This is a genomic window from Acinetobacter sp. YH12140, assembly GCF_013418475.1.
GTDB lineage: Bacteria > Pseudomonadota > Gammaproteobacteria > Pseudomonadales > Moraxellaceae > Acinetobacter > Acinetobacter amyesii.
Map to the genome: position 1 here is coordinate 57,672 of NZ_VPBZ01000006.1, position 57,671 is coordinate 115,342.

Sequence of the window (57,671 nt, forward strand, 5' to 3'; positions counted from 1 at the left end):
ATCTGAGTGATTTTCGCAGGTGATACTTTCAAATGCGAAGAATCATAAGCACGGTGGATCGATGGATAAAGATCACCAACACCTGTACCGTGAAGTGCAGAAATTAAGTGAATTTTTGCCCATGGAATAAAGTCAAAACGACGTTCAACATCTAATTTACACTGTTTACGGTCATAGTCAGACATGTTGTCCCATTTGTTGATGGCAATCACCATCGCACGGCCTGCTTCAAGCGCATAACCAATCAAATGCAAGTCTTGCTCAACGATCCCTTCACGTGCATCGACAACAATAACCACAACATGCGCATCTTTCATCGCTTGTAAAGTTTTCACAATCGAGAATTTCTCGATCATTTCGTCCACTTTACCTTTACGACGTACACCCGCAGTATCGATTAACGTATATTTACGGCCATCACGTTCAAATGGAATATAAATCGAGTCACGTGTTGTACCCGGTTGGTCAAATGCAACCACACGGTCTTCACCCAACAAACGATTCACTAAAGTCGATTTACCCACGTTTGGACGACCAATAATCGCTAAACGTAAGCCTGTGTCTTTATCGTGTTGTTCTTCACTTTCATCTTCAGGCACTTCAGCTAACACTTCTTCAAGCATTTGCTGAACACCACGACCATGGCTGGCAGCCACTTGAAGTGGTTCACCCATACCCAATTTGAAGAATTCAACTAAAGCTGCTTCGGCATGTACACCATCGACTTTATTGGCAACAAGATAAACTTTTTTACCTAGCGTACGTAGGTCACGAGCAATTTGCTCATCAGATGCTAATAAGCCTGCGCGAGCGTCAACAACGAACACAATAATATCTGCTTCATTGATGGCAGTTTTTGACTGTTCTGCCATGTACGAATCGATACCACCTTCAGTTTCGCCAATACCCCCAGTATCAACGACAATGAAAGATTTATTTTGATAAGTCGCGTCACCATATTTACGGTCACGAGTCAGACCGGCAAAGTCAGCAACGAGAGCATCACGGCTCTTGGTTATCTGGTTAAACAACGTTGATTTTCCGACGTTCGGACGACCAATGAGCGCAATTACGGGTTTCATAGATTAACCTTTATTCCAGATCAGCCAGTTTGGTCTGGTCTGAACATCAGAAAGCTTAGGAAGAATGGAAATAGGATAAATGCCTAAAATAAATAAAAACACGGGGCATTGATGATTCAATCCCCCGCGTTAAAAATACGGTTTGGCTTATTTTAACATAAGCCGCAGAAAAATTAACGGTTCTGCCAAATGCTTAATGCACCCTTACGTGTCGACACATATAATTGGTTGTCAATTACACGTAGTGAACGTACTTCACCACTGGTTTTAGAACGACCAACCAACTCGCCTGTCGCTGGGTTGATTAAGTGAAGTACACCATCCAGATCACCAACCACAAGGTCTTGACCTAACATCACTGGGTTACTCAAATTACGATTAAGCAATTGGTCATTTTCCCACAATGTTTGACCAGTGGTAATTTCATAAGCCACAATTTTACCATCAGTTTGTGTCACAAAGACACCATTGCCCGCAACTTCAGGACGCTGAATGCTGCTCGCATCATTGCTCCAGATCACTTGTTGTGAGGCAAGATCAAGCGCTGTCACTTGGCCTTGGTAACTGGTGGTAATTAAAAATTGACCTGCTACAGTCGGTTCACCGTCAATATCAATGAGACGTTGTACATCTGAACGACCGTCTGACACTGCAACACGACGCTGCATTTTCGGAATACCGCTCAATGCATCAATCACATAGATATAGGCATTTGAAGAAGCGATGAGAACATGACGCGCATCGAGTGATACCGGTGCTGCCATACCACGTAAACTAAACTGCACATTTGGCAAGTTATAGGTCCAAGTTTGTTGGCCCGTTGCCACATCGTTTGCATATACCGTACCATCATTGGTAACTGAAATAACGCGACCTGCTTGAATCAACGACGGTGAAAGTAACGCACCGGTTAATTGCGCCGTCCACTTTTGTTCACCTGTTGCCTGATCTAATGCAAATAATTGACCTTTTGCATTACCAACAACCACAATTCCGTCAGCTGCTTCTACACCTGCAGTCAAACCTTGTTTAGAGATTTTCTTCTGCCATAAACGCTCTTTGCCTTTGTAGGCTTGAACTTCACCATTAGGATTTACGTTAAAAACAACGCCATTATCTGCATCCATACGTAAACGTAGTGGATCTGCTTCTTCAGTTGAAGCCACACTGTTTGAAAATACAGGTGCTAAAGTTTTTGCCTGTTCCAATTTTGGTAAAGGATTTGGTTTTACTTTTTCTACTTTTCCTTTATTTGCACAACCAGCCAAAGCAAGTGTTAAAACTGTCAGCGCACAGGTAATTTTGTATTTTCTATTCATTCAGTTGCTTCCACTTGTGTATCTATAATCGGACGTTCAATTTCAGGATCATCAACTAAAACGCCTACACTTTCGAGTTTAATTTGTAAAATTTGACGTTCTTCTTGTCGCTCAACCAAAGCATCCCATGCACTTTGATAAACTTTCTTTGCATTTTCGATATCATTTTTTGCAACATAGACATCGCCACGGGCTTCATCTGCAGTCGCTTGAAAAGCAGGTTCTTTAACCGCTTCTAAAGTTTTTAATGCTTCATCAAATTTCTTTTGTGCCAATTGTGCATACGCCAAACGTAATTTCACCAATTGAACTAAGCCTGCATCGTCAACTTTTGAATTTTCAACTTTTTTCAAAGCTTTCTCAGCATTGGCATAATCGGCTTTATCATATGCCAATTTTGCCATAAGCAACTGAGTTTGGATGGCTTGTGGCGAATCTGGCGCTTCTTTTACAATTTTATCTGCAGTCGCAGAAAGTTGTGTAAAAGCGTCACCCGTCGCCGACTGAGCTTCATCCATTAACTGCTGTACTTTGGCTGTTTGCATTTGCGATTCAGCCAAAGTTTTCTTCTGCCAGTATTCCCATCCGAAAAAGGCAATCAACGCAATTAAAATGCCGCTAACAATGGCAGAGCCATATTTTTTAGCAAACGATTTTAAATTATCAAGTTGTTCTTCTTCACTCAATGCGCTCATGAAATTACCTTTTTCCTTATGTTATAGGGATTATTTTGAAGAAATTTTTTCGATAATGAAGGCAACAAAGTCTGCCACATTCACTTCGTGTTGTTCTGCAATAGCTAGCTCTTTCACCAGCACTTGCCCTGCTGCTTGCTCACGTTCACCGTAAATCACAGCAAATAAAGCACCCGATTGGTCTGCTTTTTTCATTTGCGATTTCATTGAACCTTGTGAACCAACTTTTAAGCGAATGTTGCTACCCGCTGCTTCAAGTTGATCACGAATTTGTTCAGCAAGGACCAATGCCTTACCTTGAGTTGCAGGATCTGAAACCAAGAATAGCTCACAGTCACGTACAGGAGTATTGTCTTCCACTTGTTCAAGTAGAAGAAGCAAACGCTCCATACCCATTGCAAAACCAACAGCAGGCACCGACTGGTCTACTTTACCTTTAAGCTGACCGACTAAACCGTCATAACGACCACCAGCACATACCGTTCCTTGAGAACCTAAGTGTGTAGTTGTCCATTCAAAGACCGTTTTGTTGTAATAGTCGAGACCACGAACCAATTTTTGATTGATCACAAAACCAACACCAGCATCAGTCAAATACTGCTGCAATTGAGCAAAGTGAGCCAACGTTTCTTCACCCATAAAGTCGTGAAGTTTTGGCGCATTTTCCAAAATGCTTTGTGTTTTTGCATCTTTAGAATCCAAAATACGCAGTGGATTCGTAGTTAGACGACGCTGTGAATCTTCATCTAAGTCATTTTTATGTGACTCTAAGAATTCAACCAATGCTGCACGATAAGCTGCACGTTCATCAGACTCACCTAAAGTATTGAGTTCTAATTGAACTTTATCTGCAACGCCCATACGTTTCCACAAACGTGCAGTCATTAAAATCAATTCTGCATCTTGATCTGGTGTTGCAACACCAAAAGTTTCTACGCCAAATTGATGGAACTGACGGTAGCGACCTTTTTGTGGTTTTTCATAGCGGAACATTGGGCCGACATACCATACACGCGGTGTAGCACCACGAAGTAAGTTATGTTCAAGCATTGCACGTACACACCCTGCTGTTCCTTCTGGACGCAAAGTCAAAGACTCAGGCGGATTACCTTTGTCTAAGAATGTGTACATTTCTTTTTCAACGATATCCGTTGCATCACCAATAGAACGTTTGAACAGATGAGTCTGCTCCACAATCGGCAAGCGAATTTGCTGATAACCATAAGCATCCATCAAGCTAGATAAATGCTGTTCTAGACGTCTCCATGCAGGACTTTGCGTAGGGAGAATGTCATTAAAACCTTTGATTGCGACGATTGAACTCATGATCTACTCAGAAAAACTTGTGCGAATAATCTCTTTAGCTTTAGCGTCTTCAAGATCGCTAACACGTTGACGAACCATCGCTTCGATTTCGTCAACCAACTGATTTGTGTCAATTAAATGGCTCTTTTCGCCATTACGATACACCAGTGAACGCGGACTTGCACCTACTACACCAATATCGGCTTCTTTGGCTTCACCCGGACCATTCACTTTACAACCAATCACCGATACATCCATTGGGGTACGAATATCTTCTAAACGCTCTTCCAATGTTTGCATGACTTTGATGACATTAAACTCTTGGCGTGAACAACTTGGGCATGCAATAAAGTTAATGCCGTTTGAACGTAAGCCCAATGATTTTAAAATATCAAAGCCAATTTTGATTTCTTCTTCAGGCTCTGCTGCCAATGAAATACGCATGGTGTCACCAATACCTTCCATCAACAAACCACCTAAAGCGATAGCAGATTTGACTGAACCCGTACGGTATACACCAGCTTCAGTCACACCCAAGTGTAATGGGTTATCAATTTGTTTAGATAACAAACGGTAAGCATCCATCGTCAGAAAGACATTCGATGCTTTGACTGACACTTTAAATTCATGGAAATTTAAACGGTCTAAAATATCAATATGGCGCATTGCAGATTCAAGCAAAGCCTGACCTGTAGGCTCACCATATTTCTTTTGAATATCTTTTTCCAGTGAACCTGCATTGACACCAATACGCATAGAGATGTCATTATGTTGTGCAGCAGCTACCACTTCACGGATTTTGGCTTCAGAACCAATATTACCCGGGTTAATACGCAAACAATCTGCACCAAGGTCTGCAACACGTAAAGCAATTTTATAATCAAAGTGAATATCGGCAACCAGTGGCACTTGCACACGTTTACGAATTTCACCAAAAGCTTCAGCAGCTTCCATACTCGGTACAGAAACACGCATGATGTCTGCGCCTACATCAACGCAGCGCTGAATCTGTGCCACGGTCGCTTCGACATCACAGGTTTCAGTATTGGTCATACTTTGGATGCTGATCGGCGCATCACCACCGACATACACCGAACCTACTTTAATTTTACGCGTTGGACGGCGCTTAATGGGATTTTCAATCATTGTTCAGTCTGCTCTGTTGTCCCTTAACGTGATAAACGGAAATCTGCTTTGCCGTTTACGGTATATGGTGACAATGAAATATTTTCATTATTTAAGCTTAATGACACTGCTGTTGCATCATCCAAACGAATTTGGAATGGTGTTTCACCGTTTAAGTTGAGCGTCGATGCTTGACGACCTGTCGCCAAAACTTTACCCGTCGAATCAACAATATGTACTGAAGTCGGGCTACTAAAGGTCAATGTCAATTGATCGCCACTAACCGCTGCATTTCCGCCATTCATGTCGAGGACTTGAACTTCTGAAGCGACATCATTGGTCACAGCGTCTTCATTATCGCTGCCCGAGGTCATGCCCTGAATCGCCGCCACGATCGCACCAATGACTACCAACACAGCCAATGCAATCAGACCACGTTTGATCCATTTACGATTACGGTCACGGTTAGAACCGGGTAATTTACCCATAATTTTAATCGGTGAATTGTTTAACGCGTGATTTGGCAACAAACCCGTATCGTTAGCATAAATATCATCAAAACGTTGAATGATATTGGTTGCATCAACTTTTAAATATTTGGCATAAGTGCGGTAGTAACCTTTAATAAAGGTCGCTTCAGGCAATGACTTATAATCATCTTGCTCAAGTGCAGTCAGTGTTTTTAATGGAATATTGAGTTCTGATGCGACAGCTTCAAGTTCCAGTTTTTGCGTAATACGTACTTGACGTAAATACTCACCTGGGCGTTGTACATTTCCTAATGCATTTGGAGCTACGCTCGAACCATTCGATTGCGGTGAATTAGGATTTACTTCCATACGGCCTCAGTACTGTACTGTAATTGCAAATAGCGTTGGTATTCAGGACTTTCTGGGAACAAAGCACGTAACTGGTTGACCAGTACTTGCATACCCAAATTGTCGCCATTGGCACGCGCTGTTCGAATGCCAATCCAGAGTGCACGCGCACCCTGATTTTTTTGTCCTACTGCACGTACAAATTGTTCATACATTTGTGTGGCAGCAGGGAACTGCTGATTCAAATAAAAGATTTCAGACAACTCTAACATTGAAACATAAGAATCACGATTAGCCTGCAAAGCTTGTTTGAATGATTTTTCAGCATTCGCCACATCACCCACTTTCAGGTAAATTCGACCTAAATTTTCCAATGCTTTGAAACGTTGATCATAACCTAAAGTTGAACCTGCGATGCTGAACTGTTCAATCGCATCATTATAGCGCTCAACTTGGTATAAATACGTACCGTAGTTGTTACGTGCTTGAGAATTTTTTGAGTCTGCTGAAATTGCACGCTTAAAATAACTATCTGCTTTTTCTAAGTTGGCTGGACTGCCTTCTCGTTGCAGTAAGACACCCATCATCATATTGGCCTGAGAATCGCGAGAATCCACCTCTAAAGCCTGATCTAATGCGCGTTTAGCAGAGTCCAAATCCCCTGCTTTCAGGTGTTCAACAGCCAATTGCGTTCTGATTTTTACGGCTTTCTCTGGGTCTTTTTTCCCAATCTCAGGCGTTTGACATGCTGTTAATGCCAAAACCGATGCACATAAAGCTGAAACGAAAGTGAACTTATACGTTAACTTTTTCAATTGGCTGCCTCTTTATTATCCTTGTGAGCGCAGTATCTCATTTTGCTGCGCAACTTTCTTTTTCCATTGCTCCGCACGACGAGTACGGTCAGCAACTTGCCCCACGAGTTGTCCACACGCAGCATCGATATCATCACCACGTGTCTGACGAATCGTACACACAAAACCGGCATCAGACAAAGTTTTTTGGAAAGAAATAATACGGTTACGGCTTGAACGACCGTATGGCGCATGCGGGAACGGGTTAAACGGAATTAAATTAATTTTGCTTGGTAAGTTTTTCAACAGCTTTAACATTTGCTGTGCATGTTCAGGATGGTCATTTACACCATCTAACATCACGTATTCGATGGTCACGTGTTTACGCGAACTTTCATTACCATCTTTTGCGATATAACGCTGACACGCTGCAATCAACTGTTCCAACGGATATTTTTTATTGATCGGAACTAGTTCGTTACGTAGTTCATCATTTGGCGCATGGAGTGAAATTGCCAAGGCTACATCAATGTCTTGTGCCAATTGGTCAATTTTAGGCACTACACCTGAGGTTGATAAAGTCACACGACGCTTCGACATACCATACGCAAAGTCATCCAACATGATACGCATTGAATTCAATACAGCATCATAGTTCAACAGCGGCTCACCCATGCCCATCATCACTACGTTGGTCACTGAACGTTCACGATCCGCAACTGGCACATCTTCCATATAAGAGAAGTTCGCCATCCACAGCTGACCAATAATTTCAGCTTGGCTCAAATCACGTTGGAAACCTTGTTTCCCAGTTGAACAGAATGAACAGTCCAGAGCACAGCCCACTTGTGATGAAATACACAAGGTCTTACGTGCGCCGGTTTTATCTTCTGCAGGAATGAGCACAGTTTCAACCAATGAACCTGCACCTTCACCTACACGGAACACCCATTTACGAGTACCGTCTTTTGAGTAATTTTTATGCACCACTTCAGGCGCTTTAATTTCACAAATCTTTTCTAGTTTTTCACGCAATTTTCCAGAAATATTGGTCATTTCAGCAAAATCAGTCACGAAGAACTGATGAATCCATTTCATCACCTGCCCTGCACGGAACTTTTTCTCCCCCATATCTTCGAAGAATTTTTCCATTTGCGGACGTGACATGCCCAGTAAATTCACTTTCTCCACAGTGTTTTGCTGCGTCGGAGCGGATGGAGATTGTTGCTGTGCATCAGAAACAGCTGATGTAGCGACTACTTCAGTACTCATGTGTATTTACCTAAACCATGTCTAAAGATCAAAGGAGAAGCTCAGTTATTGAGCAAAGAATTATTCAGAGAATAAAAAAACCAGACAAGCAGTATACCACTTATCTGGTTTGAATACTTCGAATTAACGAGTACGTGGAGCGATCTCAGTTTGAGCGAAGAAGTAGTTAACTTCACGATCAGCAGATGCTACAGAGTCAGAACCGTGAGCAGCGTTTTCGTCGATGCTTACAGCGAAGTCTGCACGGATAGTACCAGGAGCAGCTTCTTTAGGGTTAGTTGCGCCAAGGATTTCACGGTGAGCAAGAACTGCGTTTTCGCCTTCAAGAACTGAAACTACAACTGGACCAGAAGTCATGAATGCAACTAGGTCACCAAAGAAACCACGTTCTTTGTGCTCAGCGTAGAAGCCTTCAGCTTCAGCTTGAGTCAAGTGTTTCATTTTAGTTGCAACGATTTGAAGACCGGCTTTTTCGAAACGAGCAAAGATGTCGCCGATGTGGTTTTTAGCAACTGCGTCTGGTTTAACGATAGATAAAGTACGTTCAATAGCCATGAGAGGCTCCTTAAGTCAATTTGACGTGAAAAATTTGCCGCATTATACCGAATAATGCGCTATTTTCTGCTTTTGCTATACAAAAAAATTGCTTTTTTCGATGTAGGGATTAACTTGCCTCATCAATCCAGGCCATTTGAATTCCCTCAAGCAGACCTTCAGTCGACTTTTCAGGGTCATCAGTGAAATTTGGCAATGCACATACCCATGCATGTAGGTCAGTAAAGCGAATCCATTGCGGATCAACATCAGGGTGAGCTTCATACAGCTCAATTGCGATATCAATGGTATCTGTCCAGCGTAAACCCATGGGTCTTCCTAACATCGTCTATAGAATGATGGCTTACTTTAACAAATTTCAGCAATTGGACGTGATAAACCCTTTTAATTTTTTTATTACCAGATTTTGCAATTAAGATCTCCACATCAAACTATAAAACCAAACCAAAAAGAGGTGCACAGAGAATAATCGCCGCACCCACTGCAGCACCTATAGCAGCACCGACAGCAACATCACTCGGGTAATGCAAACCTAAGATCATGCGAGATAATGCCACCAATAAGCTAAAGGGCAACATTAAGACCAACAACATGGGTTGAATATAGCCCAGCACTGTTGTTGCCATAACCGCATGTAGAGTATGCCCCGATGGAAAACTAAAATGATCTAGAGGGCGTTCACCTAAGCGAATCACTTGATGCACTTGGTACGGTCTTGGGCGCACAGTTTTCTTTTTGAGGAGTTTATAGATCGAGGTGCCGACTGAACCACCTAGTAATACATAAACGATTTGCAAACTGTAAGACATGCCCTGCACGATCCAGACCGTCGCCAACATGACATACCAAAACACACCATCACCAAGTCGACTCACCATTTTAAATATATCAGCCACAACTTGTTGATGTGAAAAATGATTGAGATAAATACAGCCTTTTAAATCGAGGTGCAGCATTCTTGTTTTTGCATTTTTAAAATTCATCGCTAATCTCCTATCTACAGTCAAAGCCTGACTGTGTTGGGGTTGAGCTAGATTTGTGTTGTTATTTTTACAAGTTTAGTTCTGTGTTTGACTCAGCTTAGGTTCTCTTTTTGACAGTGCAATGATGCTTTGATGACAGTTCAATGAATATTGGTTATGAGGATGCTCAACCAGTATATAACCAATAGCGCTAGCTCCATTGGCTCATCATGGCTTGATCCACCACGCGATATAGCGCTTGCTCAAATTGCTGTACAGGATATTGCCATCCGATTTTAGCAGCGTCTTTTGCCGCCTCGATGCCCATTGTTTTTAATTTAGCGCGTTGCGGCAATTGTTGCATAAGACGAATAAATTCATCGGTTCGAGATAAATGACACAACCATCCCGTTTGCTGATTTCTCACGTACAGTTGGGCACATGCGGCATTATATGCAATCACCGGCAATCCGCTGGCCATTGCCTCCAAAACCACATTACCAAAGGTCTCAACCTGACTTGCGAAAACAAAAACATCCGCACTGGCGTAGGCTTCCGATAAAGCCTGACCACTTAAACTTCCCATAAAAATAACATCTAGGGATTTTGCCAATTGCATTAATCGTTCACAATCTGGCCCATCACCTACAATGACCAATTTCGTTCGTGCACCCATGGCCAACATCGAACGATAGGCTGAAATTAAAACATCCACCTCTTTTTCAGGAGATAACCGACCGACATAGAGCATCACGCGGGTATGTTCATCTGCTTGCCACTGTTGTCTCAGTTCTGCTCGATAATGTGAGGGAGAAAATCGACTATGGTCCACACCTCGTCCCACCACCACCAATGGACAACTAAAACCTAATCGATGCAAGGCATCTGCAGTATCTTGGCTCGGGACACAGGTGAGTTGAGTATTGTTATGAAACCATCGTAAATAATGCTGTACAGGCTTCATTAAAAACGCTAAATCAAAGAAACGACTAAAGTCATGAAAGGCCGAGTGAAAACCACTAGACACAGGGATGTGTAAAGAATGCGCCAATTGAAGCATGGCAAAACCCAAAGGCCCTTCAGTGACTATATGCACAATGTCGACTTGGGCTTTTTTTAAAGCTTTACTCAGCTTAATTAGTTGCGGCCAGCCAAATTGTAAACCTGAATATTTAGGAATCGACTGCGCTCGAACCAAACACTCTTGATCAGGTTTGAAATCCTGACAACTTTCGGACTGTTCAGGACGTATTAAAAATATTGAGTTGCCTTGTTGCTGCAAGCCTTTACACAACTGCAATAAAGAATGTGCAACACCATTAATTTCTGGCGCCCACGTATCTGTCACAATGGCGATTTTTAGACCTGGACGGATTAAGGTTGAGACCGTTTGCACATCCATTCGTGATTGCATATGCTTAAACTGGAACTGAAATCGCGCAGGTTCATCCTGCATACGCCCCAAATCGTTAGCCGATTCTGTCATGATCTTACATGCTTCTTATAAATGTTTATCCACAGTTTAAGCAGCAGTTTTTTGCATTTTGATGATTATTTGATGACAGTTTGTTGAAAAAAATTGACTAATTTCTTCTACAAAATCATGATTTATCCGTAATTTTTAATCACTTTTAAAATCGTCTGACCCGCACGAGAAGTGATTTGCATATCTGCGTTCATCCGCTCTAAACGCCCACTCATACTACGAAGCCCCACACTCAAACCGGCTTGATTGACCAGATCCACATCAAACCCCACACCATTGTCTTCTACTTCCATTATCAATGCCGAGTTTTCATAATAAATCCGAATCTGCACCACGGTCGCATGACTATGCTTCACAATATTGGTAGATGCTTCTTCAGCTACACGCTGTAAGCTTAGACATTCCAATGGGGTAACATCCACTTCCCATTTCGCAGGAACTGACCATTTAGCGTGTATATCGAGCTCATCAAATAACTGATTAAAACAGTGCCCAAAGGATGCCATCCATAACAAAGGGGTTTCAGGCAGTTTGGTGCCCAAACTAGAACCGCTATCAATGATCTGTCGTAAATCATCTCTTAAAATTTTCAACATCGATAAAAATTGTGGATTGGTCAGATCTTTGGCGCTCTGCTCAGTCTATGCCATTAATCGCAATGATCGAGCTGAGCCATCATGTAGGTCATGTGCTATTTGAATACGCTCTTGCAAGCAAGTATTTTCCATTTCCAACTGATAATGATTGTGTAAAATGTGTATTTACTCTCATTTGCTTGTGTGACCAGTGTGGCCAAAGTGCCATTAAATTTTTCAATTCGTCTTACACTTTTAGTCAAGCGTAGTGCAAAAATAATCGCCACACCCAAAGTAGTTTTCGGGGAAGCATATGCTGAAATCAAATTTCCTTCATTTCTGACTTTATACGCATAGCAGAAAATTAAGCTACTTAGATTAAAGCCCAAGATTCACCTAAATTTCTTTCCTCAAGCTTCAATCTAGCGGTATGAACGAAATCAGCACTCCGCATATAGCTACCTTGGGCTTGAAATAAATTTTGTCGCTAAGCAACTCAAAACACCATATTTACAAAGACTGTATCGCGGTAGATTCCTGCAGGTGTCGTTGCATTCACTCGCTCCACCAAACGCACAGCAATCACATAGTTATTTTTGCCAGCGCCTTGCTCTGTAGAAACATTCCACAGATTTTCCATCGCACCTGAAACAGTCATCCGTGTTTTGAGCTTAATCGGGCCATTCGTCACAAAACTACTGCCCGAAGTATCCTGCAAATTACGGCTATTAAAGCGTATGCGGTATTTACCGGAACAATCGACACTAAATGAACTTGCCGCTTGACTATTATAGTAATTCGCCAAGCGCATATTGGTTTCACTGATTCGTCCCATTTCACAACGACTCGGCGCTGCAAATGTCATTGAACTAAATAACGCTGCTGAGATGAGTAAAATACTTTTCATTGGAAATACTCCTTTATTTACACTTCAATGTAATTAATTCAGGAGTTTGGTTTTCTACCTTTTTCGGCACTGTTAACGCTGTTTGGCAAGATCGACCACCACTGGTCCTCACCGTCAACTTGTAGTAGCCTTCAACCAAACCATATAACATTACCGTGCCATCTGAACCCACTGGATAAACATCAGCTTCTGGGGTATCAATTGCAACTTCACTTCCTGCCACAAATTGATGACCTTGTTCATCCAATATTTTGACCAATATTTGTTGTGTATCAAATACTGAAAAATTAATGTTATAACCACGCTGTCTTAATGCGACTAAACGATGTGCAGCATTCGGAACTTTGCTTTCGATCGGCAATTGGTTTTCATCGAATGAAATATCGTAATTAATATAAGGAACGATATCGTGTACAAAGGCATAGCCTTTTTTATTGGTTTTCGCGACTGGAGACATTGATCGCATGACATCAATATCTTCACGACCACCAACATTCACTAAAGCAAAGGCATTATCGACAAAACTGGTCAATGCATATTGACCGCCCAACCACACCATAGCACCACGGTAGCCAACCTGGGTTGTTGAATCATTTTCACTATAGAGATGACTTAGGGTTAAATCCCCAACATCAGTGGACAAACCACCATAGGCATTTAATACCGTTTCATCATTACGATAATCCACACCGAGCGCATAATTTGCACCATATTCACCAAATGCATTTTGGATGAAACGTACACCGCCGGATTTATTGGTACCTGCATCAGCCTGAATACGTTTACCACCACCAAAATTATAAGAAAATGTAATAAAGGCACCTGAGTCATCGCTATCACCAAATTCTTTAAAGTAATTGGCGGTATACATTAAATTCTGTGTAATTTCGCGGCTCACACCTACAGTGAGCATTTTGCGATCCTCTAATTCAAATAAAGGATCATTAGATTCATACTGGGTTTGTTCGATATAGTTCAGGTTTAAATTTTGAAAGAATGGAAAATTAGCAAAACTTAAATACGCCATATTTTCAAATTTTGGAAAAATATGATTATCTTCATAGCCCAACGCCCGATAATCATTTGTAGCGTAGCGTGAACTCACACCAAAATTGAGTTTCCCAAAATTACGACTGATAGCCAAACCTGCAGAATAACCATCGTCATTATCGGTTTTACTGCCTAAAAAAATACTGTCTAAAACAAACCATCGATTGACCGCTTGCGTCCATAGCAGTCCTGCATTTTTTACTTTGTCACTATAGGTAGCACTTGCACCTAAAGTGGTACGACTGGTAACACCTCTACGCCAATAGGCTGAACTGAAAAAATCGCGATAATCGCTATTTTCTTCGTCATAACTGAAGCGTAGTTTCCCTAATGATATGTTGTAATCATTTAAATCTTCTTTAAGCAATTTACTACTAATTAATACCGGGAAGCTTCTAACAGTAGTATTCCCCAATACATCTTGTACAACCATTTGCGCTGTACCGGCACTTTCAATGTTGGCACCTGTTTGTAAGTTATAATCTCCAGGTGAAATCTTTTTCTGATAAATATTTACGCCATCAATATATAAGTCAACAGTCGAAGGTAAAACCGCACTGCCTTTTAGACTTGGAATATTCCAATACACGAAATCTGGGCGTGACGTATAGTCTGTACCAAAACTCAAACCACCAAATCGCACACCATGAATTAATGCACTATATGCAGAGGTCGTATCACCAATAATCAGTTTGGTCGCACTTTTAGAAAAATCAAACTCAAGACTACTATTTAACCTGACGAATTTTTCTTCACGATAATCATCTCCTTTATTATTTCGATAAAAGGCATTATTTCTTAAAATCCAATTGTCTTTAAACACGCCCAGCTCAGGTAGCACACCAAAATTATTATGTTGAGTATTATTTTCAAAATGCATTTCATAATTAAGAAATGCACCAAAATTTGCAGGCATCGGCTGGCTGATTAAGGTATCAGTTTCTAGCCCAAAGAAATATTTTGATGGAAGATTAATTTTGACGGCTTGCAATTGAGAATCAAATCCAGACTGAATATCTTGATCCGTTACCAAACAAAATGAATTTTTAGTTGCATGTCGTTTCAGAATTTCTACTTTGATTTGCAGCTTATCAAGATCTGCGCACTCTATATAAAACTTGTTATTTTCAGTCAGTAATAATACTTCGCTCTTGCGGTCTACTTCGTTTACCCAAATACTGGTTGGAAATAAATCATCAGGCATATCAACGGCTTCTGCATGAGCAGAATTAGCACATAAAATACAATATAGAAGCAATGTAATTCTGTTCATAGCCACTACTCAACTAAATTAAACTCCAAAGGAGTGTCACCTTTATCTGTTTCCACAACGACTTTATAATTACTAGCGCCTTGTAAAGAAACATTCCCGATGTCGTATTGGTTTTTACCTAATGCCAATAAATATTTCATATCGGAAGATTCAGCGACTGTTTTCTTGCTTTTATCGATGACATAAAGTTTTTGGATTTGAATGTGTGATTTTGCTAAATTTTCAACCTGAATAATGGTGCGACCATTCATTTTTTTGGCAATAAATTTTAAATAAGCGGGTTCTTGTTTGCCGACAAAAAATGGCACATTAATACTTAATAACAGTGCAATTTTCGATTCAGAGTTCGTCACTTGAGGTAGCTCAGTATAAATAATACGCCATGCTTCTTCTTGTTGTAGATTCATACTCTCTACAGATTGAGTAAAACCCACACGAACCATTTGTTTTGAGTTTGGTTTTAGAATGAAATTTTTCGGATTGATAATAATATTGGATTCAGGTGAAAGAATATCTTCACCTGCAGCATTTTGAGTCCATTTAAATGCTTTAGCTTCAAAAATACGTGGTGTCTCATCATCCCCTTTCGATTCCAAAGTAAATGTCGCACTGCGTTGTTTAGATTTATCGGTTAAATATAATTGCACAGGGCTAATTGAAATACCTGCAAATATTTGAGCACTCAATAAGCAAGTCATTAAACTTAATGAAACGACTTTGAATAAACTTTTCATATACTCACCCCAGTACATTTAAATATTATTATCAATTCAAAATAAAAAGAAGTTGACCCTAACTGTGTAGAATCAACTCCCTAAATTTGGATTAGTAAGCTACTTTAATATATAAAGTATCTTTGTATGTACCAGCACGTTGAGTCGCTGAAATTGCAGTTTTTGGAGCAACAGATACTGTGAAGTTATCAACACTCATACCAGCTACAGGTGTAGAGCCGATTGGATAATTCACACCACCTTTTGTAGTCGTGATTTTTGTAGCTACTTTATCAGTAGTCGTTTCATGTTTTACAAAAGTATCTGCACTTGTGCCTGCATTCATTGTAGATAAATTCAGTGTATATGGAGTGTTTGTTGTAACTTGAAAGCTACTAGCACCTGTATAACTGTCTTCAACGAGTTTGATGTCTTTACCTACCAAAAGCTCACATGCTTTCAGAATCTGTAACTCGATGTCGATTTCGCCTTCACACGGCGCACCGCCACATTGTTTAGATTCTTTTTTACCACCAGCGATTGCAGATGTTGCTGGAAGTGCTACGAACAATGTTGCAGATAGTACTGCGGTTAAAATTTTAGATGTAGACATTTCACTTCTCCATTCTCATATGAGATTTATTAGTATGTGCATCAAAGGATATTTATTAAGAAAAACTAATTAATCTTACTTTCCCTAGGTGCTGATTCATTCTTAATCATGTTGAGAAAAAAAGAACCTAATATGGAAATTTCACACGAATATTCATGTAATATTATTTTTTACAAATATTTAAATTATGTGTTTGTAATATATTAAATATTTTTAATTTTTATATTTTTATTTAATTTTTCTCTTTATCCCAAATTTTGGGGATTTTTTTCATATCCCTATTTTTTGGTATATTATATCTAATTGTTTTTATTAAATTTAGTAACATTAAAAATAATATAGGCTGTTACATATTTCATCAAATATTTGTGAAATAGTTCAAAATAATTTTCAAACAAAACAATATTACATGAATATTCAACTATATTAATAGTAAAGACCGATTAAATTTAAATTTTAAATAGAATATTAAATATATAATCACTACTTTCAGGTATGTCTTTTGAAACGCAATACAAGAATTACGTCACCAAATACTGAGCCTTTGTATTAAATTACAGGTTTTGAAACACGTCTTAGTTTCCAATGTTAAGCTTTTGTAAATCATATTTTCTTTCTTTAAATTTCATTTTTTGTTTTTCCTATTTTTTAGAGTCTAACTTATTACATGAATTATCATGTATATTGAAATTCCCTTCCTCTCTTTCAACACTCATTTTACTTTGTTTTTTTTATTCAAAATACGGACCACCTCTTTTAAAACTGCCTGGATTCTTCTTTAGAAAATTCTATAAATAAAAAAAGCCCCAAGTTATGGGGCTTTTTAAAAAATTTAACTTACTCACTGACTGGATAAAGCAATCCTTGATCGACTCGAAAGATTTGACCTGATCCAAAGTCGATCTGCTGCAGCTCTCCTTTTAATTTTGGGAAGCCAACAATTTTTTCCAATTGTGGTGAGCGTTGAAAATTTTTCGTTTTAGGATTGTACATCCAATAAATAAATCGCTTATCTTCTATTTTTCGACCATCAGAAGTGTCTGAGAGTACAACATCATAATATCCATCAAAGTTTACATCTAAGAATCCCATACTATTCCCAAAGGCATTAAAGCCTTGTAATGACTGTAGTACTTTGCCATTTGATTTATTAATCACATCTACGCGTTTTAGAGACTTCCCATAAGGTTGGTCTGCAGATTGCACCCCATAAAACTTAAACAGCAGGATAGGTTTATCTGCAGCTTTAAACGCAGGTTCAAACTGTAGATAACTTGTAGATGGTGGTGCCGTTTGTTCCATCAGTTCAGCTTTAAACGAGCCTGTATTTGCATTCAAGGTTCCTGCCAATCGATAAGCTGTTGCAGCACTTTTTTCAGTCCCAACATTGACTGAATTCAGATCTATAAAATCAGCTTTTTGAGTCCCTTTAAAGTTAATTTGTTTGGGCTCTTGCAGATCAGTCAAAGTCCCGTGCGGATTCCATATACCAGCATACAAATCTAAGAAATAGCGTCCTTCAGTCGAGCGAAGCATCCGCTGCATGGAAATCCGAACATCAGGTAAAGGCTTTAACTCAGGCAGTGTTATATCTGCCTCTTGTGCAAAACTCACCACTGGTAGACAAAGAGCGAGTAAAAGAGAGATTTTTGATATTTTCATTGCAATTACACACTCCATACAGCATGAATAATGCCTACTCTATCACAACCTAAATTCAACACAGATGACACAAATATAGGAGTTTTGAAACCACCTACAACTCAAATCATCAGATTAAATTGGAGTCGCTTTTAAAGCCCAAGTTTCCAAATCTAATGAAATACATTTCAAACCAATATTAAATTGAATACATAGATCTTTCAGCAATTCAAACTGATCTACCTTATGATCAATTACTAGCTTCACAAGCTCTTGCTTTCTTCTAAGATCAATATGCAATCAATATATGCATTTTTCCCAACATATACTTCAACAAAGGCTTCTTCAGGCAATTTTAACGTATAAATTGGACGCGTTTGCAATTGGACTCTTTGCCAAAGTTGGTCATTGATATATACATGTGTTTTTGTAGAAAAGTGATACCCGAATTGAGCATCGCTAATATTTTTTACAATACGTACTTCCTCTTTGTATGCCCATTCCTGCATTTTATAAAGCAAACCATGCTTTATTAAAACCTCTTCATTATCCCAATTTAAAATATTTGAATTTCCTACCGACATTAATTTTTCAACACTTGCCACATTGGCCTGCTTCGGCGCTGTTTTTAAATATCTCAACTCCCCTTTTGTTGAAGGAATAATAAATTGATCACCATCTTTAAGGCCTGCTTTGCATGTGTCTATTCCGATCACGACACCTTTTTTAACTATCCCCATAATGTGGCCAGATGAGTAGATTTAAAGCAGTTCTAGTCAAACTTAAAATCACATATTTTCTAGAAAACTGATTTCGGAATGCCCTACTGCTACCGATGTCGGTACATCCAAATCATAAAAACCAAAACCAGTGCATTCAAATGGGTCATTAAAATCTTCTAAATGTGAAAACCTAGAGATTTTGTTTTTAAAATCGTTAAAGCAGCTTCAAAACTCACATATTTATATAAAATCATTATTCTAACCCACGCTAATATTGGGTTCCTTGTAGCATAAAACTCAAAAGATAATTAAATAAATTCTTTTCTTTGCTTACGATTTTGTTCGCTTGGATCCAAAGTATGAACGAGTACAAAACATTGTTTTGTACGAAGTACAACGAGGCAGCACACTGTTTTGAGTGACGCGTAAGGAATGAGAGCACTACTTTTCTATTTTTAAGGCAAGTAACTTTAGATATTAAAAAACCCACTCAAAATGAGTGGGTCTTCGTATTCAAATCAATTGATTCAAGAAATTAGTTTTTCTCTTTATCAACGATTTTGTTCGCTTGGATCCAAGGCATCATCGCACGTAACTTGTTACCAGTTACTTCGATACCATGCGCCGCGTTTTGACGACGACGAGCAGTCATAGAAGGATAGTTCAACGCACCTTCTTGGATGAACATCTTCGCGTATTCGCCAGATTGAATACGTTTAAGTGCATTACGCATTGCTTCACGAGACTGTTCGTTGATTACTTCAACACCAGTTACGTATTCGCCATATTCAGCATTGTTTGATACCGAGTAGTTCATGTCCGCGATACCGCCTTCGAACATTAAGTCAACGATCAATTTAAGTTCGTGTAGACATTCGAAGTAAGCCATTTCTGGTGCATAACCAGCTTCAACCAAAGTTTCGAAGCCCATTTTAACCAATTCAACAGCACCACCACAAAGAACTGCTTGCTCACCGAAAAGGTCAGTTTCAGTTTCTTCACGGAATGAAGTTTCGATAATACCAGTACGGCCGCCACCAACACCTGAAGCGTAAGAAAGTGCAACGTTACGTGCATTACCAGAAGCATCTTGGTGAACAGCGATAAGATCAGGTACACCTGAACCACGTTGGAATTCTGAACGTACAGTATGACCTGGTGCTTTTGGAGCAACCATGATTACGTCAAGGTCAGCACGTGGAACAACTTGGTTATAAAGAACAGAGAAACCATGAGCAAATGCTAGCGTTGCACCTTGCTTGATGTTTGGCTCAATTACGTCACGGTATAGTTGTGATTGGAACTCATCTGGAGTCAAAATCATAACTAAGTCAGCTTGAGCTACAGCAGCAGGAACTTCTGAAACTTTAAGACCAGCATTTTCAGCTTTTTTCCAAGAAGTAGAACCAGCACGTAGACCAACAGTTACATCAACGCCTGAATCCTTAAGGTTAAGCGCATGAGCATGGCCTTGTGAACCATAACCAATGATTGCTACTTTTTTGCCTTGGATGATAGATAAGTCTGTGTCTTTATCGTAAAAAATTTGCATTGCTGTCTCCGCTAAAATGCTTTTGTTTCCTTTAACTTGATAACGTGATTCTGTTTGATTATTCACGTTTCAAGTACCTCACCCATAGGAGTGAGGTGAAAATATAAAATTAGATAGTTAAAACTTTTTCGCCACGTGCGATACCTGAAACACCTGAACGTACAACTTCTAGAATTGTATTTTCAGCTAAGGCATCAATAAAACCATCTATCTTTTCAGTTGTACCTGCGATTTGAATGGTATATGTCGTTGGTGTTACGTCTACAATTTGTCCACGGAAAATATCCGCAGTACGTTTAATTTCTGCGCGCGCTGAACCAAGTGCTTTGACTTTAATTAACATCAATTCACGTTCAATATGAGCACCTTCAGACAAATCAACAACTTTAACAACTTCGACAAGCTTGTTGAGTTGTTTGGTGATTTGTTCAATTTTATGCTCATCGCCATACGTGGTTAAAGTCAAACGCGAAAGCGTCGGATCTTCTGTTGGCGCTACGTTTAATGTCTCAATGTTATAACCACGCTGAGAGAATAAACCTACCAAACGTGAAAGCGCACCTGCTTCGTTTTCTACAAGTACAGAGATAATATGTCTCATTGTGTGCGCTCTCCTTTGCCTAACCACATATCTTTCATTGACTGGCCAGCAACCAACATTGGATATACATGCTCTGAACGGTCAACCATCACGTTAATAAACACGCACTTGTCATTGATCGCCATCGCTTCAGCAAGCTTCGACTCGAGTTCATCTGCATGGTCAATTTGAATACCTACATGACCATACGCTTCCATTAATTTAGGGAAGTCAGGAAGTGACTCAACATACGAGCTTGAGTGACGACCTTCGTAGTTCATGTCTTGCCATTGCTTAACCATACCTAATGCACGGTTATTCAAGCATAGAATTTTTACATTCAAGCCATATTGCTTACATGTAGATAGTTCTTGGATACACATCTGAATCGATGCTTCGCCAGTAATACACACTACTTGTTGATCTGGGAAGGCAAGTTTAGCTGCCATAGCATATGGCAAACCTACACCCATGGTTCCTAGACCACCTGAGTTGATCCATTGACGTGGACGTGTGTATTTGTAGTAAAGCGCACCAAACATTTGGTGTTGACCAACGTCTGAAGTAATGATGGCTTGACTATTGGTAATTTTATCCAACGCTTCAACAACTTGCTGTGGCTTCATCGAACCATCAGTTGGTTTGTCATAGTTCAAACCATGAACTTGGCGCCATTCATTGATTTGTTTCCACCAAGCCCCGATATCTTCAGGATTTGGTTTAGACACATTCAATTGTTTTAATTGCGCCAACATTTCAGTCAATACAGGCTCTACTGCACCCACAATTGGGATGTGCGCCATAATTGTTTTTGAAATCGTTGCTGGGTCAATATCAATATGAATGACTTTTGCATTTGGACAGAATTTCGCTGGATTATTGGTTACACGGTCATCGAAGCGCGCGCCTACACACAGAATCACATCTGCATTGTGCATGGTCATATTGGCTTCGTAAGTACCATGCATACCCAACATACCGATGAACTGTTCATCATTGCCTGGATACGCACCAAGACCCATTAAGGTACTGGTTACTGGATAACCCAATAAATGTGCAAGTTCTGTCAACTGTGCAGAAGCGTTGCCTTGAACCACACCACCGCCTGAATAAATAATTGGGCGTTTAGCATGAATCAATTCATCAATTGCTTTACGAATTTGACCTGAGTGACCACGATGCGGCGGTTGATACGAACGCATTTTCACTTTTTCAGGATATTCGTAAGCAAATTTCTCTGCAGGATTCGTCGCATCCTTTGGAATATCAACGACAACAGGACCCGGACGACCACTTGAAGCGATATAAAATGCCTTCTTAATAATCGAAGGGATTTCGCTTGCATGACGTACTTGGAAGCTGTGTTTTACGATTGGGCGCGAAATACCGACCATATCAGTTTCTTGGAACGCATCCTCACCGATAAGATGGCTTGCAACCTGACCTGACAAAATCACCATTGGGATTGAGTCCATATAGGCAGTTGCAATTGGAGTTACGGTATTTGTTGCACCCGGACCAGATGTCACCAGTACTACACCTGTTTTACCTGTGACACGTGAGTAAGCATCAGCCATATGACCAGCAGCTTGCTCGTGGCGCACTAGGTAATGATTGATTTTTTCTTGTTGAAATAGCGCATCATAAATATGCAGTACTGCGCCGCCTGGGTATCCAAAAACATGTTCAACGCCTTCGTCCGCTAAAGCGCGTACGAGCATTTCACCACCAGATAAAAGTTCCAACGTGATTCACCCTAATCTTTTTTCACGCACAAATGGAGGGCATTTGTCGTGGTTAATTCATTAACTGTGTGCTCTGTTATAGCACACAAATTTCATAGTTTTCATAGCAATAAGAAAAAAATCTGACCTGCTTGCTGTTTGAGCAATATGGGGTCTAAAACATGTTGGGATAAACATATTTTGTTGGCTTTGTTCAACGTCTCGGCTAGAGAAGAAGTCCATTGCTAAAATGCACTCATTCGAAGGGTGATCGATCTAAGGCATATAAAACTAAAGACAGCATTTTTGTAGTTTCAACCATTAAAGTCAAGTTTAAAAATCGGCTTTTTTCTGATTACTTACAGACCGTTTGTTTTTTAAGCACCCTCTCTTTCTTCGTATTCTTTGTAGTTTGTTTATTTATAACCAGTTAGCATGTATTTAATAAAATACTTTTATAAATCTAATAAATAAATTAAATGAATGGATGTATGTTTTTAATTCAATTGCCTTACATTGAAGTTGCTGCATAGGTTAAATGATAAGAATCCAATATTTTTATTGCTTATAAATCCCCCAATTCATCATTCACAAAGTTATTCATCCCACGCGATGTCCCTTTTATCCTTTGTGCTAAAAAATGCATAGATTCTACTGTCAAAAAAGCGCAAAATTTTCAGCATAATTTTGCATGATCACTCTAACTATGGGACTGAATTTATGATGAAGACGACGATTGCTCGCACTGCCTGTATTTTATCTAGCATGGCATTTTGCCTGACCAGTTTGGACCTTTCAGCGAAAGAATATTACAAGTGGGTGGATGCAAAAGGTTCAACGCATTACACCACCACGCCACCGCCAAAAAATGCGCAGCGTAAAGGTAAAGTGAATACCTATGGTGCAACAACGACTACGCAATCTGCTCCAGCCAAAAATCAACAAGAGGTTTCACGTGAAGCCGAACAGTCGAATGAACAAAATGAGCAACTGGCGGAACAACAACGCGAAGCCAATGCAGCGCTCCGCCAAGGTCAAGCCGTAGCCTCCGCACCACAATAATTTACGCCAAAGCCTTCAATTTTGACTTAAATTATTTACATCTACACAGCATCGCAAAATTCACTCTAGGCGTATTTTGCGCTATGCTGTAGCACAAACTTTTTAACCGTTATTTCTATTTACGTTTATGACTACTACTCACATTGACCCTGAATATCAAGCCAGTGCGATTGAACCTACAGTCCAACAAGACTGGGAAAATCGCAAAGCCTTTAAAGTTGCCGACCAAGTAGAAGGACCACGTCGTTATATCCTCTCTATGTTCCCTTATCCAAGTGGCAAACTGCATATGGGTCATGTGCGTAACTACACCATTGGTGATGTGATCAGCCGTTTCCACCGTTTACAAGGTGAAACTGTGCTACAACCCATGGGTTGGGATGCTTTCGGTTTGCCTGCTGAAAACGCGGCGATTGCCCATCAAGTCGCTCCTGCAAAATGGACTTTTGAAAACATTGATTACATGCGTAATCAGCTTAAAAAGTTAGGTCTTTCTGTAGATTGGGATCGTGAATTCGCGACTTGCACACCGGAATACTACCGATGGGAACAATGGTTATTCGTTCAGCTTTATAAAAAAGGCTTAATTTACCGTAAGCTTTCTACAGTGAATTGGGATCCTGTAGACCAAACTGTTTTGGCGAATGAACAAGTTGAAAATGGTCGTGGCTGGCGTTCTGGTGCATTGGTCGAAAAACGTGATATTCCAATGTACTACTTCCGCATCACTGACTATGCGCAAGAATTACTTGACGATTTAGAAACATTAAAAGACGGCTGGCCACAGCAAGTTTTAACCATGCAACGTAACTGGATTGGTCGCTCACAGGGTATGGAAATTACCTTCCCTTCAGCGAATCCAGATATTTACGCAGATGGTTTAACTGTATTTACCACTCGTGCTGACACACTCATGGGTGTGACTTATGTTGCGGTTGCAGCAGAACATCCGATGGCACTTAAAGCTGCGGAAAGCAATCCTGAGCTTGCTGCATTTATCGAAGAATGCCGTATGGGTTCTGTTGCAGAAGCTGATCTTGCGACTGCTGAAAAGAAAGGCATGGCAACTGGTCTTTCTGTGAAGCACCCAGTTACAGGTGAAGAAGTTCCTGTTTGGATCGCAAACTACGTCTTGATGTCTTACGGTTCAGGTGCGGTGATGGCGGTTCCATCACACGATGAACGTGACTTCGAATTTGCGAATAAATATGGCTTAACCATCAAGCAAGTGATTGATGCCAAAGGTGCAGACGATGCAGACTTTGACGCAACAATTTGGCAAGAATGGTATGGCTCTAAAGACGGCAAACTGGTGAATTCAGGCGAATTTGACGGCTTAGACTTACAAGGCGCGTACGATGCATTCCTTGCAAAATTAGAACCTACTGGACTTGCCAACTCGAAAGTTCAATTCCGTTTACGTGACTGGGGTGTTTCTCGTCAGCGTTATTGGGGTTGTCCAATTCCAATGATCAACTGTGAAAAATGTGGTCAGGTTCCAGTACCTGAAGAACAACTTCCAGTTGTATTGCCAACGGACGTGGTGCCGGATGGTTCAGGCAATCCACTCAACAAAATGCCTGAATTCTACGAAACAACTTGCCCATGCTGTGGTGGCGATGCTCGTCGTGAAACAGATACTTTGGATACCTTTGTAGAATCATCTTGGTACTATGCACGCTATGCATCTCCAGATTTCACTGACGGTATGGTGAAACCTGAAGCGGGTCAAACTTGGTTACCTGTGAACCAATACATCGGTGGTGTTGAACACGCAATTCTTCATTTACTTTATGCACGCTTCTTCCACAAATTGATGCGTGATGAAGGTGTGGTACAAGGGAACGAGCCATTCACCAACTTGCTTACTCAAGGTATGGTTCTTGCGGATACTTACTACCGTGAATCTGAGTCAGGTAAGAAAACTTGGTTTAACCCTGCTGACATCGATTTAGAACGTGATGAAAAAGGCCGTATCATTTCTGCGAAATATCAAGGTGATGGTCAAGACGTCGTGGTTGGCGGTCAAGAAAAAATGTCGAAATCGAAAAATAACGGTATCGACCCGCAAGCGATTATTGACCAATACGGTGCAGATACTGCACGTGTATTCATGATGTTCGCTGCACCACCAGATCAATCACTAGAATGGTCTGACGCTGGTGTTGAAGGTGCAAACCGTTTCTTAAAACGTGTATGGCGCCTAGCAACAGGTTTCCTTGAACAAGGCAACTCTGCTGTAAACATCGACAAAGCGACACTTTCTACCGCTGCACAAGACTTACGTCGTAAAACACACGAAACCATTCAAAAAGTGGGTGATGACATTGCGCGTCGTCATGCCTTCAACACCGCAATTGCTGCGATGATGGAACTTTTGAATGCAAACAATAAGTTTGAAGCGAAAGATGACAACGACGTTGCCGTTGCACGTGAATCAATCATTACCCTTCTAACTTTACTGGCTCCGTTTGCACCACATTTAAGCCAAACCTTATTGGCTGAGTTTGGTATCGAATTAACATCAGCACGCTTCCCTGCTGTAGATGAATCTGCGCTGACTCGCAATACACAAACGATTGTAGTGCAAGTGAACGGTAAACTTCGTGGCAAATTAGAAGTGTCTGTCGATGCCTCTAAAGATGACATTTTGGCCCAAGCAAAAGCATTACCTGAAGTTCAACAATTCTTGACTGGTCCAACCAAGAAAGAAATTGTGGTGCCGAATAAATTAGTGAACTTGGTGGTTTAAATTCCTTATATTTCCTTCTCCCTTTGGGAGAAGGTTGGGATGAGGGTAATTAACCTCTCCCTAACCCTCTCCTATGAGGAGAGGGAACAAAAGGATTTCACAATTCCCAAACAAAGCCCGTTGCGAGTCAACGGGCTTTGACTTTACAATCCACACAGGATTTCAACATTATCCCTTCGGGAAACAGAGGACACTTTATGCACTTGGTTCAACGTGTTGCTGCAATTGTATTAACTATGGGCCTGAGCGCAGGCATGGTCGGTTGTGGTTTTCATTTAAAAGGCACCAACCCTGCTGCTGTACCTGTAGCCTATTCCAATATGCGATTGGCACTTCCTGAAGATACAGATGACTTACATGAAAAGTTAGCGATTTATTTAGGTTCTGCAGGCGTGCAATTGAGTAATAATCAAAATGCATATGTCTTACATGTGTTGGATTACACTCCGCGACGTTTAGAACTCAATGGTAAATTGGTTGAAACTTTACTGCGCTTGAATGTGACGTTCCAAATTGAAGATGCCCAAGGCAACCCTGTGACTGAACCCCGCACATTGATGGCAACACGTAGCTACCAATACGACGTAGCAACCGTGAACACCGATGACCAAGAAGAAAAATATTTAAAACAAGTGATTATTGATGACATTGCACAACAGATCGTGCGCCAAATTTCATCAAACCGTTTACCAAAAGCGAACCCACTAACTGCACCAACCAAAGCTGAGTAATTTTGATTTATGAAACTTGACTATCTTCAGGCATTAAAACGTGTAGATGAAGCGCAAGGTGCCTGGGTGCTGCATGGTCAAGAGCCTTTACTTGAACAAAATCTCCTGGATGCATTTCGTAAGAGTTGGAACACTCGAGAAGTCGAGCGTCAACGGTATGACATTAGCTCTGCTGCTGATTGGAAACATGTCTTTAATGCTTTAAATAGCTTGTCATTATTTTCCAGTCAACTGGCAATTGAGGCACATGGCAGCATTAAACCCGATGCCAATGGACTAAAATTGTTAAAAAGCTATTTGCAGCAAAATGAAAGTAACTTGCTGCTCGTGGTCATGCCGAAGCAAGACAGTGCGAGTTTAAAGACCAGTTTCTTCCAAACCATTGATGCCAATGGAGTCAATGTTGCACTGACTGCAAACTACCCTAAAGATCGTCAGCAAATTTTGGCCGTTGAAGCACAAAAGCTCGGCATTAAACTCGCCAATGATGCTTGGCAATGGCTAGAACAGCATCATGAGCACAACTTACTGGCTGCAAAAAATAGTTTAATGCGTGTCGCAGATACTTTTCCTGAAGCTGAAATGATTCAGATTGATCATCTGTACTCTTGCTTACAAGATCAGTCACGCTATACCACTTACGATTTAAATGATGCCATGCTGCAAGGCAATTTGGCACAGTCGATAAAAATCTTTCAATACTTAATCGCTTCAGGCGAGCCGATGTCGCTGATTTTATGGAGTATCAGTAAGGAAATGCGTTTGCTGATGCAACTGTTTGAGCAGCCACAAAATGCCTTGCAAATCGGTATTTGGAAAACCAAAGTCGGGCTGTATCAACAAGCGTTACGCCGTTTAAATGCGAACGATTTTTTGACTTGGCCTGCCCTATTACTTCGTTTAGACGCGTCAATAAAAGGTTTAGGTCATGAAAATCCTGAGCACTTGGTACAACAAGCTATTGCCAGCTTGTGTGGGCGCAGACTCTTCTAGTCTAATAAAAGGCTGTAATAACTTGCATTCCAGTATGAAAGAATAATTATCATTACTGTTTGTTCAAAAAGTTCACAATTTATCCGTATTTAAATCTTATAATTCAATCATCTTTATAAACTTTTAACTGCCAATCATGCCAAAAATAAAACCAGCAAAATTGATCGTAGCCATCATCGTTGCTTTGGCAATCGCTGTCACTGCATGGCATTTCCTAAAACCTAAAGAAACTCAGCCGCAATATATTACTGCTGAAGTGAGTCGTGGTGACATTGAAAACTCTGTACTTGCAACAGGTGTACTTGAAGCAACCAAAATGGTGAGTGTTGGTGCACAGGTTTCTGGTCAGGTGAAAAAGATGTATGTGCAACTCGGTGATGAAGTGAAACAAGGTCAGCTGATTGCCCGTATTGACTCGGTACGTCAGGAAAATGATTTAAAAACTGCAGAAGCCAGCATCAAAAACCAACAAGCGCAATTGGCAGTTAAACAAGCAAATCTTGCAAAAGTCCAAGCTGAATATAATCGTCAACAAGCAATGTACGCTCAAGACGCGACTAGTCGTGCAGAACTTGAATCTGCGCTAGCAAGTTATAAAACTGCGCAAGCTGATATTGCAGCCATTAATGCACAAATCGAACAATCACGTTTAACTTTAGCGACTGCAAAAGAAGACTTAGGCTATACACAAATTGTTGCACCTATGGATGGAACCATCGTGGCGATTGTGACTGAAGAAGGCCAAACCGTAAATGCCAACCAAAGTGCGCCAACCATTGTGAAATTGGCAAAACTCGACACCATGACCATTAAAGCTGAAATTTCTGAAGCCGATGTGATGAAAGTCCAAGAAGGTCAAAACGTTTATTTTACAACCTTGGGCGACAGTGAAACAAAACACTATGCTACCCTGCGCCAAGTTGAGCCTGCGCCAAACTCAATTAACACCGAAAGTAACAACAACACCTCTTCGTCTTCAAGTACTGCGGTTTACTACAACGCGTTATTTGATGTCCCAAATGAAGACGGTAAATTGCGTATCGATATGACTGCTCAGGTGTATATCATTTTAGATGAAGCCAAGAATGTCTTGACTGTACCTGCCGCAGCCGTTCAAACCTCGAACCGTCCACAACGTAGCCGTAATAATGCATCTGCAAATGGTCAATCTGCTGATAAAAATGCCAACGCAGAAGCTAGATCGAACAAAGACAATCCAAACCGTCCTAAACTTTTAGAACTGACTGAAGCTGAAAAAGCATTGGTCAAACAAGGTAAAGCCAGCGTTGCGATGGTTCGTGTACTACAAGCCGATGGTTCAGCTCAACCACAACAGGTATTACTCGGTTTAAATAACCGTGTGACCGCACAAGTGATCCGTGGCTTAAAACAAGGTGACAAAGTCGTGATTGCCGACGGTTCTGATACTTCAAATGATTCAGCGAAACGCAGCAACCGCGGTGGTGCTGGCGGCCCAATGAGAATGTAATCATGAGTCAACATCAAACACCTCTACTCGAGGTCAAGAATCTGACGCGTGAATTCCCTGCCGGTGAAAGCACAGTCCAAATTCTAAAAGGGGTTAATCTTGAGATTTACCCAGGTGAACTGGTAGCAATTGTAGGTCAGTCCGGTTCTGGTAAATCTACCCTCATGAACATTTTGGGGTGCCTTGATAAGCCAACCAATGGCAGTTACAAGGTCAAGGGGCGTGAAACCCGTGAACTTGAACCAGATGAACTGGCACAGTTACGCCGTGAATATTTTGGCTTTATTTTCCAGCGCTATCACTTACTCGGTGATTTGAATGCTGCTGGTAACGTCGAAGTTCCTGCAATCTATGCCGGTGCAGATGCAACCGAACGCAATGCACGTGCCAAGCAACTACTAACCGATCTTGGACTGGGTGAAAAAACCCAAAACCGTCCGAGCCAACTCTCGGGTGGTCAGCAACAACGTGTATCGATTGCGCGTGCCCTCATGAATGGTGGCGATGTTATTCTTGCCGATGAACCGACCGGTGCATTGGATAAGAATAGTGGTATTGAAGTAATGCGGATTTTGCGCGAACTCAATGCCAAAGGTCATACCATTATTTTGGTCACGCACGACCATAATGTTGCAAAAAATGCGACTAGAATTATTGAAATTTCAGATGGTAACATCATTTCAGATCAGCCCAATGTACCTGAAACAGATGATGAACCTTTAGAAAAACAACAACTCGTTCCAAACACACAGAAAAAAACCTCAAGCTGGCGCTCTGCCGTTGACCGTTTAGGTGAAGCCTTCCGTATGGCGATTTTAGCCATGAATGCTCACCGTATGCGAACATTTTTAACCATGCTCGGGATCATTATTGGTATTGCCTCTGTGGTTTCTGTTGTGGCTCTTGGGAATGGTTCGCAAAAGCAGATTTTAGAAAATATCAGTAGTTTAGGTACCAATACCATCACGGTGTATCAAGGTCGTGGATTTGGTGATAACTCAAGATCATCGCAAGTAAAAACATTGGTTCCAGCCGATGCGACGGCCCTTGCGGAACAACCTTATGTTGACGGTGTCAGTCCATCAGTCAACTCATCTGTCACAGCACGTTTTAAAGACACAGAAGCGTCAACCACAGTAAATGGCGTGAGTGAAGATTTCTTCTATGTCAAAGGAATGAACTTCGCTTCGGGTCAGCCTTTTGATAAAGAAAGCGTGACTGAGCAAGCGCAAGATGTGGTGATTGATAGTAATACTAAAAATACCTTCTTTGCAGATGGCACCAACCCTGTGGGTCAAGTGATTTTATTAGGCAGTGTGCCGAGCCGTATCATTGGCGTGATCGAAGAACAAAAAAGCATGATGGGCAACTCAGATAGCCTGAATGTGTATTTGCCGTATTCAACGGTTATGAGTCGTATGCTGGGGCAGTCGAACGTACGTAGCATCATTGTCCGCGTAAAAGATGAATACCCAAGTGCCGCTGCTGAAAACGCCATATTAAACTTGTTAGTGCAACGTCATGGCGCGCAAGATGTCTTTACACAAAACTCCGATAGTATCCGTGAAACCATTCAACAAACCACTGCAACAATGACCTTATTGGTGTCTGCGATTGCGGTGATTTCATTGATCGTCGGTGGTATTGGGGTCATGAACATTATGTTGGTTTCTGTGACTGAGCGTACTCAAGAAATTGGTGTACGTATGGCCGTGGGTGCCCGTCAAAGTGATATTTTACAGCAGTTCCTGATTGAGGCGGTGTTGGTGTGTATCTTAGGCGGTGTGCTTGGGGTTTTATTATCTTTAGGTATTGGACAATTGATTAGTCATTTTGCCGGTGGAACATTCCAAATGGCCTATTCAACGACGTCTATCGTTGCTGCTTTTGTCTGCTCTAGTATGATTGGTATTGTGTTTGGCTTTATTCCTGCACGTAATGCCGCACAGCTGAACCCTGTCGATGCGCTTTCTCGCGAATAAGGAAATAATGATGCAAATGACCTTAACTAAACTTGCAAGTGCCTTCATTCTCGGAAGTAGCTTAGTCGGCTGTGCCGCTGTGGTTAAGACGCCGTATGAAGCCCCTGCAACACAAATCCCGACGCAATTTCAAAATGCGAAAGCCATGAGTCAGCAAGTTCATGCAGATACTTATGCTGACCAATGGTGGACATTGTTTAATGATGCTGAATTGAACCAGTTGGTGAATCAAGTTTTAGCTGCCAATACAGACCTTGCTGTTGCAGGTATTAATTTACAGCAAGCTCGACTAAAAGCTGGTTTGGCTGAGAATCAGCAAGGGCCACGCGTGAGTTCAAGTGTTTCAACTGGGCATAACTTTAACCTTAACTCAGGTGATGACTCATCAAAAGGTGTATCACTCAGTGGTGGCGTCAGTTATGAAGTAGATTTATTTGGTCGTTTGGCTAGCCAGACTGAGGCCGCAAAATGGGAAGCTTTAGCAACTGAACAAGACCTGCAAGCCACTGCCCAAAGTTTGATTGCAACAACAGCAAACCTATATTGGCAACTTGGCTATTTAAATGAGCGCTACAGTATTGCGCAGCAAAATTTGGCCAGTACGCAAAAAACCTATGACTTGGTCAAGGTGCAATATAAAGCCGGTGCTGTGTCAGGTTTAGATCTAACGCAAGCCGAGCAATCGGTGCAAAGTCAAAAAGCGACCTTAAGCCAAATTGCCCAACAAAAAGTAGAAACTCGGACTGCATTGGCTGTGTTATTGCATCAACCTGTGCAACAACTGAATATTTCAGAGCCGCAGCGTTTACCTCGAATTGCATTACCGACGATTGCAGCAGGTTTACCTGCCGAGTTGTTGTCTCGCCGTCCAGATTTACAAGCGAGCGAATTAAGATTGCGTAAAGCTTTGGCAAATAAAGATGCAACGAAAGCGAGTTACTACCCTTCGATTAGTTTGACTGGCAGTTTAGGCTCGAGTAGTACCTCTTTGAGTAATTTATTGCAAAATCCTGCTTTGGCATTGGGTGCAAGTTTAAGTTTACCTTTCTTGCAATATAACGATATGAAAAAGGATTTGGCGATTAGTGACTTAGACTATGAAAAAGCCATTATTCAATATCGTCAGACCTTGTATCAGGCTTTTGCCGATGTGGAAAATGCACTATCCAATCGTACTGAGTTAAGCCAACAAGTTGCATTACAAGAACGTAATTTACAGCTTGCAGAAAAGACCGAGCGTTTGACTGAAGTGCGTTATCGTCATGGTGCGATTGCCTTAAAAAACTTGCTTGATGCACAGGAGACCACGCGTAATGCACGACTGTCTTTGGTTCAAACTAAGCAGAGTCAATACAATGCTTATGTAACTTTGATGCAGGCGTTGGGTGGTAGTCCGATTAAGCAATTACCTTAAGTTATAGATAAAAAGCCCTGAAGGGCTTTTTATTTCAATATTTATTTAAACTAATTATACTTTTCAAAATATTATCTATGCAAACCCCAATAAGCCACAGCATAAAAAAATAATCCCGCCAAACTCATCATCACAATACATCCCACACTTAGAAGTATAATTTCAACTAAGGTAAATTGTATTGGTGGCAGTTTACGTTTATTTTTCATCGAATCATAAGGGTCATTTTCAGCAACAGCACACTCTTGTTCTATATATTCAGGCCAAATAGGAACTTTTGAAAAGATTAAACCCAACCGTCTTAGAAAGAATAACGGGAAAGCGAATAGCATTTCGTAAAACAACACTACTAAATCCTTCTTATTATTACGCTGATTCGTCTCCCATTCCTCATGGTTAAAAGCCAAATATAAACGTTCTAATGTTTCTTTTGCTGTTTCCTTTCTATTATAAATATCGAAGTATTCTGAAATCTCATGATCTACAGTCTTTAAGTCATCTGTATCCATATAGATTTTTAAAAATGCTAACTTATTCTCAGCGATATCATTAATATAAGATCTATATCGAAATAAAATAATTTCTTCTTGAACTATACCCTTTTCATCGACAACACTTGCTCGAATTTCCCTTTCAAAGCCTGTATGGAACCCCATTTCTGAAAATCTTAAAGCATCCCAATCGAGCTCAATAATTTTTCCCCTATAAGGAGAAAAAGCATAAACTTTTCGATTTTTTCTATTCAAGCGGATAGGATAATATGTTTTTCCAAATAAATCGGTTTTACCACCCATCGTATAAAAATTATAAATTAAATAAGAAAAAAAAATAGATAAAAGACAAAATGCTATTGCTATTGCATATTCTTTATCTATTATTGTTAAAAACAAAGTATAAAGAGTACCTACAAAACCAAATAAAAGTACAAAAAATGCAGGTAAAAATAATGCCGTTGGCATACCTCGAATATCATCCCAACTATCAAGCAATTCAAGATAAGTTGAATTTATACGTATGATATTACGATGAGCAAAAGGTTGAATATTTTCCGAATTCTCTAATTTAAATTCTCTTATTCTCGTTTGAAAATTCTTATTTCGCACATTAATTTCAAAAGGTTTACCTATAGTATTTAAAGCACATTGATAATCATTTTTTAGCATTTTAACTACCTACTGAGTTTTTAAAGGCTTGCTCATCACCACCTAGCGACCAACCTGCACTTTCAACTCCCCACAATGATTTTGCAATGTACTCTTTCATCACATTATTTTTTTGAAACTCAATCCATTGTGAAATACCATATAAAATCGGTAAAGTAATTAACCCCCACCATCCCCCAGTTAAACCTAACCGCAAATAGTTTGCTCCACGAACAAATAAGCTTGTACTCCAAAAAATCATACTAGCATTACCCAAATAACTAAAAGCTAACACATAATTATTATGTTTGCTTGCATTGATCCCTTTATAAACTTCAATCCCACTTAGAATTAATGCTGCTCCATAAAGACCGTATCTCATGATACGCTGTTGTACTTCAAGCAGTCTTTTTGATCTCGCATCACTACCTATAAGTTTTATTTTTGCATCTAATTTACGACTAAACACATCTGCAATGTTACCTACAGTAGCACTTAATGCAGCAGCTAATTCAAATTGTGTTTGTGCACTTCCTGTTGTTTTTTCTATTGCTCCAAGAAGGGTTACAAATTGTAAATTAAAAGCAAATACACCAAAACCAAAACCTGTACCCGTTCTTGCATAAACTGCCTTTTTAGTAGCTTCTCCCTTATTAATATCATCTTGCGCTTTTATAATTTCTCCTTGAGTATTTCGAACCACATCATCACCTGTGATTAAACTCCCTGATCGATCTTTAAATAATACCACTTTTATTCTAACATTTTTTTCTCCATATTTATAAAAATCTGTATTTGAAATAAAAATACCCTGAATCAAGTTTTGTATATTCGCTATATATGACAAATTTAATGCTTTCTTAGCATTTCTTTTACTTTGATTATTTTTAGAGACTAAATCAGAATAATCAATATTAAAATCTTTGATAATTTTCTGTGTTACTTGTTTGAGCGTACCTTCATACTCACTACCTATGAGCAACTTATCTGAGAATGTTTCAAGTGATTTCATTGCAACTGTTTTATTAAATGTTCTTTTTGCCTGCCCATTAATTACTCTTGATGCACACCCTCCAATTTGCTCACTTAGTAAATTATTTAGGCTATTTAATCTTTCTGACAAATGATTAAGTTGAGTATTAGCACCATTTAATATTTTCAAACCAGATTCATCAATCAATTGAGATGTCGCAAATGCCACACCTGTCATTTGATAAGTATTTAATGTCCCTGAAGCCGCTATAACCTTTGATTGAATATTCTTAGAATCATAGGTCATTAGACGAAATAGATAGTTTTTTCCATTACTGAAATCACTTTCATCTAGCAATTTAGAATAATACTCTGAAACAATTTTAAAAGTATCAGACTCACCTATTATTCGAGAACAAATTTCTAAAAAATTAGTCGCAGAAAATTTAGTTTCATGATCAAAACTGTATTCCATATATTTAAATAAAATATCGGACTTTAAAAAACTTAAATATTTCTCAATTAATGGCAATAAATTATTATTAACATAATTTTCATTTTGCATATTTAATAATTCAAGCCACTGAATCATTTCCTCTTCTTTATAATAACTAGAAAATGATTTACTAAAAAAACCATTCTTGTACCAAGCATCTTCAAATTCTTTCTTGACATTTTTATTAAGATTTTCGATTTCTTTTAACGTATAATCATAGTATCTATTTTCATATTGAATCGTAATTTGTCTATTAACTTCATAACCTTCTTGCTCAAGAGACGAAAGTCTACCCATTTCCTCAGAAATTACTTTTCTGTCATACTGAGTTTTTATATCACTTAGTTCCTCAGTAAATATTTTTCCCTGTACATTAGCTTTCAAGGTTAAAATATTCGTCATAGCTTGAAACTTTTTTTTATCTAGATCTGAAGTAAATAAATTTTTCTTATATTCAATTATATTTAACAGATCCTCAATCATTCCGATTGGATCATTCAAAACAATTAGTCGATCTTCTTTAATTATGTCATACAACTCCTCTGTTCCTTCAATTGGAATGGGATTATCATCTTTATCAAATATTACTTTCCCTTCCTCATCCCTTTGATATGCTTGTAGATATATAGGATTATTTGCATAATGTGGATGCGAATATTTAATTTTAGAAAATTTATTAACAAAATCTTTCTCCCACGCAACTAATTTGGAAGAGTCTTTTAAATTCTCTACATTCTCTAATATATCCCACTCTTTTATATTCAAAAAATTATTTGAACCCTTTTTTATATCTATTAATGGCATTATAATATCACGATTATTTTTTTCTTTTTTTATATTTTCAAGTGTTTTAGGTGAAAGTTGATGCCTAGCAAACATCATATTAATTTTACTATTTTCTTCTATATTAACAAAAAGATCCAACCCTAATGCATTAGTAATATTTATTTCCTTAGTAGTTTTTTCACTTTGAAAACATTGATATGTAGATGGTTTAAATTCATTTATTTCATCTTTATCGACAGCTGTAATAAAACCTGTTTCATTAACTTGATATACATGAAAATCAACATCATTATAATGATCAAACTTCCATGAATCTGAATAGGCGTAAACATATCCTTCACTTAAACGCCTCAAAATATAAGTAAGTCCATTTGGTAACTGAGGTAAAGACTTTATAAGATAATCTGGTGGTCCAAAAGGATTGTCAACAGTTTGATCATCTATAGCTATTGCTATACGTACAGGGACAAACATACTTGTTCTTTGACATGTAGCACAATTAGGATTATCTTTTAAATCTTTACTATAAATATTATCCATTAACTAATCCTTCACCACTAATCGTTTATAGTTTTCTTTGAGAAATATTTCTATTTCTTGTGTACTTTCAAAATCATGCTTTTTAAATTTTTGATTAATTTTATCAATTTGGTGTATTGAAAAATTAATTTTCTCATCATTTTTAGATTCTTGGCTTATGAATCCAAAATAACAACCAAAAGTACAAATACACCACTCATCAAATATACTATTAAACTTTCTCAACCAAATTCTCATTTCTAAATTTAAATTGGAATATTGATTTATATTTAATAAATGTATATTTACTCTAGGATCATAAAATCTTATTATATTTTCCGAGTTATACATCAATAGACTTGTAATAATTTTCGAAAAATCATCAAATTCTAACTTTGATTTTACTAGATTACTTACCAACCCCATGTTTTGAAACAAACTCAAGCCAGTAGAAAACTCTTTCAAAAAAATATTATTATAAAAGTCTTCTAATGCATCAGCATTCATTGACTTAAGATCAACTAAAATTGGAGCTTTTTCTCTTTTTTTAAATAAGTTTATTGCGATAATTTTGTAATTAACTTTATTTTCTTGATAAACACTTAAAAGATTCCTAAAATGAATTTGCTCATATAAAATATAGTTATATCTTTTAAAACTTTCAAAATCTAATCTTTTAAAATTATTCATACTATTTTAATACCTGAATTTCCTGAGTTAGATGCATTCTCCATTTTATATTCACACTCTTCTAACAAAGGTAAATCTAATATTGTTTCATCTGCATTATGTCCTTTAATAAACTTATGCTGCCCCGCTTTCGCCTCAAATTTTCCACCTGTAGTTGGAAACACGCCTGAAGCATTTATTTTGATCTGTGAACCACCCGCCGTTAAATTAATCTCTTTAGGGCTGGTGATATATACCGTATCTTCGGTTGAAATAATCTGAATGCCTTTACGTGCAATGAGGTCTGCCCCATCACCTTGCGCCTGAATCTCAACCTTTCCCTTCCCTGCAAATGCTCTCAATCCTTCTTGTGCTGCAAATAAACTGATTTTTTTACCGGCATGGCCAATTAAGGATTTTTGCGTGGAAATGTTCATACTCTCGCCTGCAGTTTGGCTGATCCGGCCATTTGCAGATACATGGATATCTTCATTACTGCTTAAAGCAATCGAATTGGGTGAAGCCAACACCATGACAGCAGACTTAAATTCTGCTGCCTTTTTCTCATCTTTTTGACTTAAAACTTCGATAAATGCTTGAAGCCCTTCCAAAACGTCCAGTGGGTCTGTCTGCTGATTCTTAGCAACTTCACTTAAAGCCTTAGAGTTCTTTAAGGAACTTTCAATTTGGCTCTTGGCTTCATTTGCATCTAAATGCTCACCTTTGGCCCCATCTTGTTTATAAGTCGAAACCAATAAACCTTGTCCTGCTCGTACTGCACCCCATTGGTCGGTTCTAAGTTCGAAGCCTTCGCCTCGATCTTCACTTTCTGCTTTATCTTTTGGATGACTGAGCTTACCGAGGTTCAGTTGGCTCGCACCATGACTACTTTGCAGCTGGGTACTAATTTGCCCCGTGGTGTCATCAAAGCGTAATTGACCAAAACCCTCTCCCGCCACTTCTTTGGAACGAATTCCCGCAAGTTTTTTGGTATCGGGTAATTGTCCTTTATTGTCAAATTTAGTGGGACTACGCTGCGCTTCATGAATACGACCCACGACAAAAGGTCGGTCAATGTTGCCATCAAAGAAATCAACGACGACTATTTCACCAATGCGAGGTAAGAAGCGCGCTCCATAACCTTCACCGGCCCAAGGCGTCAGTACATCAACCCAAGCCGAGTCTGTGTCATTATTATTCGCACCTGCACCGCCATCATGGCCATGATCATCGGAACGGGTAAACAGAAAACGAACTTTTATCCGCCCCCATTCATCAACATGGATTTCTTCACCGGCAGGCCCCACAACTTTGGCACGTTGGGGATGTGTTACTGGTCGATGTGTAAGTGGATTAAATTCAGGGACGGTCGTTATATTTCGACGTTGTAAAGCCAAGGTATTGGCTTGGCGTTCATCCGCATCGCTTTGTTTGACTTGCCACTGACTTTGATGGATCAGTTGTGTAACTTGATCGGTTAAGTCTTTGGGTAAATTATTTTGATTATAAAAAGACTTAGATAAAATCAAAAACTCTTGATCTGCACCACGATGCTGGTCAATCTCTGGATGCTCATCCAATTTGAACCAATAACCAACTTGCGTATCACGTACGGTACTTTTGGCAATAAATTGTTTGGCTTGAGCCGCATAATAATCACTAAAATTTTGATTGAGACGTTCAACTTGAGCACTATTAGAAGCAGTTGCAGCATCTTCACCATTCAGATCTTGCATCCATGCAGGGCTCACATGCCATGCTTGCTCTAAGCTTAGGCTCGCATTATCTTGATTTTGACTATGTAGGTGCTTGCTTTGTACTGCACCACCCCCCTCGTCCTGTTCAAGCACATCTGCCTGCCACCGCTGCACATGTACCGACGTCGGCTGCAGACTGCGCTGACCGATAAAACTGGTCATGCTGTCTTGCTTTTCTGTAGCGCTGCTGCGATGAAAACGGATATTGCGACGATCTAGAGGCTGATATTGACTATTTTCATCAATTAAACGCAGCTTTTGGGCTTGGAGTGGCGCTGAAGAGGAAGAGACAAAATGCTGCGCTTCATCAATTAACCAATGAATGCCTTCACTGCGTAGTAAGCGAGTAATAAAATCATAGTCGGTTTCATTACTTTGCATCATGAATGGTCGAACGTCATACTCTTTTTTTAAGCCACTTAAGTCCAAACTTAAGCTCGCTGCAAAAAGTGGGCTCTTTTTTTGCCATTCCTTAAAAATAATCTCGACCACATCTTTGACCGATTTATTCATAAACACGCGGCTATTACGACGCTTATGCCACAATGCCGTTGCATCTTCTAAGGTCAACTTATATAGCGTTAATGCGCCATCACTTTGGCCTTGAAATGCTTCAGTAATGATCCCGGTAATACGAAAAAGTTGCCCCGCATCGGTCACCTGATCGATTGCGACTTGCGTACCAATAAATTGTTTCAGTTCTAAGGTGGCAGAAGTCGATAGACAAATCAGTTGAACATTTAAACCCGTACTAAGCGCATGTTCCCCATCAATGCGTTGCAAGAATACTTGTTTATTCAGCGTGGTATTGGAAAATTGAATGTGCAAAGCACGTTTTTGTGGACTAATGCCCAATTTTTCAATTGCAGAATATATATTGTTCAACATCGTTATTATCTAAAATCAGATTTTTATAAAATATGCGGGGTATTTAATCAAAAAAACTCATATTTTTCTAGGCATAAACTGCCTGCTTTGTTGGGTTTTATGTAAGTAAAAATTCAAATTTCCACATCAATTCTTTATGTTATTTTTACTCTATTTATTTCTGCATTAAAAAAATATAGAGACCATCAAACTAAACTTCAGGTCTCTTCATACCACCTTACTGCCTTGCATCACGATTAATTGGCATTTAAAAATGCGTGAATATTCTCCAATTGTTCTTGTGCTTCGACATAGCCTTGCAAGGCCGCTTTTTCCAAATATTGCTGTGCAATTTTAAGATCACGCTCTACGCCCATGCCATGAATATATAAATAGCCCAATCGCGTTAACGCCGCAGCATTCATCCCCTGAGCCGCTTGTGCATAATAACTATGTGCCTGAGTTAAATCTTGCTGTACACCTAAACCATGTTCTGACATTTCACCAAGTTGGTACAAGGCAGTCACATTTCCTAATCCCGCCGCTTGCGAGAAATACTGCAACGCTTGTTGGAAATCTTGTGTTCCCCATTGTCCTTTTAAATTAACTAGACCTAGTTGCGTAAGTGCATCAGGATGGCCTAATTTCGCCGCCTTCAACAATGCTCGCTGGGTTTGAGCTTCATCAAACTGTAGATCAGGCAAGATATTGTCCACGGCTAAACGGTAGAGATACCAAGCAGCATCCTGCGAACCTTGTTCTGCGGCTTTTTCCAGATAACTCAGACACTGATCACGATGTGCTAAAGGGTATTCTGGCAATGCATAAAAACGTCCAATCACATAGTTTTGATCAGCGACACAAGTAATGGACATATCATTTAAGTGTCTTGCCGCTTCAACTAAAAGTTGCTGCGCTTGCTTGATATTTCGCTCAACACCGACACCGTGTAGATAGCATAGGGCCAAACCAACTTGGTTAATGAATAATGGTTTGAATTGATACGCTGTTTGATATAACTCAAATGCTTTTTGCGGATCATCACGAACCAAATACTTTTCAAAATACAGCGCTGCAATAAGACTAATTGCATCAGCATCTTTAAGTTGAGCAGCTTCGGTCAGAAAGCGAAAACCTAAAGTTTCCTGCTTCTCCAAGTACCAACCATGAAAATGTGCAATGCCTAATAATCGGCTGGCTGCTGCAACTTTGTGCTCTTTGGCCTGCTGCAAAAGATCATGATAAACCCGCTGACGCTGATCGACGTCGATTTTACCCATCAATACTGCTTGATAATATTCATACAACTGCTGCTGGTGCCCGAGTAGCAATCCTCGCTTTAAATATTGCAATGACTTTTCATCATTTTGCGCAAGATACTTTCCTTGTGCATAGAATTGCTGCAATTGCTGAATAGCCGCCATATGGTCTTGTTGAGCAGCTTTCAGTAAATATTCCAATCCTAGAGCAATATTTGGCGTGGCTTGGTTTAAATAGAACTGTGCCAATTGATACTGTGAATTGGCATGTCCATTGTCCGCATTTTTTTGCAACAAATCTAAATGTTGCCGCTCGGCATGTGTTTGATCTTCTGGGTTTAATTCGGCGAGTCGATATTGTGCATCCAAATGACCGCGTGAAATCGCATGTCGATACCAATATTGTGCTTTCTCAATATTGGGCACTCCGCCATAGGCGCCTTCTTCAACTTGCCCCAACACATATGCAGCATCATCACTGCCTAAACTATTGGCTTTTTCCAATAGAGCCAGCGCATTTTCCACACTGACTTCTCGGCCTAAGCCTTGTAAATGCATCTGCCCCATAGCGACATAGGCCTGCGGAATTTCATGCTGTTTGGCCAAATTTTGATACAACTCATAGGCACGCGCATAGTCGGTTGGAGCATCAAGCATTAAACGTTCTGCGAATTTCAGCTGCGCATCTAATTGGTCTATCCACAAGTCATGCCCAACCGCTTTAGCCTGATCGCGTTTCACTGGATCGGGTCTTTTCCACATCCAAAACGCAAGTGCTCCCATCCCCAAAATTAGTATCAGTAAAAACCACATACTCGCCCCAAAAAAATCAATATTTTAATTATTCCAACATTGTGTCTGATTTTAATTCTATATACAAAAAAAGCACCGAATTCGGTGCTTTATTTTTTTCAAAATGAGATAACTGTCATGCTTTTGCTCGTTTTGCATCAAGTTTTTTGAGCACCTCTGACACAGCCACCATCGCAAAGCTGGACGTCACCACTACTGCTGAACCATATCCACCACAACGTAAGCCCGCACTTGGACAAACATCAGCACTGGAAAATGGATTATCAATCGAATAAACACAGGTAATCCCAAACTTTTCTTTCGGCTTTTTACAAATGCCTTTGCCGCGTAATTGTGTGCGCAATTTGGCTAACATCGGGTCTTGCTCTGTTCTTGATAAATCTGCGACTCGGATTTTCAGCGGATCAAGTTTACCCCCTGCTCCACCGGAAACGATCAACGGAATTTTATTAAAACGGCAATGTAGCATTAAGGCAAATTTGGCCTTCACATCATCAATACAATCTAAAATCAGGTCAGGAGCACCTGCCAAAATTTCTTTGACATTTTCAGGTGTGAGATAATCATCAATCAAATTTATTTTGATTCGGGGATTGATCGCACGGCAGCGCTCTGCCATCACTTCAATTTTTTCATGTCCCAGTGTCGTGCTCATGGCAGGCAATTGTCGATTAATATTCGATGCAGCAACTACATCCATATCGACCAAGGTTAGTTCACCAATACCTGTACGCGCTAAAGCTTCGACCGCCCATGAGCCTACTCCACCGATCCCAATCACCATGACATGACTTTTTTCATAATGATGAAAACTTTCATCACTATATATTTTGGCTACGCCAGCAAAACGGCGGTCATATTCATCATCTTGGAGCAGTTCAGTCATAGGTTTGGAGGCTGTGTTAAATGAGCCGCCATTTTAGCAAATTCGCTACTTATTTTCTTTGATAAAACGCAATTCAGCAGTCAGCGCAACAGAGCGGCATTCGCATCAGGTCTAAATCCATCAAAATAAACATTTACAGCGAACGGAGGTCTGCTTTAAAAAGTATAACCATAGATCTAAAACTCAAGTGTGTATTGCCATGGACATCCATCCTCTGCCAAATAATTTAAAAATTACCGATGACAAAAATGAAATGGATTTAGATACCGTGCATCGCTTTTTAAGCCATACCTATTGGTCAAAAGATATTCCAAAACATGTGGTGAAAAAAGCGATTGAAAACTCTTTGGCCGTGGCCTTACTTCTCGATGAAGAACTCATCGGTTTTGGTCGTGCCATTACGGATTATGCAACTTTTGCTTATTTAGCCGATATTTATGTCGCCGATGCGCATCGAGGCAAAGGCTATTCAAAATTAATTGTGAGTACTTTATTTGAAAAATGTGGCGCCGTAGATCTAAGACGCATGTTGCTTGCGACGGCGGATGCACATGGTTTATATCGTCAATTTGGCTTTACCGATTTGGCTCAACCTGCAAGTTTTCTCGAGATTCATCAAGCCAACATCTATCAACGATAGAGAAAATTTCTCGGATAAAAAAAAGAGGCTTTCGCCTCTTTTTCGATCTTACAACCTTAGTCTTTATTCATAATAAAGAAATATTCACGGTAGTATTTAAGCTCTGCAATCGAGTCACGGATATCATCCATTGCTAAATGCGAGGCATTTTTCTTCAAGCCCCCCATGATCTCTGGGCGCCAGCGTTTCGCCAATTCTTTCACTGATGAAACATCGAGATTACGGTAGTGGAAGTATTGTTCCATTTCAGGCATCAAACGATGCAAGAAACGACGATCTTGGCAAATTGAGTTACCACACATTGGTGATGATTTTGGATTTACCCATTTTTTCAAAAATTCTAAAGTTTGCTGTTCAGCATCATGTGCTGTTAATTTACTACGACGTACACGTTCGATTAGGCCTGATTGACCATGTTGGCGAGTATTCCATTCATCCATCGCATTGAGCACACGGTCAGACTGATGTACCGCAAGCACAGGCCCTTCCGCCAGAATATTTAAATTATCATCCGTCACAATTGTTGCAACTTCAATAATCTGGTCGTTATCTGTATCTAGACCTGTCATTTCAAGGTCAATCCAAATCAGGCGTGTATCAGGTGTGCTGCTCATAAATGTGCAATCTTATTAGGCTGTAAAAATGAACATAGTAGCAAATTTATTGGGCTTGCGCTGTAAATAGACCCTGCTTTCATGCTATTTTTGCCATCTAGTTTTCATGGTTTTTTAGGATATGAATGGCTTTAATTCGTAAGCGCCGACTGACTGAACAGCAGCAACGTCGCATTCAGAAGCAACATAAATCTCGTCAGGAAGAAATCGATACTTCTGCAGATTTGGAAGGCTTGGTCGTCCAACATTATGGTCGTCAACTTGAAGTTCAAGCGCTGTCTACACCCGACCAACATCCTGAAAAACCAATTGTGCAAGCAGGTGAACCTGAACCACATTGGAAACCCATCGAATTAGGCAGTGTTTGGCGCTGCCATACCCGTACCAATCTCGAATTATTGGTGACGGGTGACCGTGTCAAATGGCAAGCTGACCCGATCACGGGTTTAGGGATTATTACCGCGATTCATCCACGCCAATCTTTACTGACACGCCCTGACCGTTATCACAAAGTGAAACCTGTCGCAGCCAATGTCAGCCTGATTGTGATTGTATTTGCACCGCTTCCTGAGCCAGCACCAGGCCTGATTGACCGCTATTTGGTGGCCTGCGCAGATGCCGATATTCCAGCATTATTGGTCTTAAATAAATCCGATTTGCTTAAAGACAATGATCCGATCTTAACGCTATTACAAGAATATCGTGACTTGGGCTATGAGGTTATGCAAACCCAATCCGATGGTGACTTAAGCGCACTTTCTGCTCGACTTTCAGGTGAAACTGTCGCATTTGTAGGTCAGTCTGGGGTTGGTAAAAGTACTTTAATTAATGCCATTGTTCCGGATGCTGCGCAAAAAACCAATATTATTTCGGAAAACTCCGCGCTTGGTCAGCACACCACCACCTCTACGCGCTTAATTGCGTTTGGTGAAGGTTCTGCATTGATTGATTCCCCGGGAATTCGTGAATTTGGTTTATGGCACTTAGAACTGGAAAAAGTTCAGCAAGGTTTCCCTGAGATCGAGTCACATTTGGGCTATTGCCAGTTTCGTAACTGTACGCATAAACATGAAAAGCAATGTGCGCTTAGAATGGCAGCTCAAAATGGCGAAATTTTGCCGCGCCGATTAGACAGTTATTTACGTCTGATCGACGAAATCACGGAAGCGCAGCAAAAAAATTAATTTTTATTCTGTTCATGCCCTTGAAGGGGTGATTTTGATCACCATATTTATGGGCTATACTCTTGGCAATTTAAAATTGTAGTTAGGTGAATTGTGGAACGTTGGTTCGAATTTATGGGGAATCACCCCTTCTTATTTGGAACGCTGGCTGTATTGGTCGTGCTGTTCTTTATTCTTGAAGGCCAGCGTAATGGTCGCAAAATTTCACCTCAATCTTTAGGGATTTTAGTTAAAGCTAAAAATGCTCAATTGATTGACTTACGTGATGCGAAAGACTTCCGCGAAGGTCATATTAGCGGTAGCCGTAATATTCCATATAGCCAAATTACAAAACACATTGAAGAGTTAAAAACTTCTGATCGCCCGTTGGTTTTTGTATGTAACCTTGGTCAAGTGGCAGGTTCTGCATTGCAACAAGTCGGTCATGCAGATGCATACCGTTTAGACGGCGGCATTAGCAACTGGAAAGCTCAAGGCTTACCTCTAGTTAAAAGCAAATAAGCGCTTCTTAGGAGATTAACATGGCTGAAGTTACGATTTATTCAACAACTGTATGTCCTTACTGCATTCGTGCAAAACAGCTCCTAGAGCGTAAAGGCGTGGCTTATAAAGAAATTAATTTATCAAATGAAGCGCCTGAAGTACGTGTTGAATTGATGCAACGCACCAACCACCGTACCGTTCCTCAAATTTTTATTAATGATCAGTTTATTGGCGGTTTTGACCAACTTTATGCTTTAGAGCGTGAAGGCAAACTCGACGGCATGCTATCTTAATTTTAAACATAAATCGTCACCTCATATTAAGGAATAAACAATGAGTGAAGAACAACAAGCTCAACCACAATTGGCATTAGAGCGTATTTATACTAAAGATATTTCTTTCGAAGTACCTGGGGCTCAAGTATTTACTAAAGAATGGCAGCCTGAACTAAATATCAACCTTTCTTCTTCTGCAGAAAAAGTTGATCCAACACACTTCGAAGTTTCACTGAAAGTTGTCGTTCAAGCGAACAATGCGGGTGACACTGCATTTATCGTTGACGTTACTCAAGCAGGTATCTTCCTAATCGATAGCGTTGAAGAAGAACGTCTTCCTTACATTCTTGGTGCTTACTGCCCAAATATCTTGTTCCCATTCCTACGTGAAGCTGTGAACGATATGGTTACTAAAGGCAGCTTCCCACAATTATTGCTTACACCAATTAACTTCGATGCTGAATTCGAAGCGAATTTGCAACGTGCGCAAACTGCTGCTGAAGGCCAAGCTTAATCGCTTATCTTCAAATCTAAAAAAGACCGCTTTTGCGGTCTTTTTTATGCTTTATTTATTCCCTCTCCTTCCAGGAGATGAGAAACACTGTTTCCAAGGGGAGAGGTTTTTATTCCCTCACCCTAGCCCTCTCCCAAAGGGAGAGGGAACTTAAAGAGAATTACTCAGCATCTGCCATTAGATCAGCGCTCATACCTACAGTATTAAAGCCAGCATCAACATACAAAATTTCACCTGTAATACCATTTGCCCAAGGCGAGCAAAGGAACAATGCTGCATTACCGACATCTTCAATAGTTACATTGCGTTTAAGCGGTGCAACTTTTTCATTTAGATCTAACATTTTACGGAAAGATTTAATCCCTGAAGCCGCTAAGGTACGAATCGGACCTGCTGAAATCGCATTTACACGAATACCTTCAGCGCCAAGACTTGTTGCCAAATAACGTACGCCTGCTTCTAGTGACGCTTTTGCCATACCCATAACGTTATAGTTTGGCATTACGCGTTCAGAACCTTGGTAAGTCAGCGTCAATAAGCAACCTTGACGTGCAGCCAATAAAGGTTTTGCCGCACGAGCCATCGCAATAAAGCTATATGCGCTGATGTCGTGAGCAATTTTAAAACCTTCACGGTCGGTAATATCAGTGAAATCGCCATCTAAAGTATGTGCCGGTGCAAAACCAATTGAATGCACAACACCATCTAGACCATCCCAATGTTTAGCAAGTTCAGCAAAAGCGGTATCAATTTCAGCGTCCACTGCTACATCACATGGGAAAACTAAAGTTGAACCAAATTGTTCAGCAAAATCATCTACACGTTTTTTTAATTTTTCGTTTGGATAAGTAAAAGCCAGTTCTGCACCTTCGCGATGTAAAGCTTGCGCAATACCAAATGCGATTGATAACTTACTTGCAATACCCGCGATTAAAAAGCGTTTGCCAGCCAATAGTCCTTGTGCCATGTGAAACTCACTCAAAATAATTTAACAGCATAATGCCAAGTCTAAAGCATTTTAGAAATTGCATAATGCGCCTTTTTTTAGAAAACCATCATTGCATGCACGATGCGAATAAAAGCCAGATTCAATCAAGCGGCGTCATATTTGTTGCCGCTTAAGCGTCCAGATGCAATGCCTGTAATGAATTTTTCCATAAGATCTGTGCAATCTCAGACTCAGTACGGTTTAAGCTCTGAGCTAGCCCCTGCAATACATAGGGTAAATTAACAGGCGTATTACGGGTACGCCCTTCCGTCGAATGCTGACAACATAAGGGTGTCATATCGGGACAGTCGGTTTCTAAGACCAAATGATCTACACCCAAAGTCTGAACCACTTGATGTAATTTTTTTGCATTGGGATTGGTGATTTGCCCTGTTATACCAATTTTAAAACCTAGCTTGGTAAATGCCTTCGCTTCTTCAACACCACCACTAAATGCATGTGCAATACCACCGAGCTTAAATTGATGCTTTTTCAACATCGAAAGCACCTCCGCATGGGATTTACGAATATGCAGCAAAATAGGTTTATCAAACTGCTGTGCTAACTCAAGTTGTGCGGAAAAATACTGCTGCTGCTTTTGAAAAAGTTCAGGCTGTTTATGCTGTTTCAAAAAGGTATCTAAACCTATTTCACCGACAGCAACACAATCATGCTGCTTTAGCATCTGCTCCACATCCAACAAATGTTCTGTACGATGTTGCTCAATATAAAACGGATGTAAGCCGGGAGCTAAATAGCTTGTTGGAACATTGGATAAACGATCTAAAAACTCTTGGGTATGCAGCAAATCTTGAAAACGTGACTGTACAAAACCAATCAATACCAACGCATCGACACCCGCCTGTTTGGCAGCATACGCCAACTGTTCCCGATCAGCGTCAAAATCGGGAACATCAAAATGCGTATGCGTATCAAACAGTGAGTAAGTCATTGAACTAATTAATTTGCTTTTGCGGCTGAGGCTTCAACAGCTTCAACTGGAGGTAGATATTGCTTTTTTAATACACTTTGCAATTGATCATACGGAATGGTCAAACGTGGTAAACCCACCACATACGGCCCAATTTCATATTCGGCATATTGCAAAATTAAACCTTGCTGACTCAGATAAAAATTATCAGACAGTTTAAATTTCCAAATCTGTTCGTATTCTTGAATATTGTCTGCCAACTTGGCATCTTTCACCCAAGTTTTAAAGACTTCATAGCCCCGCTTTTCAAGCTCAGCACGTTGATTTGGCAATAATATGTCGTTGAGCTGCACCAATTTTTGAGTGCTTAAATCGAAGTTATAATATTGCTGTGCAGAAGAACCATGCGCTCCACCTAAATATGAACTGGTATTTAAAACCACTGTTGCCAAGGGTTTTTCAGCATTTAATATTTTAGGTTTAATCATCAAACTGATTTGCTGATTGGCACTTAAAGATTTCAATTCTTTATCTAAATTTAAGAACGCTTGCATGTAAGGCTGCGTGGCTTTTTCCAATTTTAATTTGGGCGTTTCAACCTTTGCCAAAGCAGATTTTGCTTCAGACGCTGCAGGAACTTCACTTGCAGCGGGAGCATCAGTACTCAGCGTTTTATCTTCTAAAGGCGATACAGATAGAATTTCACCTAACTGTTTTAGAATTTCCGCATCAATAAAGTCATCAATAAAGGCTTGATTACTGTTTAAGCGTTCAACTGAAATTTCAGGACAGACCCCGCCATCACATTCAGGTAAATTCAGTTGTAATTTTTCCGCATCACCAATCAGTTTTGCACTCAAATCTGGCTGTTCAGTTTTTGCTTGATCTGGCTTTTTTTCAGGTTCAGCTTGTTGTGGCTGACACGCCGTGAATGCAACAGAAACTGCCAATATTGAGCTTGCCCAAATTTTATTTTTTTGCACCATTGCTTCAACCTTTCATTTTGAATAATTGATATTTATTTTGGTAAATATCTTATCAAATTAAATACTTTCGTTGATTAGAACATATGCTGATAAACGTCAGCTTTCAATACTTGTTGTGTTTGCGCTTTGCTGAGATAAATATCCAGTTGTTTACTATCTTTGACAATTTCATCTGTACGATAATGCAAACCGATACCTTCTTGATCAAAGAACCAATCTGCTTGGCCCCAATAGAGTTTTTTCGGTGCCGATTTTTTGACATCTACCTCTTGTTCATCTAACCATTTGCTATAGGCTTGCTGCACAATAGCATCCATATTTTGCTGTTGCTTTGCATCAATAATATCTAAAGGTTTAAGATTCTTTTTCGCACGGCGGTCTGCCACAAAAAAATAATACCGCTCTTTGACCGTGATATTTTCCTGTTTGGTATCAACACCGATTTGCAGCAACACATATTGATTACGTTGATAAGGAACTCGTGTGTACATGGCCAATTCATAGGCTTTATTGGTTTTAAACTCTGCCTGCCAAGCATCTGATTTTTTCACATACGCATCGACGGCTTGTTGGAGATTCATATTTTGCTTTAATGCAATCTGATCTTGTACGACGCTGGCCTGATTTTTTTCAATCCAACCATTCAACCACGTATCTACGGTCTGAATGGTTTGTATCTCTAAATCAATACAACTTTTATTTTCACAAAACGGTTTGGCAATTTTTGCGGCTTGCTCTCGAATATTTAAATAGGGCAAAACATCTGGATTGATCACGACCGCTTCAGAAGCGCCATCATCGGCCGGCTTTGTCGCTTTGTTTTCTTTTCCTGAATCACATGCACTGAGCAGCAAAACACTCCCCAAAAGTGCAAAAACTGTAGCATCCTTGAATATTTTCATGATGTCCTAAACGACCAAATGATTGCGTAATGTATGGATTTAAAAACTCTACCACAAAATAAAACAGCTTCACGAAGAAGCTGTTTTATTTCTGTAAAAGAACAACTTAGTGTTCACGTGTATTGCTGAACACGATATCCGGATAACGTTCTTGCATTAACTGTAAATTCACACGACTTGGTGCAAGATAAGTTAAATGACCACCGCCATCGACAGACAATTGGTCGTGTGCTTTTTTCTTAAATTCGTTGAATTTTTTCTCGTCATCACACGATACCCAACGTACGGTATTGATACTTACAGGCTCATAAATACAATCAACTTTGTATTCTTCTTTCAGACGATAAGCCACAACTTCAAACTGAAGTACACCCACAGCACCCACGATTAAATCGTTACTGTTTTGCGGCATAAAGACCTGAGTTGCACCTTCTTCTGAAAGTTCTTTTAAGCCTTTTTGCAGCTGTTTTGACTTCAACGGATCTTTTAAACGCACGCGACGGAACATTTCAGGGGCGAAGTGAGGAATACCGGTAAAGTGTAAATCTTCACCCGAAGTGAAGGTATCGCCGATCTGAATCGTACCATGGTTATGCAAACCGATAATGTCGCCCGGCCATGCTTCTTCAAGGTGCTGACGGTCACCAGCAAGGAACGTTAAAGCATCACTAATACGCACATCTTTACCTAGACGCACATGTTTCATTTTTAAGCCTTTTTCATACTTACCTGAACAGATACGCATGAATGCAATACGGTCACGGTGTTTTGGATCCATATTGGCTTGAATTTTAAAGACGAAACCAGTGAAGCCTTCTTCAGTCGCTTCAACTTTACGGTCTTGAGTTGGATGTGCTTTAGGTTCAGGCGCATATTGACTAAATGCATCCAAAACATGGTCCACACCAAAGTTACCGAGTGCCGTACCAAACAAGACTGGCGTTTGACGGCCTGCCAAAAATTCATCACGGTCTAAAGGTTCATTGGCCATTTGAACCAATTCCAATGATTCTTCAAATGCAGCCCAAGCGAGATCACCGACTTTTTCACGCAAATCTGCATAGTCATAGCCATCACGGACTTCAATATCCGTAATTGTTGAACCGAAACCTGCCTTATAAACGTAGAATTTTTCTTCGAGTAGGTTAAATACACCGGCAAAGTCACGACCTGTGCCCAATGGCCAAGTAATCGGAACACATTTAATTTTTAAAACATTTTCGATTTCATCAAGAAGTTCTAATGGCTCACGAATTTCACGGTCCATTTTGTTGACGAATGAAATAATCGGCGTGTCGCGCATACGACACACTTCCATCAATTTGATCGTACGATCTTCGACACCTTTTGCACCATCAATCACCATAAGCGCAGAGTCAACAGCGGTTAATGTACGGTAGGTATCTTCAGAAAAGTCTTCATGCCCTGGGGTGTCGAGCAAGTTAATCATCTTGTTTTTAAACGGGAACTGCATAACAGAAGTGGTGATCGAAATACCACGTTCTTTTTCCATTTCCATCCAGTCAGACGTTGCCGCACGATCAGATTTACGGCTTTTTACCATACCTGCAACCTGAATCGCCTGTCCCCATAACAACAGTTTTTCTGTCATTGTGGTTTTACCGGCATCGGGGTGGGAAATAATAGCGAAAGTACGTCGCTGAGCGACCTGTGTCGCTAATTCTTCTTTAAAACTCATGAAAGACACCTACTGCAAAACTCGCAGTGCAAAAGATCAGATCTGATCAATATGGAAAATTGGCGATATTGTATCAGATTGACCATTAAAAATAATCAACCACATCGGGTTGAGTCAAAATCTTAGCGTGGTGTGTCTTGATGTTTTACATTGGATGACGACCTGTTTTTATCGACAATATAAAGCATTTCTCTGTCTTTTTTTCTCACTCATTGGCAATGCGATCAGACTACGAGGACTTTATTCAACTTTCATTTTCATGCTTTCTTCAAGCTGTGCCACTGGCATCGGCATTCCTAACAAATATCCCTGCAACTGTTGGCAACCTAAACGTTTTAAAATTTCTGCTTGTTGTTCTGTCTCTACACCTTCTGCAGTGACCGTTAAACCCAGTCGAATTGCCAAGTGAATAATACTTTCTAAAATAATTTCTTCTTTAGAACCGACGCTCAAATTGCGGATAAATTCACGGTCAATTTTCAACTCATCTACAGGCAGTTCTTTTAAATACAAGAAACTTGAATGTCCCGTTCCAAAGTCATCAATCGCAACTTTAATCCCCATCTTTCTCAAATGTTCAAAAGTTACGATACTGGCATCGATATGATGCATCGCAGTTGACTCGGTAATTTCAATAATTAAATGTGACGGGTTAATTTCATACCGTGCAAAAAGCGACTCTAAGGTACTAAATAAATGTTTATGCTCAAACTGAATCGCTGATAAATTGACCGCAATCGGATACAGCGGCATATTCAGCTTTTCCCAGTGCTGAATTTGCTTACAGGCTTCTTCAAGCGCCCAATAGCCCATGGCAATAATCAGTCCAGTTTTTTCTGCACCATTGATAAACTTATTTGGCGTCAACATACCTAGAGTTGGATGATTCCAACGAATTAAGGCCTCAACCCCACAAATTTCACGATCAACGGCATTAAATTTTGGCTGATAAAACAAGCTAAACTGCTGTTCTTCTACCGCTTTATATAAATCATTGATCAGTTTCGTCTGACTTTTTTCTTCAAATTGGTCGGCAGTATAATTAAAAAATGAATAGGTATTACGCCCCTGATACTTCGAACTCAGCATTGCAGTGTCTGCATTGATCAGTAGGTCTTGTAAGTTCGCACCATGTTCTGGGTACATCGCAATACCAATACTACCTGAAATATTGATTTCCTTACCTGCAATCAAAAAGCTTTCTTGCATCAATTCCAATATTTTTTCAGACATTGCTGTGGCAGAGTCATTGCTTGCCGACTCAAGTACAATCAGAAATTCATCGCCACCGATTCGTAGCAATTTGGCTTTATCATTAATTAAACGGTGAATACGCGTAGCAATTTGAATCAGTAGTTGATCACCCACATGGTGTCCAAACACATCATTGACCGCTTTAAAACGGTCGATATCAATATAAATAAAAGCAATTTTATCTTGTCTTAAGCGATGCTCTGTAAATAGAAAATGTGCATATTCAGCCAAAAATAGTCGATTAGGTAAACGGGTCAAATTGTCCTGTACCGCTTGATTGGCCAGTTCTCGATTTGCGCGCATCAACTGCAAACTGCGATGTTCTAAACGTTGCTCAAGTACTGCAACGCTAAAGGCCGCCATCAACAATAAACTGGTGACAAATAAGACAATAAATAGCAATAAATTATGGTTAATTTGAGCCGCAACCAATACATCCATCGAGTTTAGCGGTACAAAATCAACAGCTGCCATACCAATATAATGCATAGCGACAATGCTAAAAGTCAGCATCACGGCAACAAAAGCATTCATGATGTTACGTTTTGGCGAGTATTTATTTTTAAACGTTAGCCAAAATGCCAAACACGAGCCACAGATCGCAACTAAAATTGAACAGATAACAATTAAAGGTTCGTATCGTTGCTCATAACCCTGAACGTCTAAACTCAGCATCCCCGTGTAATGCATTCCGGAAATGCCTAGCCCCATTAAAACTGAGCCTAAAATTAAACGAGGAAATGGTAGCGTCAGTCGTGTGGTTAACCACACGGCAAAAGTGGACGCGACAAAGGCAATAAAATAGGATGTCAGAGTAAGACTGGTATCAAAACTATGATTTGAAGGTAAATGGCTGGCCATCATACCTACAAAATGCATGCACCAAATCGCAGCACCTAAAATTGCACCGCTGAATAATAAAATGACATTTTCATATCTTGGTCGTGTTCCACGGAACAACATTTGTTCGAGTGAAACAGCTAAGTAACAACTTAATAATGCAACTACGATTGAACCAACGACCAGATTGTAATCATAATGAATATGGGTCATATCAAGCGTTCCGCTTAGGTTATCGTGGCACTTTCTTTAACCGAATTACCCAATCTATCTCTTCCCTTTAACTTGTTACATTTTCAATTACTTACTTATTTTCTCTTAGAATCTATTAGTCTACGGTAATGGTCAAGTCTTTCTTTCAAGATTTTAAGCAACTGATTAATTTAAAAAAATAAAGCTTGATGAAGTTCACTAAAACTTAAACTTTTGATAAAAATTGCATCAGGTGTTTATTATTTTAGAACAGTTTCTAATCATAATAAAATGAATAAGTTAGAATCATTTATAGATTGCTTTCTAGATTTAAATCGAACACCGCCCTACTCACAAAAAAATAGCGAGCCGTAGCTCGCTATTTCTCAATGGATAAATTCATCTTTTCTGTCAAAAACTCAAGCAATCATCTCAATGTTATTTATGGATGAATTACTTACTTTTTGGCTGTTGTTGTATGCGTTTTGCCTTGTAATTTGGCATAGTCCATTAGCACGTTTGCTGCTTCCGTCACAAAGACTTCTTCTTCAGGCAGTGCTGGACGTTGGTTTGCCTTCATTTTTGCACGTGCCTCCACCAATGCATCCATAGACGCTTGGTAGCTTTCCCAGTTGGCATAAGGTTTTTGACCCACCACTTTACGACGCTGATTTTCAGCATCCAAAGACTTTTGCTCTAGTGCCAACAGCTCGGCTTTACGCTTCGCTAAGTCAAGCACCACACGCTTTTGCTCTTCTGTCTTTTTCGCAATCGCAGTACGTTGCTCTAAATATTTAAATTGCGGATCAATGCTGACACGTTGCTGAGATGACTTAATCAAATCGGGAACATAGGCTTGGATCGAGCCTTCACGTTTAAACGGTGCTGTAGGAATGGTATCCCACTGTAAAGCATTTTTCGCTTTACGTTCACCAAACTCTTCATTGTAAATATCAACCAACTTAATATCAGGCACGACTCCTTTATTCTGGGTACTGCCGCCAGTCACGCGGTAAAATTTACGTTGCGTTAAGGTTGCTTGACCATAGGCTAAAGAGTCAAGTTGTACCTGCGCTGTTCCTTTACCCGTTGTGGTGCTACCAATCACCACACCACGTTCATAGTCTTGAATCGCAGCAGAATAAATTTCACTCGCAGACGCCGAAGCCAAGTTAATCAATACTGCCAATGGACCTGCATAAGTTTGCGCGCCCCCATCATCATCTTCAAACACGCTGACATTGCCATTGCCATCACGGATTTGCACCACTGGACCTGATTTAATCACTTGACCAAGCATACGTGCCACTTCTTCAAGTGAGCCACCAGGGTTGTTACGCAAGTCAATGATGATACCTTCAACATTTTGAGCATCTAAAGTTTTTAAGGCTTTATTGGTATCTTCTGATACAGAGCGATAGTCTGTACCTGCACGACGTGCACGATAGTTCAAGTAAAACGATGGAATTTCAATTACACCGAACTTATGCTTTTTGCCATCACGCTCAATTTCAACGGTACGTGAACGCACGCCTGCATCTTCTTCTTGAATCACATCACGTACAATTGTGACATTTCGCGCTTGATTCATGGACGCACCAGCACCCAATAAACGTAGAGTCACTTTGGTGCCACGTTTACCACGAATCAGTCCGACAATTTCATTGCTCGGCCAACCGATCACATCCACCATTTTGTCGCCATCTTGGGCAACACCAACAATGCGATCACCTGACTTGACTTGTCCTGATTTGCTGGCTGGACCACCTTCTACAATCGTTTCAATTTTAGTGTAGTCTTCGTTGCCACGTTCAGGACGAATCGACACCCCAATCCCTTCCAATTGCAGCGTGGTTTGACGGTTCAATTCCATCGCATCTACAGGTGGGAAATAGTTACTGTGCGGATCATACGTCAGCATCATGGCATTCAGAGTTTTGTCGAGCACATCATCGCTTTTTAAACGACTAATCCGCTCTAACTGACGTGTATAACGCTTGGTTAAAGTCTGTTCAGGTGTTAAGTCTTCAGGACCTGTTAAGTCTTGACCATTTGCCAGTGTTGGGTCATCTTTCAACGCTTTTTGTTTGGCTTTCTCTTCTTCTTTGCTGATGGTTAAATTGATCAGCTGAGAGACCAACATTTTATTCCAATGCGCACGCTGTTCTTCTGTCGATTTAAAGAATGGCGCTTTTTCACGATCAGTTTCGATGTAGTTATTCGGTTGATTTAAATTCTGTGGCTTTTTCAGCTCTTCCAACATATAGGTGTAGAACTGTTTTAAGCGCTCACGATATTGCGCATGAATCGCATACGGCCCTGTTAAATTGCCCGCTTTGAGATTTGCACCAAAAGTTGAGCCATAACGTTTTTTATAATTTTCAATGTCTGATGCCAAGAACAACGTATGTTCAGCATCTAAACTATCAATATAAAAATCTAAAATACGGTTAGATGTATTGGCATCTAAACGCTGATTTAAATAGTGTTGACGGTCTACCAATGTTGCAAGCTGACGTGAGACCAAGGCTTGCTCTTGTGTGGGCTGAATAGTACCCGCGCTCACTGCTTCTGTATTATTGGCAGCAATTGCGTCATTCACCACATGAGTGAAAAAGAATCCACCTGTCGCAATCGCAACGGCACAAGCTAATGTTTGAAGTTTCATAAATAATTTGTACTTCCTTGGTATTAAGACCAATATTACCGTGTTGGTTTTCGACCTGAATTGAATAGATTCAAAATCTTAAACAACTTAATATGTTTATGTCGTGTAGTTTTATCATATTCTCTGCTGACAAAGTGTAGCAAATCATT

At 40.0% G+C, this 57,671-nt stretch carries 49 protein-coding genes (1 of these 49 only partly in view); 12 read left to right on the forward strand and 37 right to left on the reverse strand.

Annotated elements, in window-relative coordinates:
• From der to FTU75_RS09700, 23 genes are all read right to left on the reverse strand, one after another.
• Positions 1-1,082, reverse strand: the 5' portion of a protein-coding gene (der, locus tag FTU75_RS09595; RefSeq protein ID WP_078192658.1) for a ribosome biogenesis GTPase Der. It extends 328 nt beyond the left edge of the window; only the first 1,082 of its 1,410 coding nucleotides appear in the window; it begins with the start codon at positions 1,080-1,082; its stop codon lies off the left edge, out of view.
• Between the two features lie 173 nt (positions 1,083-1,255).
• Entirely contained in the window at positions 1,256-2,401 is a 1,146-nt protein-coding gene (gene bamB / locus FTU75_RS09600) for an outer membrane protein assembly factor BamB (RefSeq protein WP_180115844.1), read from the reverse strand.
• Positions 2,398-3,096, reverse strand: coding sequence for a tetratricopeptide repeat protein (locus tag FTU75_RS09605; protein WP_180102548.1), 699 nt, complete (start codon positions 3,094-3,096; stop codon positions 2,398-2,400). Before FTU75_RS09605 ends, bamB begins: the two co-directional genes overlap by 4 nt.
• Positions 3,097-3,126: 30 nt before the next feature.
• On the reverse strand, positions 3,127-4,422 hold the full coding sequence (gene hisS / locus FTU75_RS09610) for a histidine--tRNA ligase (protein WP_180055934.1): 1,296 nt from the start codon (positions 4,420-4,422) through the stop codon (positions 3,127-3,129).
• 3 nt (positions 4,423-4,425) lie between these two features.
• A complete protein-coding gene (gene ispG / locus FTU75_RS09615) occupies positions 4,426-5,547 on the reverse strand; it encodes a flavodoxin-dependent (E)-4-hydroxy-3-methylbut-2-enyl-diphosphate synthase (RefSeq protein ID WP_078192661.1) in 1,122 nt (373 codons plus the stop codon).
• A 23-nt stretch (positions 5,548-5,570) separates the two neighbouring features.
• Positions 5,571-6,365 carry a RodZ domain-containing protein gene (locus FTU75_RS09620; RefSeq protein WP_180115845.1) on the reverse strand — a complete coding sequence of 265 codons (795 nt, stop codon included), beginning with the start codon at positions 6,363-6,365 and terminating at the stop codon, positions 5,571-5,573.
• Entirely contained in the window at positions 6,356-7,159 is an 804-nt protein-coding gene (gene pilW, locus FTU75_RS09625; RefSeq protein ID WP_078189612.1) for a type IV pilus biogenesis/stability protein PilW, read from the reverse strand. Before pilW ends, FTU75_RS09620 begins: the two co-directional genes overlap by 10 nt.
• A gap of 15 nt (positions 7,160-7,174) precedes the next feature.
• Positions 7,175-8,410, reverse strand: coding sequence for a 23S rRNA (adenine(2503)-C(2))-methyltransferase RlmN (gene rlmN / locus FTU75_RS09630; protein ID WP_180034883.1), 1,236 nt, complete (start codon positions 8,408-8,410; stop codon positions 7,175-7,177).
• A gap of 123 nt (positions 8,411-8,533) precedes the next feature.
• A complete protein-coding gene (gene ndk, locus FTU75_RS09635; protein WP_078189614.1) occupies positions 8,534-8,965 on the reverse strand; it encodes a nucleoside-diphosphate kinase in 432 nt (143 codons plus the stop codon).
• Between the two features lie 109 nt (positions 8,966-9,074).
• Entirely contained in the window at positions 9,075-9,275 is a 201-nt protein-coding gene (iscX, locus tag FTU75_RS09640) for a Fe-S cluster assembly protein IscX (RefSeq protein WP_078189615.1), read from the reverse strand.
• Between the two features lie 121 nt (positions 9,276-9,396).
• Positions 9,397-9,948 carry a phosphatase PAP2 family protein gene (locus FTU75_RS09645; protein ID WP_180115846.1) on the reverse strand — a complete coding sequence of 184 codons (552 nt, stop codon included), beginning with the start codon at positions 9,946-9,948 and terminating at the stop codon, positions 9,397-9,399.
• A gap of 190 nt (positions 9,949-10,138) precedes the next feature.
• Positions 10,139-11,416, reverse strand: coding sequence for a glycosyltransferase family 4 protein (locus FTU75_RS09650; protein ID WP_373685862.1), 1,278 nt, complete (start codon positions 11,414-11,416; stop codon positions 10,139-10,141).
• Positions 11,417-11,535: 119 nt separating this feature from the next.
• Entirely contained in the window at positions 11,536-12,009 is a 474-nt protein-coding gene (locus tag FTU75_RS09655; protein ID WP_180115848.1) for a sensor histidine kinase, read from the reverse strand.
• 475 nt (positions 12,010-12,484) lie between these two features.
• Complete coding sequence (locus tag FTU75_RS09660) at positions 12,485-12,895, reverse strand: hypothetical protein (RefSeq protein WP_180007213.1); 411 nt, start codon at positions 12,893-12,895, stop codon at positions 12,485-12,487.
• Between the two features lie 13 nt (positions 12,896-12,908).
• Positions 12,909-15,218: a fimbria/pilus outer membrane usher protein gene (locus FTU75_RS09665; protein WP_180115849.1), complete on the reverse strand. Its 2,310-nt coding sequence runs from the start codon at positions 15,216-15,218 to the stop codon at positions 12,909-12,911.
• A gap of 5 nt (positions 15,219-15,223) precedes the next feature.
• Positions 15,224-15,952, reverse strand: a complete 729-nt coding sequence (locus FTU75_RS09670) for a molecular chaperone (RefSeq protein ID WP_180093362.1) — start codon at positions 15,950-15,952, stop codon at positions 15,224-15,226.
• A gap of 91 nt (positions 15,953-16,043) precedes the next feature.
• Complete coding sequence (locus FTU75_RS09675) at positions 16,044-16,544, reverse strand: hypothetical protein (protein ID WP_078192670.1); 501 nt, start codon at positions 16,542-16,544, stop codon at positions 16,044-16,046.
• A gap of 837 nt (positions 16,545-17,381) precedes the next feature.
• Positions 17,382-18,206, reverse strand: coding sequence for a hypothetical protein (locus tag FTU75_RS09680; RefSeq protein ID WP_257223756.1), 825 nt, complete (start codon positions 18,204-18,206; stop codon positions 17,382-17,384).
• A gap of 114 nt (positions 18,207-18,320) precedes the next feature.
• The gene (locus FTU75_RS18455) at positions 18,321-18,452 is read right to left on the reverse strand and encodes a hypothetical protein (RefSeq protein ID WP_257223757.1); all 132 of its coding nucleotides are present in this window, start codon (positions 18,450-18,452) and stop codon (positions 18,321-18,323) included.
• Positions 18,449-18,925 carry a hypothetical protein gene (locus FTU75_RS09685; RefSeq protein WP_180115851.1) on the reverse strand — a complete coding sequence of 159 codons (477 nt, stop codon included), beginning with the start codon at positions 18,923-18,925 and terminating at the stop codon, positions 18,449-18,451. The genes FTU75_RS18455 and FTU75_RS09685 overlap by 4 nt, the downstream gene beginning before the upstream one ends.
• Positions 18,926-19,442: 517 nt before the next feature.
• The gene (gene ilvC / locus FTU75_RS09690; protein WP_078192867.1) at positions 19,443-20,459 is read right to left on the reverse strand and encodes a ketol-acid reductoisomerase; all 1,017 of its coding nucleotides are present in this window, start codon (positions 20,457-20,459) and stop codon (positions 19,443-19,445) included.
• Positions 20,460-20,568: 109 nt separating this feature from the next.
• Positions 20,569-21,060, reverse strand: coding sequence for an acetolactate synthase small subunit (gene ilvN / locus FTU75_RS09695; RefSeq protein WP_078189625.1), 492 nt, complete (start codon positions 21,058-21,060; stop codon positions 20,569-20,571).
• On the reverse strand, positions 21,057-22,784 hold the full coding sequence (locus FTU75_RS09700) for an acetolactate synthase 3 large subunit (RefSeq protein ID WP_078192673.1): 1,728 nt from the start codon (positions 22,782-22,784) through the stop codon (positions 21,057-21,059). Before FTU75_RS09700 ends, ilvN begins: the two co-directional genes overlap by 4 nt.
• Before the next feature lie 744 nt (positions 22,785-23,528).
• On the opposite strand from FTU75_RS09700, the gene FTU75_RS09705 reads away from it, so the two are divergent.
• The 7 genes from FTU75_RS09705 (at position 23,529) to FTU75_RS09735 (ending at position 33,186) form a co-directional block, all read left to right on the forward strand.
• The gene (locus FTU75_RS09705) at positions 23,529-23,825 is read left to right on the forward strand and encodes a DUF4124 domain-containing protein (protein WP_373684107.1); all 297 of its coding nucleotides are present in this window, start codon (positions 23,529-23,531) and stop codon (positions 23,823-23,825) included.
• 127 nt (positions 23,826-23,952) lie between these two features.
• Positions 23,953-26,577 carry a leucine--tRNA ligase gene (leuS, locus tag FTU75_RS09710; protein ID WP_180115852.1) on the forward strand — a complete coding sequence of 875 codons (2,625 nt, stop codon included), beginning with the start codon at positions 23,953-23,955 and terminating at the stop codon, positions 26,575-26,577.
• A gap of 197 nt (positions 26,578-26,774) precedes the next feature.
• On the forward strand, positions 26,775-27,308 hold the full coding sequence (gene lptE / locus FTU75_RS09715; RefSeq protein ID WP_078192675.1) for an LPS assembly lipoprotein LptE: 534 nt from the start codon (positions 26,775-26,777) through the stop codon (positions 27,306-27,308).
• Between the two features lie 9 nt (positions 27,309-27,317).
• Positions 27,318-28,301 (forward strand): DNA polymerase III subunit delta, encoded by a 984-nt coding sequence (gene holA, locus FTU75_RS09720; RefSeq protein WP_180021025.1) that lies wholly within the window; start codon positions 27,318-27,320, stop codon positions 28,299-28,301.
• 136 nt (positions 28,302-28,437) lie between these two features.
• Positions 28,438-29,790, forward strand: coding sequence for a MacA family efflux pump subunit (locus FTU75_RS09725; protein ID WP_180115853.1), 1,353 nt, complete (start codon positions 28,438-28,440; stop codon positions 29,788-29,790).
• A gap of 2 nt (positions 29,791-29,792) precedes the next feature.
• Positions 29,793-31,772, forward strand: coding sequence for a MacB family efflux pump subunit (locus FTU75_RS09730; protein WP_180055667.1), 1,980 nt, complete (start codon positions 29,793-29,795; stop codon positions 31,770-31,772).
• Between the two features lie 10 nt (positions 31,773-31,782).
• Positions 31,783-33,186, forward strand: coding sequence for an efflux transporter outer membrane subunit (locus tag FTU75_RS09735; RefSeq protein WP_180115854.1), 1,404 nt, complete (start codon positions 31,783-31,785; stop codon positions 33,184-33,186).
• Positions 33,187-33,257: 71 nt separating this feature from the next.
• Here FTU75_RS09735 and FTU75_RS09740 read toward each other — a convergent pair whose 3' ends face one another.
• From FTU75_RS09740 to FTU75_RS09765, 6 genes are all read right to left on the reverse strand, one after another.
• Positions 33,258-34,349: a DUF6708 domain-containing protein gene (locus FTU75_RS09740; RefSeq protein ID WP_180115855.1), complete on the reverse strand. Its 1,092-nt coding sequence runs from the start codon at positions 34,347-34,349 to the stop codon at positions 33,258-33,260.
• Position 34,350: 1 nt separating this feature from the next.
• Entirely contained in the window at positions 34,351-37,122 is a 2,772-nt protein-coding gene (locus FTU75_RS09745; RefSeq protein WP_180115856.1) for a T6SS effector BTH_I2691 family protein, read from the reverse strand.
• 3 nt (positions 37,123-37,125) lie between these two features.
• On the reverse strand, positions 37,126-37,791 hold the full coding sequence (locus tag FTU75_RS09750; RefSeq protein WP_180115857.1) for a hypothetical protein: 666 nt from the start codon (positions 37,789-37,791) through the stop codon (positions 37,126-37,128).
• Entirely contained in the window at positions 37,788-40,415 is a 2,628-nt protein-coding gene (locus tag FTU75_RS09755; protein ID WP_180115858.1) for a type VI secretion system Vgr family protein, read from the reverse strand. The genes FTU75_RS09750 and FTU75_RS09755 overlap by 4 nt, the downstream gene beginning before the upstream one ends.
• Before the next feature lie 236 nt (positions 40,416-40,651).
• Positions 40,652-42,466 carry a tetratricopeptide repeat protein gene (locus FTU75_RS09760; protein ID WP_180115859.1) on the reverse strand — a complete coding sequence of 605 codons (1,815 nt, stop codon included), beginning with the start codon at positions 42,464-42,466 and terminating at the stop codon, positions 40,652-40,654.
• Positions 42,467-42,581: 115 nt separating this feature from the next.
• The gene (locus FTU75_RS09765; protein WP_180004537.1) at positions 42,582-43,352 is read right to left on the reverse strand and encodes a ThiF family adenylyltransferase; all 771 of its coding nucleotides are present in this window, start codon (positions 43,350-43,352) and stop codon (positions 42,582-42,584) included.
• 199 nt (positions 43,353-43,551) lie between these two features.
• Here FTU75_RS09765 and FTU75_RS09770 point away from each other — a divergent pair, with 199 nt between their 5' ends.
• Positions 43,552-43,992: a GNAT family N-acetyltransferase gene (locus FTU75_RS09770; RefSeq protein WP_180115860.1), complete on the forward strand. Its 441-nt coding sequence runs from the start codon at positions 43,552-43,554 to the stop codon at positions 43,990-43,992.
• Between the two features lie 56 nt (positions 43,993-44,048).
• On the opposite strand, the gene orn is transcribed toward FTU75_RS09770, so the two are convergent.
• Positions 44,049-44,606 carry an oligoribonuclease gene (gene orn, locus FTU75_RS09775; protein ID WP_180115861.1) on the reverse strand — a complete coding sequence of 186 codons (558 nt, stop codon included), beginning with the start codon at positions 44,604-44,606 and terminating at the stop codon, positions 44,049-44,051.
• A 125-nt stretch (positions 44,607-44,731) separates the two neighbouring features.
• Here orn and rsgA point away from each other — a divergent pair, with 125 nt between their 5' ends.
• From rsgA to secB, 4 genes are all read left to right on the forward strand, one after another.
• Positions 44,732-45,790 (forward strand): ribosome small subunit-dependent GTPase A, encoded by a 1,059-nt coding sequence (gene rsgA, locus FTU75_RS09780; protein WP_180004539.1) that lies wholly within the window; start codon positions 44,732-44,734, stop codon positions 45,788-45,790.
• A gap of 93 nt (positions 45,791-45,883) precedes the next feature.
• Entirely contained in the window at positions 45,884-46,291 is a 408-nt protein-coding gene (locus FTU75_RS09785) for a rhodanese-like domain-containing protein (RefSeq protein WP_078189639.1), read from the forward strand.
• Positions 46,292-46,311: 20 nt separating this feature from the next.
• Positions 46,312-46,566, forward strand: coding sequence for a glutaredoxin 3 (gene grxC, locus FTU75_RS09790; protein ID WP_078189640.1), 255 nt, complete (start codon positions 46,312-46,314; stop codon positions 46,564-46,566).
• Between the two features lie 40 nt (positions 46,567-46,606).
• Positions 46,607-47,062, forward strand: coding sequence for a protein-export chaperone SecB (secB, locus tag FTU75_RS09795; RefSeq protein WP_078189641.1), 456 nt, complete (start codon positions 46,607-46,609; stop codon positions 47,060-47,062).
• A gap of 160 nt (positions 47,063-47,222) precedes the next feature.
• Here secB and FTU75_RS09800 read toward each other — a convergent pair whose 3' ends face one another.
• From FTU75_RS09800 to FTU75_RS09830, 7 genes are all read right to left on the reverse strand, one after another.
• Positions 47,223-48,029, reverse strand: coding sequence for an enoyl-ACP reductase (locus FTU75_RS09800; RefSeq protein WP_078189642.1), 807 nt, complete (start codon positions 48,027-48,029; stop codon positions 47,223-47,225).
• A 151-nt stretch (positions 48,030-48,180) separates the two neighbouring features.
• The gene (locus FTU75_RS09805) at positions 48,181-49,002 is read right to left on the reverse strand and encodes a TatD family hydrolase (protein ID WP_180115862.1); all 822 of its coding nucleotides are present in this window, start codon (positions 49,000-49,002) and stop codon (positions 48,181-48,183) included.
• A gap of 8 nt (positions 49,003-49,010) precedes the next feature.
• Entirely contained in the window at positions 49,011-49,967 is a 957-nt protein-coding gene (locus FTU75_RS09810; RefSeq protein ID WP_180084685.1) for an RsiV family protein, read from the reverse strand.
• 74 nt (positions 49,968-50,041) lie between these two features.
• Entirely contained in the window at positions 50,042-50,869 is an 828-nt protein-coding gene (locus FTU75_RS09815; protein WP_180115863.1) for a hypothetical protein, read from the reverse strand.
• Positions 50,870-50,975: 106 nt separating this feature from the next.
• Complete coding sequence (locus tag FTU75_RS09820) at positions 50,976-52,568, reverse strand: peptide chain release factor 3 (RefSeq protein ID WP_180115864.1); 1,593 nt, start codon at positions 52,566-52,568, stop codon at positions 50,976-50,978.
• Positions 52,569-52,808: 240 nt separating this feature from the next.
• Complete coding sequence (locus tag FTU75_RS09825; protein WP_180115865.1) at positions 52,809-54,875, reverse strand: EAL domain-containing protein; 2,067 nt, start codon at positions 54,873-54,875, stop codon at positions 52,809-52,811.
• A gap of 436 nt (positions 54,876-55,311) precedes the next feature.
• Positions 55,312-57,522, reverse strand: coding sequence for a carboxy terminal-processing peptidase (locus tag FTU75_RS09830; RefSeq protein ID WP_180077859.1), 2,211 nt, complete (start codon positions 57,520-57,522; stop codon positions 55,312-55,314).
• Positions 57,523-57,671 lie beyond the last annotated feature (149 nt).

Bases quoted from the DNA above. Each gene is read 5' to 3' on its own strand.
- bamB (WP_180115844.1), bottom strand. From the start codon at position 2,401: ATGAATAGAAAATACAAAATTACCTGTGCGCTGACAGTTTTAACACTT.
- hisS (WP_180055934.1), bottom strand. From the start codon at position 4,422: ATGAGTTCAATCGTCGCAATCAAAGGTTTTAATGACATTCTCCCTACG.
- FTU75_RS09805 (WP_180115862.1), bottom strand. From the start codon at position 49,002: ATGACTTACTCACTGTTTGATACGCATACGCATTTTGATGTTCCCGAT.
- rlmN (WP_180034883.1), bottom strand. From the start codon at position 8,410: ATGAGTACTGAAGTAGTCGCTACATCAGCTGTTTCTGATGCACAGCAA.
- FTU75_RS09660 (WP_180007213.1), bottom strand. From the start codon at position 12,895: ATGAAAAGTATTTTACTCATCTCAGCAGCGTTATTTAGTTCAATGACA.
- ndk (WP_078189614.1), bottom strand. From the start codon at position 8,965: ATGGCTATTGAACGTACTTTATCTATCGTTAAACCAGACGCAGTTGCT.
- iscX (WP_078189615.1), bottom strand. From the start codon at position 9,275: ATGGGTTTACGCTGGACAGATACCATTGATATCGCAATTGAGCTGTAT.
- FTU75_RS09730 (WP_180055667.1), top strand. From the start codon at position 29,793: ATGAGTCAACATCAAACACCTCTACTCGAGGTCAAGAATCTGACGCGT.
- FTU75_RS09645 (WP_180115846.1), bottom strand. From the start codon at position 9,948: ATGAATTTTAAAAATGCAAAAACAAGAATGCTGCACCTCGATTTAAAA.
- FTU75_RS09735 (WP_180115854.1), top strand. From the start codon at position 31,783: ATGCAAATGACCTTAACTAAACTTGCAAGTGCCTTCATTCTCGGAAGT.
- FTU75_RS09800 (WP_078189642.1), bottom strand. From the start codon at position 48,029: ATGGCACAAGGACTATTGGCTGGCAAACGCTTTTTAATCGCGGGTATT.
- lptE (WP_078192675.1), top strand. From the start codon at position 26,775: ATGCACTTGGTTCAACGTGTTGCTGCAATTGTATTAACTATGGGCCTG.
- ispG (WP_078192661.1), bottom strand. From the start codon at position 5,547: ATGATTGAAAATCCCATTAAGCGCCGTCCAACGCGTAAAATTAAAGTA.
- FTU75_RS09725 (WP_180115853.1), top strand. From the start codon at position 28,438: ATGCCAAAAATAAAACCAGCAAAATTGATCGTAGCCATCATCGTTGCT.
- FTU75_RS09825 (WP_180115865.1), bottom strand. From the start codon at position 54,875: ATGACCCATATTCATTATGATTACAATCTGGTCGTTGGTTCAATCGTA.
- FTU75_RS09655 (WP_180115848.1), bottom strand. From the start codon at position 12,009: ATGTTGAAAATTTTAAGAGATGATTTACGACAGATCATTGATAGCGGT.
- FTU75_RS09675 (WP_078192670.1), bottom strand. From the start codon at position 16,544: ATGTCTACATCTAAAATTTTAACCGCAGTACTATCTGCAACATTGTTC.
- FTU75_RS09810 (WP_180084685.1), bottom strand. From the start codon at position 49,967: ATGGTGCAAAAAAATAAAATTTGGGCAAGCTCAATATTGGCAGTTTCT.
- FTU75_RS09745 (WP_180115856.1), bottom strand. From the start codon at position 37,122: ATGGATAATATTTATAGTAAAGATTTAAAAGATAATCCTAATTGTGCT.
- grxC (WP_078189640.1), top strand. From the start codon at position 46,312: ATGGCTGAAGTTACGATTTATTCAACAACTGTATGTCCTTACTGCATT.
- FTU75_RS09685 (WP_180115851.1), bottom strand. From the start codon at position 18,925: ATGGGGATAGTTAAAAAAGGTGTCGTGATCGGAATAGACACATGCAAA.
- FTU75_RS09755 (WP_180115858.1), bottom strand. From the start codon at position 40,415: ATGTTGAACAATATATATTCTGCAATTGAAAAATTGGGCATTAGTCCA.
- ilvN (WP_078189625.1), bottom strand. From the start codon at position 21,060: ATGAGACATATTATCTCTGTACTTGTAGAAAACGAAGCAGGTGCGCTT.
- ilvC (WP_078192867.1), bottom strand. From the start codon at position 20,459: ATGCAAATTTTTTACGATAAAGACACAGACTTATCTATCATCCAAGGC.
- FTU75_RS09830 (WP_180077859.1), bottom strand. From the start codon at position 57,522: ATGAAACTTCAAACATTAGCTTGTGCCGTTGCGATTGCGACAGGTGGA.
- FTU75_RS09765 (WP_180004537.1), bottom strand. From the start codon at position 43,352: ATGACTGAACTGCTCCAAGATGATGAATATGACCGCCGTTTTGCTGGC.
- FTU75_RS09740 (WP_180115855.1), bottom strand. From the start codon at position 34,349: ATGCTAAAAAATGATTATCAATGTGCTTTAAATACTATAGGTAAACCT.
- FTU75_RS09815 (WP_180115863.1), bottom strand. From the start codon at position 50,869: ATGAAAATATTCAAGGATGCTACAGTTTTTGCACTTTTGGGGAGTGTT.
- FTU75_RS09620 (WP_180115845.1), bottom strand. From the start codon at position 6,365: ATGGAAGTAAATCCTAATTCACCGCAATCGAATGGTTCGAGCGTAGCT.
- orn (WP_180115861.1), bottom strand. From the start codon at position 44,606: ATGAGCAGCACACCTGATACACGCCTGATTTGGATTGACCTTGAAATG.
- FTU75_RS09705 (WP_373684107.1), top strand. From the start codon at position 23,529: ATGGCATTTTGCCTGACCAGTTTGGACCTTTCAGCGAAAGAATATTAC.
- FTU75_RS09605 (WP_180102548.1), bottom strand. From the start codon at position 3,096: ATGAGCGCATTGAGTGAAGAAGAACAACTTGATAATTTAAAATCGTTT.
- FTU75_RS09670 (WP_180093362.1), bottom strand. From the start codon at position 15,952: ATGAAAAGTTTATTCAAAGTCGTTTCATTAAGTTTAATGACTTGCTTA.
- FTU75_RS09820 (WP_180115864.1), bottom strand. From the start codon at position 52,568: ATGAGTTTTAAAGAAGAATTAGCGACACAGGTCGCTCAGCGACGTACT.
- FTU75_RS09680 (WP_257223756.1), bottom strand. From the start codon at position 18,206: ATGAAAATATCAAAAATCTCTCTTTTACTCGCTCTTTGTCTACCAGTG.
- leuS (WP_180115852.1), top strand. From the start codon at position 23,953: ATGACTACTACTCACATTGACCCTGAATATCAAGCCAGTGCGATTGAA.
- holA (WP_180021025.1), top strand. From the start codon at position 27,318: ATGAAACTTGACTATCTTCAGGCATTAAAACGTGTAGATGAAGCGCAA.
- FTU75_RS09665 (WP_180115849.1), bottom strand. From the start codon at position 15,218: ATGAACAGAATTACATTGCTTCTATATTGTATTTTATGTGCTAATTCT.
- FTU75_RS09770 (WP_180115860.1), top strand. From the start codon at position 43,552: ATGGACATCCATCCTCTGCCAAATAATTTAAAAATTACCGATGACAAA.
- rsgA (WP_180004539.1), top strand. From the start codon at position 44,732: ATGGCTTTAATTCGTAAGCGCCGACTGACTGAACAGCAGCAACGTCGC.
- FTU75_RS09750 (WP_180115857.1), bottom strand. From the start codon at position 37,791: ATGAATAATTTTAAAAGATTAGATTTTGAAAGTTTTAAAAGATATAAC.
- secB (WP_078189641.1), top strand. From the start codon at position 46,607: ATGAGTGAAGAACAACAAGCTCAACCACAATTGGCATTAGAGCGTATT.
- FTU75_RS09760 (WP_180115859.1), bottom strand. From the start codon at position 42,466: ATGTGGTTTTTACTGATACTAATTTTGGGGATGGGAGCACTTGCGTTT.